Genomic DNA, 57,671 nt, shown 5'->3' with positions numbered 1-57,671 from the left:
ACCGGCGACTCGGTTACCGTCGCCCCCGCTCTGACCCTGACCGACCGTGAGATGCAGCGCCTGCGCGACATCGGCATCGCCGTCATCCGCGAGGTCGGGGTGGACACGGGCGGATGCAACATTCAGTTCGCAGTCGATCCGACCACCGGACGCGTCATCGTCATCGAGATGAACCCGCGCGTCTCGCGCTCCTCCGCTCTGGCCTCCAAGGCCACCGGCTTCCCGACCGCCAAGATCGCGGCGCGTCTGGCCGTGGGCTATACGCTCGATGAGATCCCCAACGACATCACCGGTTCGACGCCGTCCTCCTTCGAGCCCGCCCTCGACTACGTCGTCGTCAAGGTTCCGCGTTTCGCCTTCGAGAAGTTCCGCGGCGCGGACCCGACGCTGACCACCACCATGAAGTCGGTCGGCGAGGCCATGGCCATCGGCCGGTCGTTCACCGAGGCCCTCCAGAAGGCGGTGCGCTCGCTCGACAAGAAGGGCACCGTCTTCCATTGGGACGGTCGGGCTCCCGACCCCGAGGAGACCGCCGCCCTCGTGGAGTCCCTGCGCACGCCCACCGAGCATCGACTGGTCGATCTCCAGCAGGCGATCCGCGGCGGCGCCGAGGTCGATCAGCTCTTCGAGGCCACGAGGATCGATCCGTGGTTCCTCGACCAGATGCTTCTGCTCGAGGAGATCGCTCTCGAGGTCCGCCGCGCCGATGCCCTGACCGCCGACCTCCTGGTCCGGGCCAAGCGCCACGGCTTCTCCGACATCCAGATCGCCGCCCTGCGGGGCATTGGCGAGGACACGGTCCGCGAGATCCGCCACGCGTACGGGCTGCGCCCCGTTTACAAGACGGTCGACACCTGCGCGGCCGAGTTCGCCGCTCGCACGCCCTACCACTACTCCTCCTACGACCTGGAGACCGAGGTCGCACCGCGCACGCGCGAGGCCGTCATTATCCTGGGGTCCGGCCCCAACCGCATCGGCCAGGGCATCGAGTTCGACTACTCCTGCGTGCACGCCACCATGGCGCTCGCCGAGCGCTACGAGACCGTCATGGTCAACTGCAATCCTGAGACGGTCTCCACCGACTACGACGTTTCCGACCGGCTCTACTTCGAGCCTCTGACCTTCGAGGACGTCATGGAGGTCTACGAGGCGGAGAAAGCGGCCGGGCCGGTGGCCGGCATGATCGTCCAACTCGGCGGTCAGACCCCGCTGTCGCTGGCCGCCAGGCTCATGGCTGCCGGCGTGCCCATCGTGGGAACGAGTCCGGAGGCCATCGACGCCGCGGAGGACCGGCAGGTCTTCGGCGTCGTGCTGGAGCGGGCCGGCCTGCCCGCGCCCGCCCACGGAACCGCCCGTTCCGACGAGCAGACGCTGGCCGTGGCCGGGGAGATCGGTTTCCCCGTCCTGGTGCGTCCCAGCTACGTCCTGGGTGGGCGCGGCATGGAGATCGTCTACGACACCGACGGCCTGGACGACTACCTGCGTCGTGCGGGCGCCGAGCCGGGGGGCGCCTACGGGGCGGGTCCCCTGCTAATCGACCGCTTCCTCGATGACGCCGTCGAGATCGACGTCGACGCCCTGTACGACGGCACCGAGCTCTTCCTCGGCGGTGTCATGGAACACATCGAGGAGGCGGGCATCCATTCCGGCGACTCCGCCTGCGTGCTGCCGCCGATGACCCTGTCGGATGCGGAGATCGCCCGTATCCGCCGTTCCACGCTGGCCATCGCCGAGGGCGTGGGCGTACGGGGCTTGATCAACATCCAGTTCGCCCTCATGAGCGATACGCTCTACGTCATCGAGGCCAACCCGCGGGCGAGCCGCACGGTGCCCTTCGTCTCCAAGGCCACGGGCGTTCAGCTCGCCAAGGCGGCGGCTCTGCTCATGGCGGGCCGTTCCATCGCCTCGCTGCGGGCCTCGGGGCACCTGCCCCGGGCGGACGCGGGCCGCACCGACCCCGACGACCCGATCGCGGTCAAGGAGGCCGTCCTGCCCTTCAAGCGCTTCCGCACCCCGGTCGGCCGGGTCGTCGACACCGTCCTGGGCCCGGAGATGCGCTCGACCGGCGAGGTCATGGGCTACGACGTCGACTTCCCCCGCGCCTTCGCCAAGTCGCAGGCCGGCGCCTACGGCGGCCTTCCCGGCGAGGGCACGCTGTTCGTTTCAGTCGCGGATCGGGACAAGCGGGCCGTCATCCTGCCGGTGGCCCGCCTGGCCGAGCTGGGTTTCACCATCCTCGCCACCACGGGCACGGCCCAGGTGCTGCGTCGCAACGGCATCCCCGCCACGGGCGTGCGCAAGGTCAGCGAGGGGCGGGGGGCCCACGGCGAGCAGACGATCGTCGAGCTCATCGAGTCCGGCGCCATCGACATGGTCGTCAACACCCCCAGGGGGCAGGGGGCTCGCGCCGACGGCTACTCGATCCGGGCCGCCACGACGAGCGCCGAGCGCCCCATCATCACCACCGTCCAGGAACTTCAGGCGGCCGTTCAGGCCTTGGAAGCGCAACTGCGCGGGCCCTTCGGGGTGCGCAGCCTTCAGGAGCACGACGCCGAGCGGGTCTCCCGTCTGCGGAGAGCGGTTGAGGGCGCTGCGACGCAGCGGGCTCGGGCATGAGCTCCGCCGACGTCCGCGGAGGAGTCCGAGACGAAGATGAAAGGGCGAGGGACGTCCCGGGCACGCTGCCCTTCGGAGCTGCCCTGGCCCGGGCCATGGATTCCCACGGCCCGCTGTGCGTGGGAATCGACCCGCACCGTGCGCTGCTGGAGGCCTGGGGCCTGCCGGACACGCCGCAGGGACTGAGGGAGTTCGCCCTGCGCACCGTGGAGGCTCTCGGCGGCAGGGTCGCGGCCGTCAAACCGCAGTCGGCCTTCTTCGAGAGGCACGGGGCCGCCGGCATCGCGGTTCTGGAGGAGACTCTGGCCGCCCTGCGCGCAACCGGAACCCTGTGCGTCCTCGACGTCAAGCGAGGTGATATCGGTTCCACCATGAGCGGTTACGCCCAGGCCTACCTTACCGACGGCTCTCCGCTGGCCGCTGATGCCATCACGGTCTCGCCCTACCTCGGGCTCGGCTCGTTGGCCCCGGCGCTGGAACTGGCGGAGAGCAACGGGCGCGGCGTGTTCGTGCTGGCTCTGACGTCGAATCCGGAGGGCTCCGACGTCCAGCACGCCGTCATGCGCACGACGGCGGGGGAGTGGTCCGTCGCCCGGGGTATCGTCGAGGGCGTGGGCGCTCTCAACGAGTCGGCCCAGCGTGCCGGGGTGCTCGGCAGCGTCGGTCTTGTCATCGGTGCGACTGTCGGTGGCGCCGTGGCCGAGCTCGGCATCGACCTGCGGTCGGCGGGGGGCCCGCTACTGGCGCCGGGCGTCGGAGCGCAGGGGGCGGGGGCCAAGGAGCTCGCTGAGGTCTTCGGCGACGCCCGGCACCACGTGCTCGCCTCCACCTCGCGCGGCGTGCTGCAGGCGGGACCACACGCCCCGGCCTTGCGGGCGGCTGCGCGGGTCGCGGCCCAGCAGGCCCTCCTGGCGCTGCGGGGCTGACCGCCGACGCGAACGCTTGGGGCATCATACGGGCATGGCAGCCTCCCCGGTCCCGTCCTCCCGTCTGACCGTTCTCGCCGGTCCCACAGCCGTGGGCAAGGGCACGGTCGTCGCCGAGCTGCGACGCCGTCACCCCGATCTGTTCGTTTCGGTTTCGGTGACCACGCGCCCGCCCAGGCCGGGTGAGGTCGACGGTGTGCACTACTACTTCGTGTCCGACGCGGAGTTCGACGAGCTGGTCGCCGAGGGGCAGATGCTGGAGTGGGCCCTGGTTCACGGGGCGCACCGTTACGGCACACCCCGCGAACCGGTTCAGGCCCGGCTGAACGACGGTCGCCCGGCCCTGCTCGAGATCGACCTGGCGGGAGCCCGGCAGGTCCGCCGTTCCATGCCCTCGGCCCAGCTGGTCTTCCTCATGCCGCCGAACTGGGAGGCGCTCGTCGCGCGCCTGACCGGTCGCGGCACGGAGAACTCTCGCGAGCAGGAGCGCCGTCTGGCCACCGCGCGCATGGAGATGGACGCCGCCGGGGAGTTCGATCACCTCATCGTCAACGACACCGTGGCACGTGCCACGGATGAGCTCGAATCTCTCCTGGGGCTCAAAGGTTAGACTGGCGCGGCTACCATCAGCACTGATACGTCAGTCATCACGTCATCCGGACGCCGATTGAACGTCGACGCACGGGAAAACGGGGAGAAGCTCATGCTCGGAACCTCTGCACAGCCCGAGGGCATCACCAACCCTCCGATCGACGACCTGCTCGAGAAGGTCGACTCCAAGTACGGGCTCGTGGTGGAGGCCGCCAAACGCGCACGCCAGATCAACACCTACACCCAGCAGCTCGAGGACAACCAGTTCGAATTCTTCGGCCCGCTGATCGAGGCCGACGCCGGCGAGAAGGCGTTGAGCATCGCTCTGCGCGAGGTGTCCGAGGACAGGCTCCAGGTCATCCCGGGGGACGAGGCCCGCACCCGCCGCGCGGAGGCTGAGAAGGCGCGGCGCGCCGCGGAGGAGGACATGTTCTCCGACATCCCCCTGGACACTGCGCCGGCCGGAGGCGACGAGGCCGTCGAGGGCCCCGCCTCTACGAACCTCGACGAGATCCAGTTCTGAGCGCGCACCGCTCGGATGACGCCGCCCCGCGGGCGCGGGGCGGGACTTCGCGTTCCGGGTCAGTGGAGCGGCAGACGGGGGCGCGGAACGTCATCGTCGGCGTGTCCGGATCGATCGCCGCCTACAAGGCCCCCTCCGTCATCCGATTGCTGCGCCGGGAGGGGCATGAGGTGCGCACGGTCGCGACCGAGGCCGCACTGCGCTTCATCGGGGCCCCGGCCCTCGCCGCCGTCACCGGACGCCCGGTGAGCACAGGTGTCTTCGACGATCCTGCAGCCGTCGAGCACGTGGAGATGGGGGAATGGGCCGAGCTCGTCGTCGTAGCGCCGGCGTCCGCGGACCTGCTGGCCCGTCTGGCGGCCGGCCGGGCCGATGATCTGCTGACCGCGACCATTCTGATGACGACCGCCCCCGTGGTCCTCGCACCCGCCATGCACACCCGGATGTGGACCAGCCCCGCCACCGAGGAGAACGTGGCCACGCTGCGCCGTCGCGGTGTCAGCGTCATCCCTCCGGACGCGGGGCCTTTGACAGGCGGCGACTCGGGAGCGGGACGGCTGCCCGAGCCCGGGCGCATCGTCTCCGCCGCCCTCGCAATTCTCGGCGCGGCGGGCGATGCGGTGCCTATCGCTGATGCGGCCGGCTCTGCGGCGGGGTCCCGCCCGCCGCAGGATCTGGCCGGACGCGCTCTTGTCGTCAGCGCCGGCGGCACGCGTGAGCCGCTCGACCCCGTCCGCTTCCTCGGTAACCGCTCCTCCGGCCGCCAGGGCTGCGCCATCGCGGCGGAGGCGGCGCGTCGTGGGGCGCGCACCGTCGTGGTCGCCGCCAACGTGGACGCCCATGTTCTGGCGGGGCTGGAGCCCGAGGGGGTTCGTGTCATTCCCGTCGGTACCGCTCTCGAGCTGGGCGAGACCGTGCGCGGCGAGGCGGCCCAGGCCGATGCCGTCATCATGACCGCGGCCGTGGCCGACTATCGGCCCGCGACTGTCTCCGCCTCCAAGATCAAGAAGCGGGGCATGAGTCGGAGCCCTGATTGTGGAGCGACTCCGGCCCGCCGTGTGATCGAGCTCGTGGAGAATCCGGACGTCCTGACGGGGCTCGTGGCCGACCCACCTCGACGGGGCCTGCTCGTCGTCGGTTTCGCCGCCGAGACCGGGGATGCCGCCGGAGACGTGCTCGCCCATGGAGCCGCCAAGGCGCGCCGCAAGGGCGCAGATCTGCTCGCTGTCAACGCCGTCGGAGCGCGCACCGGCTTCGGTGACGTTCCCAACTCCGTCGTGGTCCTCGATTCCGACGGAAGAGAGGTCGTCCGGGCGGCCGGTTCGAAAGCCGAAGTCGCCCGAACGCTCGTCGATCTGGTCGCCCGAGTCCTGGACGCCCGCGTCCAGGACTCATGAGGCTCCGGCGCCGACGAGCGTTGAATGTCTGAACTATCTGAATTATCACGGGGACGGCGCGGCGCCCGCTCTTTAGGCGCCGCGACGAGCGAACATACCATGGAGGCTGATCCGGCGGAGCGGCGCAGGAGAGCCTCTCGCGTGACGAACCGCACCTGGAAGTGATGCATGATGAGTACTTCGGAGAGCACCTGCACCGTGGCGGACATGGTCAAGGCGGTGACCACACCGCCGCTGCCCCTGCGCGTGACCGCCTACGACGGCTCCGCCGTGGGCCCGCGGGCCTGCGACCTGGAGCTGCACGTCGTCTCCCCCAAGGCTCTGAGCTACATCATCACCGCTCCTGGGGAGCTCGGCCTTGCCCGCGCTTATATCATGGGACAGATCGTCGCGCGCGGCGTCGAGCCAGGCGACCCCTACCGGGCCTTCGACCGTCTCGAGCAGCTCCGCGCTCAGCTCCGACGCCCCTCGCTCACCAGTCTGCGCCGCATCCTCACTACGATCGGTCGGAGCGGCCTGCGCCGCCCCGACGTTCCGGACGCTGAGACCCCACCCGCCTGGAGGCGCGCGCTGACGGGCGTGCGTCCCCACACAGCGCGGGGGGACAGGGACACCGTCTCCTCCCACTACGACCGTTCGAACCGCTTCTACTCGATGGTCCTCGGCCCGCTGATGACCTACACCTGCGCCTTGTTCACCCGGCCGGACGACTCCCTTGAGGACGCCCAGGACAACAAGATCCGTCTCGTCCTCGACAAGCTCGACCTCGAGCCGGGCCAGCGTCTGCTCGACATCGGCTGCGGGTGGGGGTCTGTCCTCGTGGCCGCCGCACAGCGCGGCATCCGCGCCATCGGTGTCACGCTCTCCGAACCGCAGGCCCGCTGGGCCAACGAATGGATCGCCCGCGAGGGCCTGTCCGACCTGGCCGAGGCCCGCGTCATGGACTACCGGGAGGTGCCCGAGCGCGGCTTCGACGCCATCTGCTCGCTGGGGATGATGGAGCACGTCGGCGTCCGCCATTACGACGAGTACTTCTCGACCATGTTCTCTCTCCTGCGCCCTGGAGGCAGGCTCCTCAACCACCAGATCACCCGCCGCGACTCCACCCAGCCGAACCGCGCCGGCGCCTTCATCGGACGCTACGTCTTCCCCGACGGTGAGCTCGCTGCGCCGGGCGTGGTCATGACTCACCTGCACGATGCGGGCTTTGAGGTTGTCCACGAGGAGAATCTCCGCCAGCACTACGCCCTCACGCTGGAGCGATGGTGCCGCAATCTGCAGGAGCACTGGGACGCCGCCGTCGCCAGCGGCGGCTCGCAGACCTCACTGCTGTGGGGCCTGTACATGGCGGGCGCCCGATGGAATTTCGAGCGCGACACCATTCAGATCCATCAGCTCCTCGCCGTGCGCCCCGGACTCGAGCAGGACGGCCATTGGTACCCGCTGCGCCCCTGGTGGAACGCCTGAGTCCCACCGTCCGCACACCCCGCGCACCGTGACCCGCGATGCGCGCAATGCACCACACCGCACCCACCGACCAGACAAGGACCGCAATGCCATCGAATCCCCCGCCGAGTTCTCGGAGCCCCCAGAACTCCCTGCGCATGTTCACCTCTGAGTCCGTCACCGAGGGGCATCCGGACAAGGTCTGCGACCGCATCTCCGACGCCATACTCGATGCCATCGTGGCCCAGGACCCGACCGCTCATGTGGCGGTGGAGACCATGGCAACCACGGGCCTGGTGCACGTGGCCGGAGAGGTCACCACCAGCGCCTACGTCGAGATCCCCGAAATCGTGCGCTCGGAGATCGTCTCGATCGGCTACACGTCCTCGGACGTCTGCTTCGACGGCGCCTCCTGCGGAGTGTCTGCGTCGATCGGTCAGCAGTCGCCGGATATCGCCGCCGGCGTCGACAAGGCCCTCGAGGTGCGCAACGACGCCGGCGACCTCGACCCTCTCGACTTCCAGGGCGCAGGGGACCAGGGGCTTATGTTCGGCTACGCCTGCACGGACACCGCCGAGCTCATGCCGTTGCCCATCCATCTGGCGCACCGGCTCGCGGAGCGGCTGGCGGCGGTGCGCAAGCAGGGTATGGTGGAAGGGTTGCGCCCTGACGGCAAGACGCAGGTCACCATCGGTTACGACGGCGACCGCGCGGTGAGCCTGGCGGATGTGGTCGTCTCCACCCAGCACGACCCCGACCGCACCCGGGCCTGGCTGACCGACGCGATCACCGCCGAGGTGGTCCGCCCCGTCCTCGCGGCCGAGGAGGCCAAGGGCCTTGAGCTGGTCACCTCGGACACTGAGATCCTCGTCAACCCGTCGGGGCAGTTCGTCATCGGCGGTCCCGCCGGGGACGCGGGGGTGACCGGTCGTAAGATCATCGTTGACACCTACGGCGGCATGGCCCGCCACGGCGGGGGCGCCTTCTCCGGGAAGGATCCCTCCAAGGTCGACCGCTCCGGCTCCTACGCCACGCGATGGGTCGCCAAGAACGTGGTGGCGGCGGGTCTGGCTCGACGCTGCGAGATCCAGATCGCCTACGCCATCGGTTCGGCCCGCCCGGTGGGCTTGTACGTCGAGACCTTCGGCACCGAAACGGTTCCGACTCCGCGGATCACCGCCGCTATCGAGGAGGTCTTCGATCTGCGCCCGGCCGCGATCGTGCGCGACCTCGACCTGCTCCGTCCGATTTACCGCGCCACCAGCTCCTACGGGCACTTCGGGCGGCCCGGTTTCTCCTGGGAGGCCACGGACCGCATCGAGGCCCTGCGCGCGGCCCTGTGAGGGCGCCCGGCGACCCGCCGGCGAACAGTAACGGTCAGGTATGGATCAGATATGAGCAGGGCGAGCCGCGAGGGTCCCTCCGTCCAGGGGACGCTGCTGGCGCTTCCGGCGCCCTCGGAGCACGTCGTAGACGGGAGGGGCGTCGACTCGCCGGTGGCCAGGGTGCTGCTCGACTCCCCGCTGCCGCACCTGGACCGGTTGTTCGACTACCGGGTCCCCCCCGACCTCGACACCGCGGCAGCGGTGGGGACGCGCGTCACCGTTCGCTTCGGCGGGCAGGAGACGCGCGGGTGGATCTGGGAGCGCGGGGGAACGACGACTCATCCCGGGCGGTTGGTTCCGGTCCGTCGGGTTGTCTCGGATTTACCCGTCTTGACCGGGCCGACGATGGCGCTGATCCAGGCTGTGGCGGAGCGCACCGCCGGCGTGCGCGCGGACGTCATCCGGCTGGCGGTTCCGGCTCGGCACACCGCTACCGAACTCTCCGAGCGGGACCGCGCTGCCGCGCCACTTCCCCGGTGGGACGGCGTGCCGTCGGCCAAGGCCGGTTGGGACGTCTACTCGGGCGACGAGCTGCTGACTTCACTGGCGGACAGGGGAGCGCCGCGGGCGGTGTGGACGGCCCTGCCCGGCCGAGCGGGAAGGGTGCGCGGGTGGACGTCACTGCTCGCCGACGCGGCCAGGGCCGCTCTGATCTCGGGCAGAGGGGTCCTCGTCGTCGTCCCCACGGCAGCGCGCGCCGAGCACGTGGCCGCGGCATTGGCCGAGGAGCTGGGCGGGGCAGTGAGCGGCCGGGGCAGCGAGCCGGTCGTCGTGCTGACGGCGGAAGGCGGGCCCGCCCGGCGCTACCGGGCTTTTCTACGAGTGCTGCTCGGCCGGGCGCGCGTAGTCGTGGGCACGCGCGCAGCCGCTTTCGCACCCGTATCCGACCTGGGTCTGGCGGTCGTCTGGGACGATGGCGACGACCGTCTCGGCGAGCGCCGCGCCCCCTACGCGCATGCCCGTACGGTCCTGGCATTGCGTTCGGGGTTGGAGGAGGCGGGGCTGCTCGTGGCCGGTTATTCACGCAGCGTCGAAGCGCAGGCGTACGTCGAACGGGGGTGGGCGGCCGAGCTGGTCGCCTCCTGGACGGTTCGCCGGGCCGCACTGGCACGTGTGCAGGCTCCCAGCGCCTTTCAGCTGGAGGCCGAGGGCCCTTCCGGAATGGCGCGGATACCGTCGCTCGCCCATCGCGCGGTGCGCGGCGCTCTGGCGCACGGCCCCGTCCTGGTGCAGGTCCCCCGTGCCGGCTACGCCCCCTTCGCGGTGTGCGGATGCTGCGGTCGGACGGCCCGCTGCCCGCACTGCGGGGGCCCGCTCGCCGTGGAGAGGGCCGGCAGGTTCTTCTGCCGCTGGTGCGCGCGACGCCCGGCCGGTTGGAGGTGTCCGGCGTGCGGCCACCGCGAGCTGGGCATGCGGGGCTCGGGCTCCACCCGCACCGGTGAGGAATTGGGACGCGCCTTCCCGGGCACGCCGGTGGTCGTCTCGGGCGCCAGGGAGTCGCACGGCGTTATCCAGACCGTGGATGCCTCACCTCGCCTGGTAGTGGCCACGGCCGGGGCCGAGCCCGTCGCCGACGGTGGCTATCGCGCCGTCCTGCTCCTTGACGGCGGCGCCCTATCCTCCAGGCCCGAGCTCGGTGCGGGTGCCGAGGCGCTGCGCCGCTGGACCAATGCGGCGGTGTTGGCGCGCACCGACGCCCAGGTCATCCTCCTGGGCAGCCCCGACCCCATGGCGGCGCAGGCGCTGGTGCGGTGGGACCATGCCGACTACGCCCATCGGGATCTCCTCGAGCGCACCGATCTGCATCTCCCGCCGGCCTGGCGCACGGCCCGCCTCGACGGGCCGCGCGAGGCGGTGGAGGCGCTGCTGAGCCAGGGGGAGGAGGCGGGCTTCGAAACCCTGGGCCCGGTCGCCGCGCCGGTCTCCGGCAGCGATGAGCACTCATTCCCGCTCGCGCCGGGCGGACAGGACGTGCGCGCCCTGATCCGGGCTCCCGTCGAGCGCGGTCGCGAACTCGCCGCCGCGCTGCGCGTGCGCCAACGCGAGCGCTCGGCTCGGCGGGAGGAGCCGGTGAGGATTGAGCTCGACCCCACCGTGCTGTGGTGAGGAACTGCGGCGAGGGGCCCGTGCACCGGTGAACCCCGCGGGGTCCCGCGGGGGCGTCGGCGGGATCCGGCTCCTACGGCTCTGTCAGGTCCGAGCTGTGGAGGACGCGGGAGGCGAGGATCGAAACCATTGCCATGGCGGAGACCGCCGTGAGGTAGACGGCGGGGGCCAGCGATGAGCCGGAGACCCCGATGAGCCAGGTCACGATGAAGGGGGTCGTTCCCCCTAGAAGCGCATTGGCCCCGTTGAACGACAAGGCGAACCCCGAGTAGCGCACGCTCGTCGGGAAGGACTCGGCGAGGAATGTCGCGAGGGTGCCATCGTTCGCCGTGAGCATGATCGCGAAGATGATCTGGCACGCGACGATGGCGGGCAGCCCGGGGGCGTGAGTCATCGCGAGGAAGAGCGGGATCGAGAGCACGATGAACGCCATGCATGCGGAGACGAGCATCCGTCGGCGGCCGAAGAAGTCGGACAGGCGCCCCATGAGGAAGATGGCTGCAATGTAGACCACCAGTGTGACCGAAGTCGCCATCGTCGCGGTTCCCTGGGAGAACCCTAGTTCCTCTTTGACGTAAGTCGGCATGTAGCTCAGCAGCATGTAGAAGGCGACCGCGTTGAGGCACGAGACTCCGAAAGTGATGAGCGTGTCCCGCTTGTGGTGGCGCAGGAGGCGCCTGAGCGGCTCCGACCAGTGCGTCGTCCGCTGATTGGGTCGCGGGTTTGGCGACAGGTTTTGGCGCATCGCCTGGTAGACGGGCGAGTCCTCCAGGTGGACCCGGATGTAGCGGCCGATGAGGCCGAGTGGACCCGCCAGGAGGAACGGGAGCCGCCACCCCCAGGTCGTCATCGAGGTGTCCGCCAGCACGCCGAACATTCCGGTCACCATGAGAGAGCCGGCGAGCAGGCCGCAGGCGGTCGAGGCCGGCACCAGGCACGTGTAGAGCCCGCGCCTGCTCCGCGGCGCGTACTCGGCCAGGAACGTGCCGGCGCCGGCGTACTCTCCCGATGCTGAGAATCCCTGAACCATCCGCAGTACGAGCAGGCCCGCCGCACTCCACGCCCCGATCACCGCGTAACCGGGGAGGAGGCCGATGAGGAATGTCGAGCCGGACATGATGAGGATCGACCATGACAGCGCCCACCGGCGCCCTCTCCGGTCCCCCCATACGCCCCACACGACCGCTCCTACGGGACGCAGGATGAAGGACATGGCGAAGATGGCGAAGGTGGACATCAGCCTCACCGAGGCGTCGGTGTCGGGGAAGAAGACTCTTCCGATGACGTCCGCGAGGTAGCCGTAGGACGCGTAGTCGAACCACTCGATGAAGTTCCCGATGAAGCTCGCCGTCGCCGCGCGCCGTAGCGTACGGCCGTGTTCGCGGTCGTGCGCGGCCGGGGACGCTCGTTCCACCGGATCCGCCGGGGCCGCTGGTTCGTGGCTCATGATGACCTCCGCCGATGTACTCGGTGCTCGGTGGAGCCTACATCACGTGGATGATACCGGACTGTGGTCACGGCCGGGTCGCGGCCGACCGCTTACGAACGAGCGCCTACGTTCGGCGCTCACCGCGTCCGGGCGCCCCGAATCCGCCCCGCGAGCGCCGATGCCCGCGGGGCGGGTCCAGCCGGCCGCGGCTCTTGGACGGAACCGGGCGTTACACGCGGGTGGGGTCGTCGGCCTGGTTGGGGAAGTAGTCTTCGCATCCCCCCTCGCGGAACACGTCGGCGGTCGCGCAGTGCAGACCGCCGCCGAAGGCGTAGGCGTCTCGGAAGGGAACGGGGATAACGTTCATGCCCAGCTTGTCCATCTGCTCCATCTGGTGGACTTCACTGGCCTCGACGCAAACAGTCTTGTGGTCGATGACCAGGCAGTTCATGGACAGCCACACCGAGGAGTAGCACAGCGGCGGCGGTGCGGCGTGGGCCGGCGGGGCCGCGTCGACGATCTGCCAGTCGTTGGCCTCGAAGATCTCTCGCTGCTCGGCGGGCAGGCGCCGATGCGGGTTGTTGATGATCAGTCCGGGACGCAGCGGCACGAAGGTCGCGTCGATGTGGATCGGGTAGGGGTCGCCCGGGAAGTTGACCGCGTGCACGCGCAGGTCGGGGTAGTACCGCTTGAACCACTCCATGGCCTTCCGATTCGTGGTCAGGCCGTGCTGGATGAACAGGTCCTTGCCGACGCGCATGACGTCGGCGGCGTCCCACATGGGCTCGACCTCGGTGGTCACGAAATCCTTCGCGGCCGTGCGCTCCAGGCGCTCCTCCAACGTGATGCGCTCGTCGTAGTAGTTGTGCTTGTAGGACTCGTCGGTCAGGCGCGGACGGGGGGCCTGCGTCCACTTGAAATCGGGGTCCTGCTCGAAGTACTGGTTCATCAGCGGCCAGTAGGCGAGGTACTCGAAGTAGCGGCAGCGGAAGGAATTCGCCGCGGACATGATCTCCCCGCCCATGGTGAGCAGGATGTCGCGCGGGGGCATCTGAGTCATGCCCGATTCGGTGCGGAAGTCCGGAGTCTGGATGGCCTGGTTCCACTGCAGGGGCGTGGGCCGATCGACCGTAACGCCCAGCCCCTGGAGGATCGTGACGTAGTTGTCGAGCTGCTCGTTGGCCGCTTCGACGGTGGCGGTGGGGCGCGGACCCCACATGCCGCGCATCTCGGAGTCGATCGGCACCTTCTCGGAGGTGGCGGGCTCCTCCGGCGGGATCACCGAGAAGTCCGCGCGCCCGACGATCACGTGCTTGAGCGGGTCGAAGTCGTTCCAGGAGTTGACGATCTTCGTCATTGTTCACTTCCTCGTGGGTTGTTCCTCAGATGGCGAGTGCGGTTGACGGACGCGGGCCCGCCGCGCCGGCGATGGGCCGGCGACGGGGACGATGCGACCACCTCCCTGCCGGGTTCGTGCGCGCGGGATGCGTGCCGGTCTCGCGGCGGGGCTCGTGGGTTGACCCGCCGGGACTGCGGTGGGGATGTCCGGGCCGTCGCCTGGCCTTCGCGGGTGATGATGGTACCGGCGTCGACGCGCTGGTGGAGACCGGTGTCGTGGGGCGACCGGGCGCGCGACGGCTCGGCGGGCCCGCGCTCACCTAGACTGACCGCCATGCGCGTCCTCTTCGCCGGCACCCCCGAGGTTGCTCTGCCGACTCTTCACACCCTGATGTCCTCAGTCGAGCACGAGGTGGTCGGAGTTCTGACCAGGGCCGACGCCAGGAGGGGACGGGGCCGAGTCCTGTCCCCGTCTCCGGTTGCTGCGGCGGCCCGCCGGGCCGGCCTGGAGGTGCGGACTCCCGTCACCCTCAAGGACGAGGGGATCGGGGCCTGGGTACGCGGGCTCGACGCCGACGCGGCCGTGGTCGTCGCCTACGGCCGGCTCGTCCCCGCGGCCCTGCTGGAGGCGCCTCGGTTCGGCTGGCTCAACCTCCACTTCTCCCTCCTGCCCGCCTGGCGCGGGGCCGCACCGGTCCAGCGCGCCATCATCGCCGGCGACGAGGTCACCGGCGCCAGTGTCTTCCGTCTGGAGGAAGGATTGGACACCGGTCCGGTCTACGCCAGGCTGACCGAGACGATCGGACCGCGGGACACCAGCGGCGATCTCCTGGACCGGCTCGCCGAGGCGGGCGCCCCCCTCGTGGTGCAGGTGTTGGACTCGCTGGCCGCCGGAACCGCTGTTCCCCGGCCGCAGGCCGCTGACGGCATCACGCTGGCTCCGATGCTCACGCCCGCGGACGGCGAGATCCACTGGACCGACTCCGCAGGGGCGATCGACCGGCGTATCCGTGGGGTGACGCCCCTTCCCGGGGCCGGCACCGCCTATGAGGGGCGGCGGCTGCGTCTGGGACCGGCCGAGCCGGTCCCAGAGGTCACCGATCTCCTGCCGGGCCAGCTGCACGTTTCCAAGCATGAGGTGCTCGTCGGCACGGGAGGGTGCGCCCTCAGGCTCGGGCTGCTCGCCCCCGCCGGGAGGAGTTGGATGGCGGCGGACGCCTGGGCGCGCGGTGCACGACCTCGCGTCGGCACCGTCTTGGGCGGGGAGACGATGAGGGGCGGTGCGGCCTGATGGGGGCGTCCGGCGAGCATGCGGGAGGGCGCCGCGGTCAGACCGGCGGCGTTCACCGTCAGGATCAGGGCCGTGGGCGGGCCGGTGGGTGCGGCGGGGGTGAGCGCAGGCGCTGCGGAGACGATCAGGAGAATCGTGGCGAGCGGCATCCGCGCCGCCGTACCGGTCGCGGCGAGCGGGACCGCGGAACCGGCCGCCGGTCCCACGACGGGCGCGAGCGCGGCCGGCGGCAGCGCACGACGGGCGACGCCCGGAGCCTCGCCCTGGAGGCCCTGACCAAGGTCCGGCGGGATGACGCCTTCGCCAACCTCGTCCTGCCGACGCTGCTGGAGCGGGTCCGCCTGGAGCGGCGGGACGCCGCCTTCGCAACCGCGCTGACCTACGGGACGCTGCGGCTGCGAGGCCGCTACGACGCCGTACTGTCCCATTGCGTCGACCGCCCCCTGGGGCAACTCGACGACGACGTCCTCGACATCCTGCGACTGGGCGCCCACCAGCTGATGGGGATGCGCGTGCCGACCCACGCCGCGGTCTCCTCCACCGTGGATCTGGCCTCCGATGCCGCCGGACGCGGGGCGGCGGCCTTCGTCAACGCCGTCCTGCGCCGCGTGTGCGAGCGCGACCTCGACGCGTGGCTCGCCCAGCTGCGGGCCGACGCCCCCGATGAGGCCGGGGCTCTGGCGGCCGTCGAATCCCACCCGCTGTGGGTGGTCAAGGCCATGCGCCAGGCCCTGCTCGCGCAGGACCGCCCTGTCGAGGAGCTGGCCGACCTGCTGCACGCCGACAACACCGACCCCGAGGTTGCGTTGTGCGCCCGGCCCGGCCTGGTCAGCCCCGAGCATCTCGCCAAGGAGGCGGGATCCGTCACCTCCCGCGAACCGCGCCCAGGCGACGTGAGCCCGTGTGCCGTTGTTCTGACGGGGGGCGACCCCGGCCGGATCCGGGCGGTGCGCGAGTCGCGGGCGGGTGTCGAGGACGAGGGCAGCCAGCTGGTCGCCCTCATGCTCGCCGACGCGCCGCTGAAGGGCCGGGACGAGCGCTGGCTCGATCTGTGCGCCGGCCCGGGCGGTAAGGCCGCGCTGCTGGGCGCCCGAGCCCTCCAGCGCGGGGCACGGCTGGTGGCCAACGAGACCGCCCCCCACCGTGCGCGGCTGATCGAGACCTGCGTGCGCGCTCTGCCGCGGGACGTCGTCGCCGTCCGCCGCGGCGACGGGCGGCGGTTCGGCCACGACGAGCCGGCCGCCTGGGACCGGGTCCTCGTGGACGCCCCGTGCTCGGGGCTCGGCTCCCTGCGGCGCCGGCCGGAGGCGCGCTGGCGGCGCACGGCCAAGGATGTCAACGAGTTGGCTGAACTCCAGCGCGAACTGCTCACCAGTGCGCTCGCCACCGTGCGCCCCGGAGGAGTGGTGGCGTACACGACGTGCTCGCCCCACGTGCTGGAGACCGAGTATGTGGTGCGCGATGTGACTAGGCGACTCGACAGGCGGGGCCAGCGGGTCGAGGTGCTCCACGCCGGGAATGCCGCCACGCGTCTGGCCCCGCGTCCGCCGGCGGGCGCCGAGCGGCGAATGCTCCAGCTATGGCCGCATCTGGAGGGCACCGACGCCATGTTCTGCGCCCTGCTGCGTCGGGTCGACTGAGTCCGTCGGCCCTCGTCGTCAACCGCCAGCGATCCCCGAGGAGATACCCATGACCGCCCCCACCATCCACCCCTCCGTCCTCAACGCCGATCAGGCGCATCTGGCCGATGAGCTCGCGCGCGTCGCGGGTGCGGATGGCCTGCACGTCGACGTCATGGACAACCATTTCGTGCCCAACCACTTCGGCGGGCCCTCCTTCGTCGAGGCGGTCCTGGCGCACACGCCACTGCCGGTGGACGCCCACCTCATGATCGAGCAGGCCGACCGCTGGGCGCCCCTGTATGCGGAAATGGGCTGCGCGGTGGTGACCACTCATGTGGAGGCCACTGCGGCCCCCTTCCGCTTGGCCGCCGAGCTGCATCGGCTGGGGGCGGGCGCCGGGCTCGCCCTGCGCCCGGCCACGCCCCTGTCCGCAGTCGAATCGGTGCTCGGCGAGCTCGACATGTTGCTGCTGATGACAGTGGAGCCGGGCTTCGGCGGCCAATCCTTCATCGGGGCCATGCTGCCCAAGATCGCGGCGGCGCGCACCATGGTCGGCCGGGCGGGCCTGGAGTTGCGCATCCAGATCGATGGCGGTGTCACCGCCCGGACCATCGAGCGCGCCGCCCGAGCGGGCGCCGACGTCTTCGTCGCCGGCAGCGCGGTCTACGGGGCGGACGACGCGCTGGCCGCCATCGACGGGCTGCGTGCTCTCGCCGCCGGCGGATGCGCGGCGACGCGAGCGCGGTGACGGGACCGGGCTCGTCCGCGGACCGGGGCGCCAGTACAGTTTTTCCATGCCCTGTACGACTCTTGATACGACTCTCACTGTCCTGCACACGGGCACGGTCATCATCGACGAGGCACTGCCCTACCATCGTGACACCGACCGGCCGCTGGCCTGGGCCCACCTGCTGCGCGGGCCCGAGCACCTGATGACGGCCCCCGTGTCGTGCTACCTCATCGAGGGGACGCACGGTCTGATTCTCATCGACTCCGGGTGGGGCAGCGTCAACCGGAGCCGCGCCGGACGGTTCGCCAACCTGCGCCAGCAGTGCTGCGTCAACAGGGCCGTCCTGCCGCAGGGGCAGGCCATCGACGAGCAGCTGGAGGAGCGGGGCATCCGCCCCCGCGACCTCGATCTCGTCCTCCTCAGCCACCTCCACTGCGACCACGCCGACGGTTTGCATCACCTCAAGGAGGCCCCGAGGATCCTCGTGTCCGCTCCCGAGCTGAGGGCCGCGAGCAGGGACCGTCTGCGTTACCTGCCGCATGAGTGGTCGGACACCGGCATCGACGCCTTCCGCTGGAACTCCCCGGTCGGCCCGTACGGTGCCGGCTATGATCCGTTCGGAGACGGCCGCCTCGTCATGGTCGCCGTTCCGGGCCACTCCTGGGGGTTGTGCGCGACGATCCTGCGGTCGTCCTCCGAGAGCGGCTCGGACCGCGACGAGTGGGTCGAGGGCGTCGATGCGCAGGGAGAGGATGACCCGCGCGAGCTCGTGCTGCTGGCCTCCGACGCCGGATACGGGCGCCCGTCCTTCAGACAGGGGCTGCGTCCGGGCCTCGTCGTCGACGCGGATCTGGCGGCCGCCTCTCTCGACTGGGTGCGGCGGGTCGGGACGGACCCGCGCTGCCGCAGCCTGATCGTCAACCACGACCCGGAGGTTGTTCCCGGTCCCCGCCGCCTGTGAGGATGCGGCTCCGGCAGGCCCGCGCACCGGCCTCACCGGAGTGAGTTCCCTCTCGTTCCTGGTCTACCGGGTGTGTGATGACGAGGCCGCACCGCAACGACGCCCGCCGTTCCAACGTAATCGCACGTCTTTATGAGATCTCCACAATGCTGCAATGGTCGTCGGGCGTCATACCGTGGCGCCGTGGGTCGCCCACCCAGTTTTCATTGTAGGGAATTGTAGGGAACAGGTGATCCACCGTGACGGGAGAGCAGGTCTCCCGCCTGAGCACACATGAGTGCGCCGCCTCAGGACGAGTCCTCGCCAGCCCATGTCGTGGGCCCTGCGATTCGTGCGGGCGGGCGTCGAACGCGAGGAGCACATTGGTGACCAGTCGGACACTCGACCGCATCCTCATCGCCAACCGCGGTGAGATCGCCCTGCGCGTGGTACGCACGGTCCGCGATCTGGGAGGCACCTCCATACTCCCGTACACCCCCGAGGACATCCTGAGTCCGGCTGCCGAACTCGCCGATGAGGCGCACGCCCTGCCCGAAGGCTCCTCGTACACCGATGCCGAGGCCATCCTGGCCATGGCCCGCGCCACCGGCGCCGACGCCGTTCACCCCGGTTACGGCTTCCTGTCCGAGAACGATGCCTTCGCCCAGGCCGTCATCGACGCCGGTATCACCTGGGTCGGCCCCAGCCCGGCGGCCATGCGGGCCCTGGGCGACAAGCTGAGCGCCAGAAGCACCGCCGAGCGCGCCGGCGTGGCCCCCGTCCCCGGAATCACCGAGTCGGTCACCAGTGCCGGGACTGTCACCGCCTTCGCGGCGGCCCACGGCTACCCGGTCGCGCTCAAGCGCACCGACGGCGGAGGAGGGCGCGGCATCACCGTCCTGACCTCGGACGAGGAGGCCGGAGCCACCCCCGCTTTCGAGTCCGCGGCAGCCGGCGCCGGCACCCTGATCCTCGAGAAGTTCGTCACGGCCGCCCGACACGTGGAGACCCAGTGCGCCCGCGATCGGCACGGGGACTTCGCTGTCGTGTCCACCCGCGACTGCACGCTCCAGCGCCGCAACCAGAAGCTTCTCGAGGAGGCCCCAGCTCCCTACCTGCCCGAGGGCGTGCACGACCGCCTCATCGAGGCGTCTCGCCGTCTGCTTCGGGCCGTCGACTACGTCGGGGTCGCCACCTGCGAATTCCTGCTGACCCCGGCCGGAGACTTGTGGTTCCTGGAGGTCAACCCCCGCTTGCAGGTCGAGCACTGCGTCTCGGAGGAGGTCACCGGTGTCGACCTAGTCGAAGTTCAGCTGCGCATCGCCGCCGGCGGTCGTCTGGGGCCGATCCCCGAACCGCGCGGTCACAGCGTCGAGCTGCGCGTCACCTGCGAAGATCCCGCTCGCGGCCTGGCGCCGTCCACCGGGGCCATCACCCGCCTGCGCTGGCCGGCCGGACCGGGCGTGCGCATCGAGTCCGGCATCGTCGAGGGAGACGTCGTCACCCCCATGTTCGACCCCATGCTCGCCAAGATCGTCGTCACCGGCTCCAGCCGCGACCAGGCCATCCGCCGCGCCCGCCGCGCCCTGGACGAAACGGTTGTGGAAGGTGTGACCGTGTGCACCGACCTGCACGCTCACGTTCTGACCCGTCCGGAGCTAACCCGGCCCGATGCCGATGGCCTGCTGGGCGTGACCACCCGGTGGATTGAGGACGATGTTCTGCCCGCCCTGGCCGATCCGACCGCCGTGCGGGAGGGGGCCGAGCCCGCGCCCGAGAATCGCCGTACCCGCTCCTCCTACGTCATCGAGATCAACGGCCGGCGCGTCCAACTCACCGTTCCCGACGGCATCTTGGGCGGCCACGGCCCCCGCCTCGGCGTGGGCTACCCCGGTGCGTCGACTCAGCGGCGCACGCGCCAGCCGCTGCGCGGGCGCCCGAACTCCCGATCCGGGACGCGGGGGACCGCCGAGCCGACCGGCGCCGACCCGTCGGTCATCGCCGCCCCCATGCAGGCGATCGTCACCCGCATCTGCGTCGAACCGGGGCAGAGGGTTCGCACCGGTGAGCTTCTCGTCGTCCTGGAGTCGATGAAGATGGAGAATTACGTCCACGCCCCCGCCGACGCCACCGTCGCGGAGATCCCCGTCAGCGCCGGGCGCACCGTCTCCGCCGGCGAGGTGCTCGTACGAATGAGGGATACGGTCGTGCAGGCGACCGCCGGCGCCACGTCCTCGCACCCGACTCCTCAGGAGGCCTGAGCCGTGACCACCGCTTCTCCCGCAACCGCCGCAGGCCCCGACTCCGAAGCCCTCACTATGGCGCACTGCGCCGTTACGACCGCCTTTCGCGAGCGCGCCGCCCAGGTCGGCGCCCAGGCCGAGGACCGCGCCGCCCGACGCCAGCACGCCAAGGGCAAGCAGACGGCCCGCGAGCGCATCGACGCACTGCTGGACGCCGACACCTTCCTCGAGATCGGCCGCTACACCGGTTCGGGCGCGGGGGCCGGGGCCCGCCCCTCCGGCGTGGTCACCGGTTTCGGACAGGTCGACGGGCGCCAGGTCGCCGTCTATTCCCAGGATTTCTCCGTTTCCGGCGGGGCGTTGGGCCGTGTTGAGGGTGATAAAATCGTTCGCTTGCTCGACGACGCCCTGCGTCTGCGCGTTCCCGTGATCGGCCTGATCGACTCCGGCGGCGCCAAGATCCAGGAGGGGGTCGGGGCACTGCGTCAGTACGGACGCATCTTCAACCGCACCTGCGCCGCCAGCGGATTGGTGCCACAGATCAGCGTTATCCTCGGACCCTGCGCCGGCGGTGCGGTTTACAGCCCCGCCCTGACCGATTTCGTCATCGCCACTCGCGAGGCTTCCCACATGTTCGTCACCGGCCCCGATGTCGTGCGCGCCGTCACGGGGGAGTCCATCAGCGCCGAGGAGCTCGGCGGCGCCCGGATTCACGGCAGTGTGTCGGGCGTTGTGCACTACGTTGCCGAGGACGAGATGGACGCCCTGGAGCAGGTGCGCACGCTGCTCGCCTATCTGCCGTCCTCGGCGGACCAGGACGCTCCGCGCTACGACTACGACGCGACCGCTCGCGCCGCCGACGCCACGGCGGCCGCCGGCGTCGGCGCGCTCGTGCCGGCCTCCTCCCGCCAGGCTTACGACGTCGCTGAAGTGATCACCGCCCTGGTCGACCACGGTGAGCTCGTGCAGGTCCAGGAGGTCTTCGCCCCTAATGTCGTCATCGGCTTCGCCTGCTTCGAGGGCCGTCCGGTCGGTATTGCGGCGAATCAGCCGCTGGTCGATGCCGGCACGCTGGACGTGGACGCCTCTGAGAAACTGGCCCGCTTCGTGCGTTTTTGCGACGCCTTCGGCCTGCCGGTGGTCACCTTCGTCGACGTGCCCGGCTACCGACCGGGGGCCGAGCAGGAGCATGCCGGTATCATCCGGCGCGGGGCCAAGGTCATCAACGCCTATGCCACCGCCACTGTCCCCCTGGTGACCGTCGTTCTGCGCAAAGCCTACGGCGGGGCCTACATCGTCATGGGCTCCAAGGCCATTGGGGCGGACCTGAACTTCTGCTGGCCCGGCGCGGAGATCGCCGTCCTGGGCGCCGCCGGCGCTGTGGGGATCATCCACCGCCGCGAGCTCGAGCGGGTGCGCGACGAGCGCGGCGATCAGGCCGCGGCCGCTGAGCAGGAGCGTCTCGTTGAGGAGTACACCGAGACGGTCATCAACCCCGATAAGGCGGTGGCCATCGGGGAGATCGACGCGGTCGTCGCCCCGGAAGAGACCCGCACCGTCATCGTCGACTCTCTGGCAGCTCTGGCCGACAAGCGCGATTCGCGCCACACACCCACCAAGAAGCACGACAACGTCCCGCTGTAAGGCGCCGCGCATGAACGACCGCTCCGTCTCATCGGCGCCGGCCGGCGCCGCCCCGAGCACCCCGGACACTCCGGGTATTTCAGACATTCCAGACAACGATCTGCCCACCACGACCGAGGACCGCATGAGCACCCAGCCCACCACCCCCACCACTGTCGAGACCTGCGCCCCGACCTCCGCCGAGCGCGTAAGCGCCGGTGAGCCCTACGTCCTCGCCTTCGGCGGACAGGCCACGCCCTGGCGCGCCACTCTCGATGAGCTCGTCGGCCTCGACCACGACCTCGCTGCGGCACTCGTCGAGCTGGATTCCGCCGTCGCCGCGCGGCTGGCCCCGGTGGCCACCGACCTGCTGACCATCACCCCTCGGGGCGCCCGCCTGCTGACCGATGCCGCCGCCCCGGTGAACCCGGTCGTCGCGTCCGCGGGCGGGGCGGCGGCCGACACGGCCGACGTCTCAGTGCCGGGCATCCTGCTCGCCCAGCACGCTGTCATCGCGTCCCTGCCCGCGGCGGGCGTCGACGTGACCGGGGCCGCGGTCCCCGCCGCGGTCATCGGCCACTCCCAGGGGGTCCTCGGCGTCGCTCTGCTGGAGGCACTGACCGCCGCCGGCGGACGGGCCGCCGACGAACGGGTCGTTGACGTCCATGCCATCGCCCGTCTCATCGGCGCCGCGGCCGCTCGCACGACCCGGCGTCTCGACCTGGGCACGGTGGGGCAGTCCACGCCCATGCTCTCGGTGCGCGGCGTGACCCGTCAGGTCCTGGACGCCGTGCTCGCTCGCGTTCCCGGATCCGAGAGTCTCAGCGTCGGGGTGACCAACGGCCGTCAGGCTCATATTCTGTCGGGCCGCCCCGCTGATCTGGAGGCCGTCGTCTCCGCTCTGGAGGCGGCCGCCCGTCGTAGCGCCGACGACCGCAAGGAGCGCCGTCGCGGGGGAGCGGTCCTGGCTCCCGTCACTGAGTTCCTCACCACCTCTGTGCCCTTCCACACCCCGCTTCTCGCCCCCGCCGTCGAGGAGGTCGTGGCCTGGGCCGAGCGGGCCGGTCTGGACGCCTCCCTCGCCCGCAGTCTCGCTGTGGCCGTCCTCATCGATCCGGTCGATTGGCCCGCTCTGGTCACCAGCGCCCTCGCTCCGACCCGGGCCCGCCTCGTGATTGATGTGGGACCCGGCACCGTGCTCGCGCGCCTGACCGAGGCCGTCGTCGCCGGCACCGGCACCATCGTCGTTCCCGCGGGCACCGCCCGCGGAATCGATGATCTGGACCGTCCCGGCGCCGCCCCCGCCCCGACCGTCGACCGGGCCCGCTTCGCCCCGCGTCTGAGCCGCCTGCCCGACGGGCGGCTCACCCTCGACACCGCTTTCACCCGTCTGACCGGCCGTTCGGCGGTGATGCTGGCCGGCATGACCCCCACCACCGTCGATCCCGGAATCGTCGCCGCCGCCGCCAATGCCGGCTACTGGTCCGAACTCGCCGGCGGTGGCCAAACCACCGCCACGGTCCTGACCGAGAACCTCGCCGGCCTCGAGGCGGCCCTGGAGCCAGGACGCACGGCCGCTTTCAACGCCATGTTCATGGATCGCTACCTGTGGAACCTGCACCTGGGCACTCAGCGCCTGCTGTCCAAGGCCCGCGGTGCCGGCGCCCCGGTGGACGGCGTCGTTATCTCCGCCGGCATCCCCGAGCTCGACGAGGCGGTTGCCCTGCTGGCCCGCCTGCATGCCGAAGGCTTCCCCTACGTGGCCTTCAAGCCCGGCACCGTCGACCAGATCCGTCAGGTCATCGCTATCGCCCGGGCCGTGCCCGACAGCCCCGTCATCATGCAGATCGAAGACGGGCACGCCGGCGGCCACCATTCGTGGGAGGACCTGGACACCATGCTCCTGGCCACCTACGACGACATCCGCGCGGTCGACAACCTCGTCGTGTGCGTCGGCGGCGGCATCGGCACTCCCGAGCGAGCCGCCGACTACCTCACCGGACGCTGGGCCGAGGCCTACGGCACCGCCGCCGCCCCCGTCGACGGCGTCATGGTCGGTACCGCCGCCATGACCTGCCTGGAGGCGAAGACCAACGAGGACGTCAAGCAGCTGCTCGTCGACACGCCCGGGATCGACCCGGCCCACGAGGGGGGCTGGGTCGCCTCTGGCGCCTCACAGGGCGGTATGACCTCCGGACTGTCGCACCTGAGAGCCGACCTGTATGAGATCGACAATTCCTCGGCACGGGCCTCACGCCTCATCCAGGAGATCGCCGGCAACGACGAGGCCATGAACGCCCGCCGCGACGAGATGATCGCCGCCCTGTCCAAGACCGCCAAGCCCTACTTCGGCGATGTCGAGGCGATGACCTATCTGGAATGGGCCACCCGTTACGCCGAGCTGTGCGTGGCTCCTCACACCGGGCGCGCCGCCTCTCGCGCCGATTGGGCCGACGAGGGCTGGTACGACCGCTTCCTCGATCTGCTCCACCGCACCGAGGCCCGTCTGAGCGAGGCCGATCACGGCCGCATCGAGACCCTGTTCGCCACCGAGAACGACGTGCTCGACTCCGACGCAGCCCTGTCCGCTCTGGCCTCACGCTACCCGGCCGCCGCGCGCACCCGCGTCGAGCCCGCTGACGCCGCCTGGTTCGTCGACCTGTGCCGCAAGCACCCCAAGCCGGTGCCCTTCGTACCGGTCCTCGACGCCGACATCCTGCGCTGGTGGGGCACCGACTCCCTGTGGCAGTCCCAGGACCCGCGCTACACCGCCGATCAGGTGCGCATCATCCCCGGTCCGGTCGCCGTCGCCGGCATCACCACCATCAATGAGCCTGTCGGACACCTCCTGGGCCGTTTCGAGACCGCCGCCGTCCAAGCGCTCCAGTCCGCCGGCGTGAGCGAGCAGACCGCCGCCGGCCGCCTGGGCGCGGAGGTGACCGCCCGCACTCCGGGGACGCCGGTCACCGATGCCACCGAGTTGGTCCGCACCACCCCCCACGTGCTGTGGAACGGACACCTGACCGTCAATCCCGCCCGCGTCCTGCCGTCAGAGGCCTACACGGTGATCGCCCGCCCCGATGTCGCCGAGGACGCCTACGACTTGGACATCCGCCTCGATACCCATTGGGACGCCACCCCCGGCGGGCAGGACATCCACGCCGTGCGCCGCCTGGTCGTACCCCTGCGTCTGGCCCGCGCCTGGGACGGGGCCGCTCCTCTGGTCGACCCCGAGCGCATCAGCGAGACCATGAACGACCTCCTGCGCGCCACGGCCGGGGTGGGCTCCACGTCCGTCACCGGCGACCTCGTCGACCGCCTGCCGCAGGTGGTCGCCCCTGTCGACGGCGCCGTCGACGCGCTCGGCCGTCCTGTCTCTCAGCCTTTCGGCACTGTCCACGCCCGCTTCACCCTGGCCGACAACCTGGGTGCCGACCACGGCGCCGTGACCGCGAACGCCCTGCCGACCACCCTGTCACCCGCTCCGCTGGTCCCCGACGCCCTGCTCGGCCCGTGCTGGCCGGTGGTCTACGCGGCCCTGGGAAGCGTCGTCGAAGACGGTATGCCGCTCATCGAGGGCCTGCTGGGAGCCGTCCATCTTGACCACACCATCGACCTGCACCGCCCGCTGGCCGAGCTGCGCGCCCAGGCCGGCCTCGGGACCGTCGTCCAGGTCGACGGGTGGGTTGCTTCCCTGGAGGAGTCCAGCGCCGGTCGCGTCGTCGACGTGCGCCTCCAGCTGACCGACGCCACCGAGGGGGCGCACGGGGATCTGATCGCCCTCATGCGCGAACGCTTCGCCATCCGCGGGCGCGCCTCGGGCACCACCGTGCCCTCGGCCCCCGAGCTGGCGGGGGGCACCGGACGCGCCACGGCCCCCGCCGCTCGCCGTCTGCTGCGCCGGGTCACCGTGACCGCCCCCACCGACATGACCGCCTTCGCGCGCGTCACCGGTGACTTCAACCCCATCCACACTAGCTACAACGCGGCCAGGATCGCGGGCATGGAGGCACCGCTGGTCCACGGCATGTGGCTGTCCGCCACCGCCGAGCAGGTCGCAGCCTCCACCGCCGCCGACGGCACCCGCAACGTGCTGGCCGGCTGGACCTACGTCATGCTCGGCACTGTCGAGCTCGGCGACCGCGTCGAGATCAGCGTCGAGCGCACTGGCCTGGTGCGCGGCGGCGGCCTCGTCTTGGAGGTCACCTGCCGCATCGGCGACGAGGTCGTCTCACGCGGCACGGCCGTCACCGAGCCCGAGCCGACCGCCTACATCTACCCCGGTCAGGGCATCCAGGCCCGCGGCATGGGACTGGACGAGATGAGCACCTCGAAGGCAGCCCGCCGGGTCTGGGAACGCGCTGACGCCCATACTCGTGCCGCTCTCGGCTTCTCCGTCATCGCCCTCGTACGTGACAACCCCACCGAGATGACCGCCCGCGGCGTGACCTACCGCCATCCCGACGGGCTGCTCAACCTCACCCAGTTCACCCAGGTCGCCCTGGCTACCGTCGCCATGGCTACCACCGCCCGGCTCGCCGAAGCCGGCGCCCTCGTGGAGGACGCGGCCTTCGCCGGTCACTCCCTGGGCGAATACACGGCCCTGAGCGCCTACGGACGGGTCATGCCCGTGGAGACGACCATTTCCATCGTCTTCCAGCGCGGTTCGACCATGCACACTCTGGTCGAGCGCGACGAGAACGGCGCCTCGAACTACCGCATGGGGGCGCTGCGCCCCAACCAGGCGGGCATCCCCGCCGCCGACGTCGAGGACTACGTCGAGCGGATCGCCCGCGAATCGGGCGAGTTCCTCCAGATCGTCAACTACAACCTGGCCGGCGTCCAGTACGCCGTCGCCGGCACCATCAAGGGTCTGGAGGCCCTCGCCGCCGACTCACGCGCCAGAGCCGCGGCGCGCGGCGGCAAGAACCCCTTCATGCTCGTGCCCGGAATCGACGTGCCCTTCCACTCCAGGATCCTGCGTCCCGGCGTGCCTGAGTTCCGCGAGCGCCTGGAGGCGCTCATCCCGGCCGACCTGGACGCCGACCGCCTCGTGGGACGCTACGTGCCCAACCTCGTCGCCCGCCCCTTCGAACTGACGGCCGATTTCGCCCGCGCGATCCTCGAGGTCGTGCCGTCCGAGCCGGTACGGGCCATCGTCGAGGACTGGGTCTCCTGGCAGGGCCGACCCGTCGAACTGGCCCGCCAGCTGCTCATCGAGTTGCTTGCCTGGCAATTCGCCTCCCCGGTGCGCTGGATCGAGACCCAGGACGTTCTGCTGTCCCCGCCGGCCGAGGGCGGCCTGGGTGTTGAGCACATCGTTGAAGTCGGCCTGGCCGCCTCCCCGACGCTAGCCAACCTCGCCTCCAGAACGCTCCTACTGCCCCGCCACCACGGACACCACGTGACGGTCCACAACGCCCGCCGCGATGAGGCCCGCGTCCTGGCCACCGACACCGATCCGGCCGTCGAGCCGGCCGAGGAGGACTTCGAGCTGCCAGCCGCCCCTCAGGCACCCGCAGCACCCGAGTCCCCCGCCGCGGCACCTGAGACCCCCGCCGCGGCACCGGCCGGGCCGGCCGGTCCCGTCGACGATCTTCCCTTCACCGCCACGGACGCGCTCACCGTCCTCCTGGCCCACGCCGCCCGCATTCGTCCCGAGCAGATCGGCGCCACCGACACCACCGAGACGCTGACCAACGGCGTGTCCTCGCGCCGCAACCAGCTGCTCATGGACATGGGCACCGAGCTTCAACTCGCCAGCATCGACGGCGCGGCCGACGCCGACATGACGGCGCTCGCGGACACTGTCGCCAAGGGGGCACCGGGCTACAAGGCTTTCGGCCCGGTCCTGGCCGACGCCGTCCGCACCGGCCTGGGCCGCCTCCTCGGCCCGTCGGGCGTGCGCGCGACCCGCGTGGCTGAACGCGTGACCGGCACCTGGGGCCTGGGCGAGGGGTGGATCTCCCATGTCACCGCCGAACTGTTCCTGGGCACCCGTGAGGGCACCTCCATGCGCGGGGAGGACCTCGCCTCCCTGGGGACGTCCACCCCGGTGAGCAGCGCCGGCGCCGTCGACGCCCTCATCGACAAGGCGGTGCAGGCCGTCGCCTCGGCCCACGGTATTACTGTGGCCAAGCCGAGCGCGGGCGGCGCCGCGGGTGCTGTGGTGGATTCCGCCGCCCTGGACGCGTTTGCCGCCACGGTCACCGGCGAGGATGGCGTTCTGGCCACGACCGCCCGCACGGTTCTGGCAGCCCTGGGTCTGTCCGAACGGGTCACGGTTCCTGCCGACGCCGGCGACCGGGCCGCGGCCGCGCGCGCCCTGGTCGAGGCCGTCGACGCCGAACTGGGCACCGGCTGGCTCCGGTCGGTGACCCCCGCATTCGACGCCGACCGCGCCGTTCTCATCGATGATCGGTGGGCGACGGCTCGTGAGGACCTGGCTCGCCTGGGCAACGGTGAGACTCCGATGGGCCGGGCGCGCCGGCTGCTGGCCCCCGAGCGGTTCACCGGGCTCGGACGAGCCGTCGCCGACCAGGCCTCCTGGTGGGCCCGCGTCCTGCGCGGGTCCGGTGCGCCGCAGGCCGCCGAGCGCGCCGACCTCGCCGGGGCGATCGCGGCCGTCGCCGCACAGCGTCCGGCGGCCGGAGCCGAGTCGGTTCGGTGGGCCGACGACGTGGCCGTAGTCACTGGCCTCGCGCCCCGCTCGATCGCCGCGGCGGTCGCCGGCGAGCTGCTCGCCGGGGGGGCCACGGTCGTGGCGACCAGCTCGCGTCTGACTCATGAACGTCTGGCCTTCGCCAAGGAGCTCTACCGTGAGCACGCCTCCGCGGGCGCCCGACTGTGGATGGTTCCGGCCAACCTGGCCTCCTACCGGGACATCGATGCTCTGGCTGACTGGATCGGCCACGACCAGGTCGTCACCTCGGGCGGCTCGTCCACGCTCGTCAAGGAGGCGCTCGTCCCGACCCTTCTATTCCCCTTCGCCGCGCCGCGCGTGTTCGGGACGCTGGCCGACGCCGGTCCCGAGGCGGAGTCGCAGACGCGCCTGCTGCTGTGGAGTGTGGAGCGCACCATCGCGGCACTGAGCGCCATCGGCACCGACACGCACGTTGACCACAGGCTCCACGTGGTTCTGCCCGGTTCGCCCAACCGCGGTATTTTCGGCGGCGACGGTGCCTACGGCGAGGTTAAGTCGGCCCTGGACGCGATCGTCAACCGCTGGCGCTCCGAACCCGCCTGGGCCCAGCGCGTCACACTGGCCCACCCGCGCATCGGCTGGGTGCGCGGCACCGGACTGATGGGCGGCAACGACCCGCTGGTGGAGGCCGTCGAGGCGGCCGGCGTGCGAACCTGGGACACCCGGGGGATCGCTGCCGAGCTGGTGGCCCTGTGCACCGCTGACGTGCGCGCTCGGGCCGCCACTGCCCCGGTGACGGCCGACCTGACCGGGGGCTTGAGCGACGACATCGACCTGGTCGCCCTGCGCGAGCGGGCCGTGGCGCGCTCGGCCGAGGCCGGAAAGGACGAGGAGCGGGCGAACGCTCCCGCCACCATCAAGGCCCTTCCGACTCCGGTGGTGCCGACCCAGCCGACCGCTCCCGGCTGGGGCCCGGTCGACGCCTCCTTGGAGGACATGGTCGTCGTGGTCTCCACCGGGGAGGTCTCCACATGGGGTTCGGGTCGCACGCGCCGCGAGGCCGAGCTGGGTATGAGCGGGGGCGACGACGTCGAGTTGACCGCCGCGGGCGTGCTCGAGCTCGCCTGGGGCATGGGTCTGCTCACCTGGCACGACTCGCCCAGGCCCGGCTGGTACGACACCGACGGCGAGATGGTCGAGGAATCCGATATCCTCGAGCGCTACCGCGACGAGGTGGTCGCCCGCTGCGGTATCCGCGAGTTCGTCGACGACGGGGTCATCGCCCCCGATGCCGAGGAGGACGTGGCCGTCTACCTCGACCACGACATCACCCTGACCGTTGCTGACGAGGCGACCGCTCGGACCCTGGAGACCGAGGATCCCGAGCACACACTCGTGGCGCCGGATGCCGAAACGGGGGAGTGGACCGTCACCCGCCTGACGGGCTCGCTGGTGCGCGTCCCGCGCCGCGCGGCCTTGACGCGCACGGTCGGCGGTCAGTTCCCGATCGACTTCGACCCGCAGCGCTGGGGGATCCCGGCGGCCATGGTCGAGGGCATGGACCCGATCGCGTCGTGGAATCTGGTCACGACGGTCGACGCCTTCCTGTCGGCGGGATTCTCTCCGGCCGAGCTGCTCGCGGCCGTCCACCCTTCTGACGTGGCCTCCACGCAGGGCACCGGCTTCGGCGGCATGGAGTCGATGCGCAAGATGTTCGTGGGACGTCTGCTCGGCCAGGACCGTCCCAGCGACATCCTCCAGGAGGCGCTGCCCAACGTGGTGGCCGCTCACGTCATGCAGTCCTACATCGGCGGTTACGGGGCCATGGTCCAACCGGTCAGCGCCTGCGCCACCGCGGCGGTGTCCATCGAGGAGGGCTGGGACAAGATCGCACTGGGCAAGGCGGATGTGGTCGTCGCCGGCGCCATCGACGACATCTCGGTGGAGTCCGTCGTCGGTTTCGGCAATATGAATGCCACCGCCGAGGCCGCTTCCATGTACGCCAAGGGCATTTCGGCCCGCCACTTCTCTCGCGCCAACGACCGTCGTCGCGGCGGCTTCGTAGAGGCCGAGGGCGGCGGTACTGTGATCCTGGCCCGCGCCGGCGTGGCCGCTCGCCTGGGGCTGCCGGTGGCGGGAGTGATCGGCTTCGTCTCCTCCTACGCCGACGGCGCCCACACCTCCATCCCGGCACCCGGTCTGGGCGCCCTGGCGGCCGGCCGTGGCGGAAAGGATTCCCGCCTGGCGCGCTCGCTCAGGGCCCTGGGCGTCGAAGCGGACGACATCGCCGTGGTCTCCAAGCACGACACGTCGACGGGCGCCAATGATCCCAACGAGTCCGAACTGCACACCCGCCTGGCGCGCTCGCTGGGACGAACGGAGGGCAACCCGCTGGTGGCCGTCTCGCAGAAGACGATCACCGGTCACGCCAAAGGAGGTGCCGCGCTGTTCCAGGTCGCGGGTCTGGCAGAGATCCTGGCCACTGGGGTGGCTCCCGGCAACGCGAGCCTTGACGTGGTCGATGCGCCGCTGGAGCGGGACGCCTTCTGGGTCTGGCCGCGCACGCCCATCCGCCTGGCCGGCCGCGGGGGCGAGTCGGGTCGCGTCTCGGGCGCCGGAGTGGTGCGCGCGGGTCTGCTGACCTCGCTGGGCTTCGGCCACGTCAGTGGTCTGATCGCGCTCGTGCACCCGGGCGCCTTCGAGTCCGCCCTGCGTCAGTCGGGCGGTCAGGAGGCTGTGGACGTGTGGGTCGAGCGGGCTAATGCCCGCCTCGCCGCGGGAACGCGCCGCCGTCGCGCCGGCATGATCGGGCGGGCGCCGCTGTTCGAGCAGATCGAGGGACGGCGCCTGGGCGAGGCGACCGAGCACCGCGACCCGCACGAGGTCGAGGCGGCTATGCTGCTTGATCCCCGGGCGCGGCTGGGCGCCGACGGCGTCTACCACGCCGAGCGGTGATGGTCCGGCATCGGCCCGGCCCCTGGCAGAACCCCGTGCCGCCACAGCGATCCGCCAGGGGCGCCGTCGCCCGCACCCGTGCGGCTGCGACGCGGACCGACCGGGGCCCGTGGCGGTTTCGGGGCCTGCGGGGCGGGCTCGGGGCCGTGAACGATTCGTCCTCGCGCCTCGGACACGCCGACGATCGACATGACCGCTGAGAACGGGCCCCGGCTTCCGGGGTTCCCGGCCACGCCCGCGGGCTCGCGGGTGCTGGGGGTGGGCCTCGACCTCGTCCACGTCATCGGCATCGCCGAGCAGCTGGCCGTCCCGGGCACCGTTTTCGCCGAGCGGGTCTTCTCCGCTCGGGAGCGCCGCGAAGCCCGTCGCCGGTCCGCGGCGACAGGGTCGGATGAGGCCGAGCACCTGGCCGCCCGTTGGGCCGCCAAGGAGGCCTTCGTCAAGGCGTGGTCGCAGGCCCTGGGGGCGCGGGCGGGACGGCCCGTCGCCCCGGTCGTCGGCTCCGATGACGTCGATTGGCGCGAGGTCGAGGTCGTCACCGACCGTTGGGGCCGGCCGTTTCTGCGTGTGAGCGGTGTGCTCGCCCGGGAGGTCGAGACGAGTCTGGGCAGGGGGGCGAGCGGGCCCGAGCGCTGGCCCGTCTCTCTGACCCATGATGGTGGCTGGGCCGCGGCTGTCGTTCTCGCGACCGAGGTCGTTTCCCTCTGAGGAGTCCATCGGTCTGTGACCGGGCCCTCTTCCGACATAGGGTGGGGGTATGAAGAAGCTCATCAACTCCGCCGACACCGTCGTCACGGATGCGCTGGTGGGCATGGCGGCGGCCCACCCGGGTGCGCTGCGCGTCGACGTCGACCAGCGCGTCGTCTACCGTGCGATCCCCAAGGACGCCGGCAGGGTCGCCATCGTCTCGGGCGGCGGCAGCGGGCACGAGCCCCTCCACTCCGGGTTCGTGGGATCGGGCATGCTCGACGCCGCCTGCGCGGGCGAGGTCTTCACTTCTCCCGTGCCCGACCAGATCGTGTCCGCCACCGTTGCGGTCGATCGGGGCGCCGGTGTTCTCCATGTCGTGAAGAACTACACCGGCGACGTCATGAATTTCGAGATGGCCGCCGAGCTGGCAGCCAGCTCCGGCATCCGGATCGCCACCGTCGTGGTCGCCGACGACGTCGCCGTGGAGGATTCCCTGTACACGGCCGGACGCCGGGGCGTGGGCGCGACCCTCGTCGTCGAGAAGGTCGCGGGCGCCGCAGCCGAGGAGGGTCGGAGCCTTGAACAGGTCGCCGCCCTAGCCGAGCGGGTCGCGCAGGGCGGCCGCTCCATGGGCGTGGCGCTAACCTCGTGCACGGTGCCCGCCAACGGCAAGCCCTCCTTCGATCTGCCCGACGATGAAATGGAGATCGGTATCGGCATCCACGGCGAGCCGGGCCGGAGCCGGGAGAAGGCCACCGGGGCTCGTGAGGTGGCGCGTCGCCTGGTCGAGCCGATCGTGGCCGACCTGCCGTCGGCGGACGGCGACGTCATCGTCCTCCTCAACGGAATGGGTGCCACCCCGCTGCTGGAGCTCTACATCATGTACGGGCAGGTGGTGGGACTGCTGCGCGAAGCGGGGATCGCCGTCGCCCGCAGCCTGGTCGGCAACTACGTCACCAGCTTGGACATGGCCGGCTGCTCACTGACTCTGGTGCGCGCCGACGAGGAGATCCTCCGGCTCTGGGACGCCCCGGTGGCCTCCCCCGGTCTGAGGTGGGGCGAGTGATCGTGGCTCCCGTGGGACGCACAACGGTGACCGCCGACGACCTGCGCGCCTGGGTCCGGCGCTGCGGCGACCTAGTAACTGAGCAGGCCCGCGCCCTGACCGAGCTGGATGCCGCTATCGGGGACGCCGACCACGGCGCCAATCTCAAGCGGGGGATGGCAGCCGCCGTCGAGGCCCTCGCAGCGAGCGCCGATACGCCCGACGCAGTCCTGAGGACGCTCGCCATGACGCTGATCTCCAGGGTCGGCGGCGCATCGGGAGTCCTGTACGGAACTTTCTTCCTGTCCATGGCCGACGCGACGAGGGGGCGCGACAGCCTCGATCTGAGGACCCTGACCGACGCCATCGGGGCGGGGGTCAGCGGCATCGCTCGGCGTGGCAGAGCCGAGGCGGGGGAGAAGACCATGCTCGATGCCTGGTACCCCGCCCTCGACGCCCTGCGCGCCAGTACTGACCTGGTCCCGGCCCTGGAGAAGGCGGCTGCCGCCGCCGACGCCGGACGCACGGCCACCGGCCCCATGCTCGCCACCAAGGGGCGAGCCTCCTATCTGGGTGAGCGCTCGGTCGGGCACATCGACCCCGGCGCCGCTTCGACCGCGCTGCTCCTGCGGGCTCTGGCCGAGGTCATGGGCGGGAGAGCATCATGATCGGCATCGTCGTGGTCTCGCACTCCTTGGAGCTTGCCCGCGCCACGGCGGCCCTCGGCCGGGGGCTGGTGCCCGGCCTGGATGTGCGCGTCGAGATCGCCGCGGGAATGCCCGGGGGCGAGCTGGGAACCGATGCCACCGAAGTCGCCGCCGCTATCGGGAGGGCCGATGACGGCGACGGCGTACTCGTGCTGACCGACCTCGGCAGTGGGGTGATGAGCGCCGAAACCGCCCTGGACCTGGTGAATCCCGCTGTGCGGGGGCGCGTACGCGTGTCGTGCGCGCCCCTGGTCGAGGGCTTCGTGAGCGCCTACGCCGCTGCTGGCATCGGCAGAACGCTCAACACTGTCGCTGAGGAGGCGGAACGGGCCCTCGAATTCAAAGACACCCAGATGGTGCGTTGAGCGCGCCGATCGTCCACTGTGCTGTTCGGTGCGGTCCTCCCGTGAGGCGGGACCGTGTGGGGTACGGCCCCGGGCTAAGGTACGGGACAGACCCACCCCTGAGATGAGGAGAGCCATGTCACCAACTACCTTCGCCGCCATCTCGATGATCATCTATTTCGTCGGCATGGTCGTCATCGGCTGGTGGGCCTACGGCCACAACGATTCGCTCGACGACTACATGCTGGCCGGCCGAGGTTTGGGACCCATGGTGACGGCGCTGTCCGCCGGAGCCTCCGACATGTCCGGCTGGCTCCTGATGGGCCTGCCCGGCGCCCTGTACGCCTCCGGCCTGGTCGAGGGGTGGATCGCCGTCGGCCTGACTGCGGGGGCGTGGCTCAACTGGCGCTATGTCGCCTCAAGGCTGCGCACCTACACCGAGGTCGCCTCCAACTCGATCACCATCCCGAGTTTCCTGGACAACCGCCTCCACGACTCGGCGCACCTGCTGCGCTGGGCCAGCGGCCTGATCATCCTCGTTTTCTTCACGTTCTACGTCTCCTCCGGCATGGTCTCGGGGGGCATCTTTTTCCATTCCTCCTTCGGGCTGGACTACCGGCTGGGCCTGACTCTCGTAGCCTGCATCACCGTCATGTACACGCTCGTGGGCGGCTTTCTCGCCGTGTCCTACACCGACCTCGTTCAGGGTCTTATGATGGTCGCCGCCCTGATCGCCGTGCCGGTCATCGGCGTCATCCATCTCGGCGGTATCGGCGCCACCGTCGACGCCGTCACCGCGGTCGACCCCCACTACTGGGCGGTGCTCGGGCCGACGACCTCGGTGATCAGCGTCATCAGCTCACTGGGCTGGGGCTTGGGCTATTTCGGCCAACCCCACATCATCGTGCGTTTCATGGCGCTGCGATCCCCGGGGGAGGCCGTTTCCGGGCGGCGCATCGGCATCGGATGGATGCTCTTTGCCGTTGCCGGCGCCGCGGCGACCGCCATCGTCGGTGTGGCCGTCTTCCAGCGCGACACCGGGCGCCTGGACGACCCCGAGACTGTGTTCATCAGCCTGGGACAGCTCTTGTTCCATCCTTTCGCCGCCGGTTTCATGCTGGCCGCAATCCTGGCGGCGATCATGTCGACCGTCTCCAGCCAGCTGCTGGTGACCTCCTCAGCACTCATCGAGGACCTGTACAAGCAGGTCGGTGGCAGGAGCATCTCGCAGACGCGCCTGGTCATGTACTCGCGATTCGCGGTCTTGACCGTGGCGGTTGTGGCCGCCGCTATGGCCTGGTCTCCCAGTGACACCATTCTGGCCCTGGTGGCTTTCGCCTGGGCCGGTTTCGGGGCCTCCTTCGGACCGACCGTCCTGCTGTGCCTGTACTGGCGCCGCCTGACTGCCGTCGGCGCGGTCGCCGGTATGGTCACCGGTGCGGTCGTCGTCATGATCTGGGGCAACGTTGACGGCGGTCCGGGAGGGATCTTTGATTTGTACGAGCTCATCCCGGGTTTCTCCGCTAACCTGCTGGTCGCCTGGGCCGTTTCACGCGCGGGACGGCCCGCCCCGGCGGTCGAGGCCGAGTTCCGCTCGGCCGTCGCCGCGGCCGGATGGCGGGGCTCGGACGGGGCAACTCCGGAGGACGCCGGTACCCGCCCCGTGTGATCGGCCGGTCATCGCAGCATGTTGTAGCGCTCGTGGTCGTCGACTACTCTCACGGGCAATCACGTGCTCCGGGGTCGGTGGAAGTCCGAGCCGGCGGTAATAGTCCGCGACCCGGTCACGCCAACCCGTCGGGGCGGCGCGGCCGGTTGAGCTGGTGGAAGCCCAGCACCGACGGTGAGAGTCCGGATGGGAGGAAGCACGAGGCGCCTGCCGGGCATCGCGTCGACGCGGTCCGCTGCCCGTCACCTCGGAGTCCCCGGGACATCACCGTCCCGGGCAACCGGAGAGGATACTGCGTGAGCACCGCCACCGCCGGGCGCCCTGCGTCCCCGCTGCCGGCCGACGGCCAGCCGGCCGGCCTCCGCACCGCCTCACCGATGCGGCGCGAAGGCACCGCCGCCGCCCGCACAACCAGTGTGCGGTACCACCCGCACCGGGGTCCTGGCCCCGCCGCCGGTCTGGGCCTGGCCGTCCTGGCTCTGTGGTGGACCGTGACTCGCGCCGGACTCATCCTGCCCGTCTTCCTGCCCGATCCTCTCGACGTCGCCCGCCGCCTGTGGCTGGGGGTGAGTCGGGGCGGCCTACTCGGCTACACCCGCATCACGCTCATCGAGGCCGCGCTGGGCTGCCTGGCCGCGACCGCATTATCCCTGCCTCTGGCGTGGGCGCTGTTCCACTGGCGTTCGTTCTCCCGCGCCGTTCTGCCCTACGTGGCTGCCTCCCAAGCGGTGCCCGCCATCGCCATCGCCCCGCTGCTCGTCGTGTGGATCGGCTACGGCACCGTGCCAACCGTGGTCCTGTGCGTCCTGATGGTCTTCTTCCCCATCACCGTGACCGTCCTGCTCGGCCTGCGCGGCCTGGACACCGACATCATCGACGCCGCCCGGCTCGACGGCGCCCACGGAACTTCCATGATCGTGCACATGGAACTGCCCATGGCGCTACCGGCCATCATCTCCGGGCTGCGCACCGGTTTCACCCTGTCGGTCACCGGGGCGGTCATCGGGGAGATGACCATGGGAGGCCGGGGCCTGGGCATGGTTCTGGCCTCTCAGCGTCAGAGCGTCGACACCACCGGGCTGTTCTCCACCATCGTCGTCCTGTGCGTCATGGCGACGAGCATCCACTGGTGCCTGTATGAGCTTGAGCGCCGCAGCCGCGTCGTGAACTCCATGCGCGGACGCCGAGCGACCTGAGAGCGCACGCCGACCGCGGCATAGCAGCCCCCTTCCCTCCACCCGCACCCGTCCCATCGACCGGAAAGACGCATAATGACCTTCCTCTCCCGCCGCTCAGTCCTGTCCACCGCCTCCGTCACGGCTCTGACGGGCCTTCTCGGCGCCTGCGGCTCGGGTACCGCCGCCCGGAAAGCATCCGCCGCCTCCGGCGCCGCCGGGGATCTGGTCATCGGCCTGACCTACACGCCCAACGTCCAGTTCGCCCCCTTCTACCTGGCGCTGAAGAACGGGCGGTACGCTCCGGGGGTCTCGCTTCGCCACCACGGCGAGCAGGAAGGGCAGTTCGACGCCCTTCTGGCCGGCACCGAGCAGATCGTCGTGGCCGGCGCGGACGAGGCGGTCGTTGCCGCCTCCAACGGAGGAGGCCTGAGCGTCATCGGCGGTTTCTACCAGCGCTACCCCGGCTGCATCATCGTGCCCGAGGATTCCGATATCACCGACTTGGCCGATCTGAAGGGCCGCAGCATCGGCACCCCCGGCAAGACGGGGGAGACCTGGTACTCCCTCCTCGTGGCGCTGTCCACGGCCGGGCTCGGCCAGGACGAGGTCACGATCCAGGAGATCGGTTACACCCAGCAGGCCGCCCTCGCCTCGGGCAAGGTCGATGCCGTGTCCGGGTACGCGAACAACGATGCCGTTCAGCTCGCGCAGAACGGCACACCGGTGCGCACTCTGGCCATCAGTGAGGACGCCCCGCTGCTGGGCGCCTCCCTGGTCACCACGACCGATGTTCTGGCGGCCCGTCGCGACGCGCTCGCCGAGGCTGTCGCGGACTCGGTCGCGGGTATGGCGTCCTTTATCGATGACCCCGACGCCGCCGTCGAGGCCACTGGGGAGTACGTGAGCGACCTGGCCGACGCGACCCAGGCCGCGCATGCCCGGGAGGTCGCCGTGGCCACCGGCGAGCTCATCGAGGGGGACGGGACGCGGGCGGTCGGCTCGGTGCGGGTTGGGGACTTCGCCCCCATGATCGACTTCCTGTCCTCCTACGGGATCCTGGGGGACGAGGTTCCCCGGGCCTCCGACGTGTGCGTGCCCCTTGAGCAGTAGGAACGGCGGGAGGACTCCGGAGGGATCCGAGGACGGGTAGCGGGAAGAGGGCCGGGCGAGGCGAGCGCAGCGCCGACGAGTCGTTGCGTCCTCACGTCGCCCCGTCCCCGTCGGGGCGCTTCCGCTCGTCAGCCGTCGGGTTGGCGTCGAGCTGGCCGTAGTGGGCGATGCCCAGCTCGCGATGCGCGATGCGACGCAGTGCCAGAAGCACAGGCTCGTAGACCGCCGTGCCCAGAACGGCCCGCTCGACCGACTCCTCGTCCGGTTCCCATGAGATGCGTTCAACATCGGCCCGGGCCGTGCGCCGCGCCGCCCGGACGTAGACGGCCAGTTGCTCCCGGCTCATCGGCATCCCGATCTCCTCGGCGAAGAACAGCGCGGCGTCGAGCTGCCTGACCGCGGGATGCTCGGGGGCGTGGGGGAGTCCGAACTCCTCGAGGACCTCTCGGGCCCTGCCGTGCTCGGGCTCCTCATGCCGGTGCGGTGAGGGAATCGCCTCGGTTGCGAACTTCATCACCTCCCACGGTTCTCGGGCGGGCCCGTCGATGACCGCCACCACCTCCCGCACCTGCTCGATCGAGGCCCCCAGCACGTGGAGGAGGCCGCGGATGAGCCGCAGGCGGTCGAGGTGCCGGGAGCTGTAGTCGCACTGGCGGGCGTTGACGGGGGCGCCAGCAGGGAGAAGCCCCTGACGGATGTAGTACTTGATGGTCGCCACCGGGATCCCCGATTCCCGGGCGAGCTCCGAGATGCGCATGTCCCTCCTGTCAGCACCGCTGCGGGGCGGCACGCCCCGCCGTCGCGGGCCGTCATGAGGAGGATACGGGGGCGTCACGGACGCTGGTCAATGGCTACCGGCGCTGCTCCAGCATCGTGATGAGGCCGGGCGGCTCGAGTTGACTAGAAGATAGCTTTAGTATCTAATCTAATGGATACTAAACCTATCCAGACAGGAGCCTCCATTGCCGACACCACGCACGCACCGCGCGGCCCGGGTCATCGTCGCCATTTCCCTGCCCACGCTCATGACCTCACTGGACTCACTCGTCGTCACCATCGCTCTGCCTCAGATCCATCAGGACCTGAACGCCTCGGTCACCGAGCTCCAGTGGTTCGTCAACGCCTACACGCTCACCTACGCCGCCCTCATCCTGCCGACCGCCGCTGCGGGCGACAGAATCGGTCGCCGCCGGCTGTTCCTGTGGGCGATCCTCCTGTTCACCCTCGCCTCGGCCGTGGCGGCGCTGGCGTCCACGCCGTCCGCACTGATCGCCGCCAGAGTCGTCCAGGGCGCCGGCGGGGCAGCTATCGGCTCCCTGTCCCTGGCGCTGATGGCCGACGCCGTTCCTAGGCGCCTGCGCGAGCTGGCCATCGGCGTATGGGGCAGCGTCAACGGCCTGGGCGTGGCCGCGGGGCCGATCATCGGAGGCGCCGTCGTCGAGGATCTCCACTGGAGTGTCATCTTCTGGATCAACATCCCTGTGGGCGTCCTGTCGTTGGCCCTCGTGCGCTGGAGCCTCGGCTCCGCCGCCTCGCAGGCGTCTCCTGCGTCGGCGGGCGCCCGGACGGACCTGCTGGGGCTGGTGGCTGGAACGGCCTTCGTGTTCCCGCTGACCTGGGCGCTGTCAGAGGGCGGCAGCCGCGGATGGACCAGCCCCCTGGTCGTGAGTTGCCTGGGTATCGCCGTGGTCTCGCTGGTTTGCTTCATCCGTCACGAACGTCGCGAGCGGGAGGCGTACGTGCCCATGCGCCTGTTTGCCGACCGGCGCTTCAGCCTCGTCAACGCCGTCGCTGTGCTCTTCTCCGCGGGCATCTTCGGCTCGGTGTTCCTGGTGAGCCAGTACCTCCAGATCGGAATGGGATTCGATCCGCTCGAATCGGGTCTGCGTGCCGCCCCCTGGACCGTGGTCCCTATGGCGGCGGCGCCCCTGGCCGGTGTCATCGTCGGGCGCCGCGGCCCGAAACAGGTGCTGCTTGTCGGCATGGTGCTGCAGACCATGGCGATCGCCTGCTTCGCGTTCCTGTCCCATCAGAACGCTGCCTACATCGCCTACGTCATTCCCATGATTATCGCAGGGACCGGAATGGGACTGACTTTCTCCCCTCTGGCGACAGCCGTCCTCATCGGAGTTGCTCCCAGGGACCGGGCCGTGGTTTCAGGAGTCAACCAGACGGCGCGTCAGTTGGGAACCGCAATGGGCATTGCCCTGTGCACCGCCATCTTCACCGCCTACGGCGCCTACGCCCCCGGCGAGCGCTTCACGGCTGGACTGGTTCCGGCCCTGGGGGCCTGCACGCTCCTGCTGGCCGCGGCGACCGTGCTCGTCGCGGCCATGCCCCGCGACGAAGTCGACGATGGGCGGTGAGTGCCGCCCGGTGAGACGGGCGGGGTTCCACTGCCCGCCGGTGACGTGCCGCTCGGCCGTGAGCAAGGGGCGGTGCGCCGCCGGCTCACAGCCGGCAGGCTAGGAGTGAGGACACGAGAATCGCGCGTGCGCCCACCTCGTAGAGCTCGTCCATGACGCGGTTGACGTCCGCTCGCGGCACCATGGCGCGCACCGCCACCCAGTCGGGGTTCTGCAGCGGTGAGACCGTCGGCGACTCGATGCCCGGAGTCAGCGCCGCCGCCAGATGCAGCCTACTCATGGGCACGTCGTAGTCCACCAGTACGTAGGAGCGCGCCCGCAGTACTCCCTCCAGACGCCGCACGAGCGTGACCAGGCCGGGTGCGCCCAGGTATCGTTCCGTCGTAATGAGCACCGCCTCACTGGTCAGGATCGGCTCGCCGAAGGTTTCCAGGCCTGCCGCCCGCAGCGTCGTTCCAGTCTCCACGACATCGGCGATCAGATCCGCCACCCCGAGTCGGACCGAGGACTCTACTGCGCCGTCCAGATGCACGGTCACCGCTTCCACGCCCCGGCTCTTCACGTAGTCGCGCACCAGCACGTCGTAGGAGGTGGCCACGCGCCTGCCCGCGATGTCCTCCAGCGAGCTCATCGTCCCCGCCGGTGCTGCGAACCGGAAAGTGGAGCGGGCGAATCCCAAGGGCAGATGCTCGACGGCGTCCACCCCTGAATCCAGTAGCAGGTCACGTCCCGTGATACCGGCGTGGACTGCGCCCTGACCGACGTAGACGGCGATATCGCGGGGGCGTAGGAAGAACAACTCGATTCCACCCGCCTCATCGCGGAGCACGAGTTCGCGCCCCGTGCGGCGAGTGCGGTACCCGGCCTCGGCGAGCATAGTGGTGGCCGGTTCGGACAGGGAGCCCTTGTTGGGCACGGCGATGCGCAGCACGGCGGTCCTCACAGATGGGTCAGTGGTATCGGGCGACGGAGCGGAGCGGGCGCTCACAGGCGCTCGTAAACGTCGGCGAGGGTGTAGCCCTTGGCGATCATCATGACCTGGGCGTGGTAGAGCAGCTGGCTGATCTCCTCGCAGGCCGCTTCATCGGACTCGTGCTCGCAGGCCATCCACGATTCGGCGGCCTCCTCCACCAGCTTCTTGCCGATGAAATGGACACCCCGATCCAACTCGGTCACGGTTCCGGACCCCGCGGGGCGGGCGGCGGCCTTATCCTGAAGCTCGGCGAATAGGTCCTCGAAGGTCTTCATGGCGTCAGGGTAATGCCTGGGATCCGATCGATTCCCGTCTGCTGCGGCCCAGCCAGTCATGCCGGCCCCGGCGGAGATCCGCGTCGACCCATGGGCCGACCGCCTGGCCCGTAGCGACGGCTCAAGCGGCCTCGGGAGCCTGCTTGTGCAGGAGGGTCTCCGCGTACCGGCCGGCCGCAGCGGCGGCGAGGAAGGCCGCGGTATCCTCGTGCAGGCCGCGGCCCATGGTGGACAGGCGGATTCCTGTGGCGTTCTGGGCCTCTTCCAGTACCTCGGTGAGCCCGTCGACACCCGTGTCCACGCGATGATGCCGAGCGCCCCGCGGGCGGGGGCCGCACAACTCGCGCGCCTGGGCGTCGATCTGCTCGCCCAGCGCACCCGGCAGCCCCGGTACGACGATGTCCGCGGCGGTGAGGGCCACCCGCCCGTAGGCGGTCATCGAGTGGTGGGAGATGCCGCGGTGGCGCTCACGCGCATCGGCCTGGGAAACTCGCAGACAGGCGATGGCCCGCCCGCCGAGAACCGCCACCGCGTTAACGGCGTCGCCGCAGGCCACACCCGAGAAGCCCCATGGCGTGTCCGTGCCGAGGTTCCCGGGTCCTTGGGCGAGGACGACGAGGTCTGCGCCCAGCACGTGTCTGGCCGCTAGCAGCGCGTTGTGCACGGACACGGCCTCGACGTCGCCGCCCCACGCCTGCCCGGAGGTCACCGTGCCAGCCAACCAGCCGACCCGGCGCAGGGCGGCGACGGTGCGCGAGTAAGCCAGGGGCAAGGCGCCGCCGTCGGTCATGACGTAGACGGCGCGCACCTGATCATGCGCACCGCGCGTTGCGCGAGCACCGGCGAGGATGGCCGGTAGGGCGGAGTGCAGGTCGGCGATCACGACCGGAGTCCCTTCCAGTGTCAGATCGTCGATGGGGGCGCAGAGCAGCTCGTGGTGCACAGCGCCCTGCTCGTCGACGCCGGCGACCATGACCTGGTCCGGCATGTAGCGGGCCTTGACCAGGTGTCCCTCACGAACTGGATCCTCGGGCAGGACGCCGGGCCGCGCCACCACCATGGCGTGCCCGCCGGTGCCCAGACCCCGGTCGAGGGCGGAGACATCCATGCGGACTTCCTCCCCGACGCCCGGGATGCCGGTGACGGTCTCATAGGCGATGGCGCGCAGTCGACGGTCGACCTGCAGCGAATCGGCGCGCGACGGCGCGGCGGTGACGCGCACCACCAGTTCAGCGCAGCGACGGCCCGGCGGGCCCCAATTGCGCCGCAGTGTCAGGATCTCGCCATCGCGCCACATCATGGACGAACCGTACCGCGGGCGGGTCCCGCCAAAGCCGCCCGGAGCAAGGTCCCTGAGACTGCTGGAGCAGACTGCCGGAGCTCTCGCCTCCGGGGCCGGGTCAGAAGCTCGTGGCGAGAATCGTGCGCAGGTCCCCGACTTCCAGTTCGACACGGGGGCTGGTACTCAGTTCGACACCGCATCCGCCCACGTCGAAGACGTGCGTGAGGCGGCCGCGGCTCCCACTGCTCCGGGCCACTGGAGCGCCGTGACGCCGCTCCAGCTCGGTGGACAGCGCCCGGGCGCAGGCGAGCCTCTGCTTCCGGTCGGACGGGCCCGACTCGCGGCACGGTTCGACCGTGACCGTCCGACCACGGCGGTGCTCTTTGATGACGGCGGACCAGCCCCGTCCGGAGACGAACCGGGACTCTCCGGCGTTCTGCTCCGTCGCGACCACGGCACCGAAGCGCGAGAGCACGTCCGTGAACCGCCCGCCCGCCGCGAGCGCCGCGGCGAGGGCCTCCACGAGATCGCCGGCGCCCTGCGGAGCGAGCCTGACATCGAGGGGAGTGCGACCGGGGGTCCCGACGCGTCGCCGGGGCGCGCGCACCGCGGATCGCTCGACTGCACGCACGTACTCCTCCCACGTGCAGCCCGTAATCGGCTTGTCGTCGGGGTTCGTTTCGTCCCCGTCGAACAGGACGCCGATATCGGCGACGGGGCCCGGCGTGAAGACGCACATGTCCATTCCGGTCACATCGCGCATTTGCAGATCGGTGACCAGCGCCGGGGCGCCACCGCGGGCGAGCCCCGCCACGAAGGCCGTCAGGGTCGATCCGCGCCGCCGATCCCCGTACAACCACCGGCCGCGGGGGAAACGGACGCTCGCACGTCCTCCATGACCGACAGCGATGACGTCGAGGCCGTTCTCATCGGCGGCGAAGGTCACCGTCTCCCAGGGGGAGCCCTTGCCGAGGGCCCAGGTCAGAGACGGAGACCGATCGCGCCAGGCCGGCGGTGTGAGCGCCACGTCGTCGGCCATGCTTCCGATAATGTCCGGGAAGGCGCAGTCGAAGTCCTCCCAGGTCGAGGCGACCATAACGTAGCGGGGCTGCCACCAGGTGTCGGCTCCGGCGGGCGCCCCGGAGATCTGCCGGTACCAGTGGTAGGGCTGATCGGCGGGATCGCCTCCCCATTTGAAGCTAGTGCGCCAGGTGCCGGCCGGTACCGTGCCCATGTCGAAAGCCCTGAATCGGAGGCCGATGTCCTCGTCATCGGCGCCCGCGTTCGGGGACAGCTCAATGATGCGTTCCCCGATGAGCCACTGGAATCGCACGCCTGGGCCGATCGCACAGGCGGGCGGCGCCCCGATGAGGTCGGAAGCCTTCAGCAGGAAGACGCGCGCCCTTTTCAGACTCAGGGGGCCGCCCAGCGCGAGAACCTCGTCCTCCAGATAGGTCTCCAGAGCGTGCGGCCGCTGCGCTCGCCGGGGCTCCGGGTTCTGATCGGGGTTCTTCTCGGGGGCGGTCAGCATGCTCGTGTCTCATCTCTGTGGTTCGATGCTCGGGGCCGGCAACGAGCCTACGCTGAGATGCGTGACACGCACGCCCAGCCAGACGATCCCAGCCGAGGAGCGTCAGGTCAACCTGCTGTTGGCTCTGCGCAACACCGCCACCGGCATGACGGCGGCGGAGGTGGTGGACACAGTGGCCGGATACGACCGGAGCGGGGGTGAGACCGCCCGACGCATGTTCGAACGCGACAAGCGGATTCTGCGCGAGCTGGGCATCGTGATCACGACCACCGGTCAGGACGAGGGCAGCCGCTATCGGGTCGCGGAGGAGGACTACGCCCTGCCCGACGTGAGCCTGACCGCCGAGGAGGCGGCGGCCATCGACCTAGCCGCTTCAGCTTGGCGCTCGGGCGCCCTGACGTCCACGGCCCGGCATGCGCTGACCAAGATTCGGGCCGTCACTATGGGGGAGGAGGACACTGGGGTGGACCGTTCCCGGGCTCTGGCGGATCTGACCGTCGACCTTGCCGGCCGGGAAGTCCCGCCGCTGCTGGCGGCGGCCGTCGACGAGCGGCGCGTAGTCTCCTTCGATTACACCTCGGCCGCCTCGGGCACGACTCGCACTCGCGTCGTTGACCCCCATCGGCTGCGGATGAGCGAGGGCGCCTGGTACCTCGACGCCTTCGACCTGGGCTCTCAAGCCACCCGGACCTTCCGCCTGACCCGGATCGCGGGGAAAGTCTCGGTGCGCTCCGATCCGGGCGCCTTCGCCCCGCCCGAGGACGGCGAGCCGCTCGCCCGTGAGGCGCTCGTCGCCGTCGCCCCGGGCCGGGCCCTGCACCTGCGGTCCCGGGCGACCGCGGCGGACCCGGGCACCGACTCACGCCCGGTGCCCGTCGGCTGGGACGTGCTGAAAGTCACCTACACCGACCGCGTCGCCTTCGCGGGCTCACTGGCGGCGCTGGCCGACGCCGCGGTGGTCGTGGACCCGCCGCAGTTGCGCGCCGATGTCGTGGCCCACCTGACCGGCGTCGCCGCCCTGGGTCTTCCGACGGAGGATCGGTGAACATGGCACGGCGCTCGATCGACCGACTCGTTCGACTCCTGGCCCTGCCGGCCTGGGTCGCCGAGCACGAGGGCGCGTCCTTCGAGGAGGCCGCCGCTCATTTCGGCGTCACTGCTGCGATGATCCGAAGCGATGTGGAGACCCTGTGGGTCTCGGGCCTGCCCGGCGGCATGCCCGGGGATCTCGTCGACTTCAGCGCCGACGACTTCGAGGCCGGTCGGCTGCGCCTGACCGAACCGCTCGGGCTCGACCGGCCGGTGCGGCTGTCCCGCCAGGAGGCCGTTGCCCTGCTCCTGTCCTTGCGGGTGCTCGGCGACGTCCTGGCGGACGACCCCGCCTCCGCCGCGGCCCTGCACGGGGCGCAGGCCGCGCTGACCGCCGCAATGCGCGGCGGTGCGAGACCGGTCGCGCCGCCTGCGGGGGCGGACGACCCCGCCAGCGGGTCGGGCACGGCGGTGCTGCGGACCGTCCGACGTGCTATGGCCGAGCGGCGGCGCCTGCGGTTGACCTACGTGTCGGCCACTGACACCCGCTCGGTGCGCGAGGTCGACCCGCTCGAGCTGATCACCGACGGTTCGCACCTGACCGTGCGCGCATGGTGCCTGAGCGCCCGGGACGAGCGCTCCTTCCGCCTCGACCGGATCCTGAACGTCGAGCTCCTTGACGCGACCGCGACGACCCATCGCGCGCGTCGTCGTCACGGGGAGCCCCGCTCGTCCCGGTCCCGGACGGCGGTGCTCACCCTGGCCCCGGGCGGACGCTGGCTGGTGGAGCAGGTCGACGCCGAGAAGATCGAGATCCTGCCCGAGGGTGCGATACGCGCTCAGGTGCGAGGTCGCGATGAGGACTGGCTCGTCGGCCTCGTGCTGTCGGCGGGCCGACACATCAGAGGGGTTCTTCCCCGGAGCCTGGCATTGCGGGCCCGTGGAGCGGCGCAGCGCGCCCTCGCCCTCAATGCTTCCGTCGAAGGCTCATAACGTCACCCGTACACCCGCTTATGAGGATGGCTTCCGGTTACGAGGATGGATTATGAAGGCCGATGGCTGTGCGCCGGGTGCCGGCGGGGTCCGGCCCACTGCGGCGGTACGCCATGGGCGGTACGCCATGGGTGGAACGTCATGGGCCTGTGCGCGGCGCGCACCCTGTGAACCGCTAGAATCGTCGTGTTCCGATCAGGACCATCATCTTGGAAGCAGGTACGCACATGGGAGCCATGAGGCCTTGGCACTGGATCGTCGTCCTCCTCGTCGTCCTCCTCATCTTCGGAGGCAACAAACTGCCCGAGCTTGCGGGCAGCGTCGGCAAGTCGATGAAGGTCTTCAAGAAGGAGGTCAAGGAGTTGCAGGACGATGACGCCTCCTCCGCCCAGCAGCCCCAGGCCCAGATCCAGCAGCCGCAGCAGGGAACCTACTACACGCAGCCGACCCAGCCCGGTCAGACCGCCCCTCAGACGGACGGCACCGTCCAGCAGTGACCGACGGGCTGCGCACCACGAGCGCTCCGGCACTTCCGCGCACGTCACCGATCCGGTGAGGAGGGGAACAAGGTCATGCCGAGCATGCCCAGGATCTCCGTGACCCGTCGCAAGGACAATCCCGAGGCGGTCATGTCGATCGGGGATCACTTGCGCGAGCTGCGCAACCGTCTGGTCATCTCGGCTCTCGGGATCCTGATCGGGGCCGTCGTCGGCTATGTGATCTACAAGCCGGTGTACAACCTCATCACCCTGCCGATCACTCAGGCTAACGCGAACGGTGGGGATCTGAAGGTGAATTTCCCCACGATCTTGTCCTCCTTCGACCTGCGTCTGCGCATGTCGCTGTGGACCGGAGTGCTCCTGTCCTCCCCGCTGTGGATGTACGAGTTCTGGGCCTACGTCGGTCCGGGGATGACCCGCAGGGAGAAGGCCTACACGTGGGCCTTCGGGATGGCGGGCCTGGCGCTGTTCGCCTGCGGGTGCGCCCTGGGCATGTGGATCATGCCCCACGCCGTGCAGATCCTGACCGGCTTCATTCCCGACTGGGGCTCATCCACCGGGATCATCGACGCGTCGACCTACCTGTCCTTCTACCTGCGTCTCGTTCTCGTCTTCGGTGCCGCCTTCCTCCTGCCTGAGATCCTCGTAGCTCTCAATCGCCTGGGCCTGATGAAAGGCAGGACGATGCTCAAGGGCTGGCGCTGGGCGGTCGTGGCCATCTTCATCTTCATGGCCTTCGCCAACCCGCTGCCCGACCCCTGGTCCATGATCTTCATGGCGGTACCGATCACCGGTCTGTACTTCCTGGCCTGCTTCATGTCGATCCAGCATGACAAACGGGTAGCGCGCAGGCGCGCCCGGGAGGAAGCCGAGCTCGATGCCGCCCTGGCGGGGCAACCGGTCGCGGACTCGGCGAGCCTGTCGGCACCTGCTTCGTCTCGGGAGCTTCCCGCGGCTGGCGACGAGGCCTGATCCGCCTCTGGCCGGCGCCCGTCTCTCAGCCCTGCACCCTCATGCGCATCGTCCTGGTCGCCAACTCGACCTCGGGACGCGGTCGTCACGGCGGCGCCGCGCATGCGACCGTCACGGCGCTGGTCACGGCCGGCTACGACGTCACTGTCGCCTGCGGCTCCACCTATGAGGAGTCGCGCGTCAGCGCCACGGCGCCCTCGACTGCGACGGCGGTCCTGATGCCCTTGTTGCGGTCGGCGGGGACGGCACCGTCCACCTCGGTCTGGACACGGTGGCCACCACGGGCGTACCGCTGAGCATTGTCGCTGTAAGGGCCGGTAATGACATCGCCCGTCACCTGGGCCTGCCTCTACGGGATGCGAGCGCCTCGGTCCGGGTCACTGACGCCGCCCTGCGCGAGGCGGGGCGCATCGCCCGTCTCCACGCCATCCACGCCACGCGTGCGTCCTGACAGCTCGCCCGTGCACAACGAGCACGAATGGTCATTGGCCGTCGTCTCGGCGGGGGTGGACGCGGCTGTCAATGCCAGGGCGAACACGCTGGCCTGGCCCTCGGGTCAAGGCCGCTACCTGCGCGCGGTCCTCGGCGAGCTCACCGGCCCGGCTCCCTACGGCTACCGGCTGACCACCGACACCGGGATCTGGCAGGGACGGGCCCTGCTGGTCGCAGCGGCAACACCCGCTACGTCGGCGGCATGAACCTGTCGCCCGGTGCGGACGCCGCCGACGGCCTGCTGGATGTACTCCGCCTGGACCCGGTCGGGCGCGTCGGGCTCCTGGGCCTGCTTGGCCAGGGTTTTCGCCGGGTCCCACCTGACGGACCCTTTCGTCCGCCTCGAGCGCACCCGAGTGCTCACCATCGAGACCCTGCCGGCCCGGGCCGACCGGCGTACGCTCCCGTGCCCCATGGCCGACGGCGAGGCCCTCGTGCGGCTGCCGCTGCGACTGGAGGCCGTGCGCGGCGTCGTTCCCGTACTTCTGCCGTGCTAGGCGCCGGGCTCCGCGGCGTGCGCACGGGCGGCAGGCGCCGGAGTCGGCCGATAGTGATCGTAGGCTGTTGTCATGAGCTCGCCCGCCGAACGCTACGCCGCCGCCCGACGCCGACAGGCGGCCTCCCGCAGCGAGCTCGCCCGCTTCATGGCCGGCTACGATTTCCCTTTCGACGACTTCCAGGTCCGCGGGTGCGAGGCGCTCGAGCGCGGCGAGGGCGTCCTGGTGGCCGCGCCCACAGGGGCCGGCAAGACCGTCGTGGGCGAGTTCGCCATCCACCTGGCGCTGGCCAAGGGTCTCAAGGCCTTCTACACCGCCCCCATCAAGGCCCTGTCCAACCAGAAGTACCTCGATCTGCTGGCGCGCCACGGAGCGGAGCGCGTCGGTCTGCTGACCGGTGACACCTCTGTCAACCCACACGCCGACATCATCGTCATGACGACCGAGGTCCTGCGCAACATGCTCTACTCGGGCTCGCGCGATCTGGACCGCCTCGGCTTCGTAGTCATGGACGAGGTCCACTATCTCGCCGACCGGTTCCGCGGCCCGGTGTGGGAGGAGGTCATCATCCACCTGGCGCCCGAGGTGCAGGTGGTGTCCCTGTCGGCGACCGTCTCGAACGCCGAGGAGTTCGGCGACTGGCTCGGGCAGGTGCGCGGCAGCACGGCTGTCGTCGTCTGCGAGCACCGGCCGGTGCCCCTGATCCAGCACATGATGGTTGGCCGGCGACTGCTCGACCTCCACACGACGCCGTCATCGCCGTCATCGACCTCGGCGCCCGAATCCGGCGGCAGCGCGTCGACGGTCCGGCCCCCGCTCAACCCCGACCTGCTCAAGGCCCTGGCCAGGGCCCGCCGCGCGGCGGCGGGGGAGGCGGCTCCGTCCGCGTCCGGCCGCAGTCCAGCCGGAGGTCCGTCATCCCGGTCATGGCGGCGAGGGCGGGACCGGCGAGGAGGCCGGGCGCCGCGCCGCGGCGATGCCGGAGCCCGTGCCGCGGACCTGCGCCCGCCCTCACGGGTCACGGTCGTCACGGCGCTCGAGGAGGCCGACCTTCTCCCAGCGATCGTCTTCGTGTTCTCGCGCGCCGGCTGCGAGCAAGCCGTCCACCAGGCCGTGGGCGCCGGGGTCAGCCTGACCACTGATGCCGAGGCGGCCCGAATCCGTCAGGTCGTCGACCGGCACATGAGCGAGATCCCCGCAACAGATCTGGGCGTGCTGGGATTCCACGGCTGGGCGCATGCCCTGGAGCAGGGCGTGGCCGCCCATCACGCCGGCCTTCTTCCCGTCTTCAAGGAAACCGTTGAGGAGCTCTTCAGCGCGGGCCTGGTCAAGGTCGTCTACGCCACCGAGACTCTGGCCCTCGGCATCAATATGCCCGCCCGCACCGTGGTCCTGGAGTCCCTGCGCAAGTGGAACGGGTCGGCCCACGCGACCCTGAGCCCGGGCGAGTACACCCAGCTGACCGGACGAGCCGGCAGACGCGGCATCGACACGGAGGGGCATGCCGTCGTCCTGGCCGCCGGCGGGGTCGACCCCGCCTTCGTCTCCTCGCTGGCGTCGCGGCGCACCTACCCGCTCGTCTCGGCCTTCCGGCCCACGTACAACATGGCGGTCAACCTGCTCGGGCGCGCCTCGAGGGCCCGGGCTCGCGAAGTGCTCGAGTCCTCCTTCGCCCAGTACCAGGCCGACCGCGGTGTCGTCGAGCTCGCCGCCGAGGCCCGCAGGATGCGCCGGAGCCTCACCGCCATGGAGGAGCAGATGACCTGTCACCTCGGAGACTTCCGCGAGTACGCGCGCCTGCGTCAGCGCGTCGCCGATGCCGAGGCCGATCTCTCCCGGACCGGTCGCACCGCGCGCCGCGAGGAGGCCGCACGCGCCATGACCTCGCTGAGCCGAGGCGATATCATCATCCATCGTCGAGGACGCCGTCACAAGCACGCCATTGTTCTGGATCAGGGCGTGGATCGCACTGGCGCTCCCATCCTGACGGTCCTGGGGGAGGACTCCCGGGTCCTGACCCTGTCGCCGGACACCGCTCCCGAGGGCGTCGTCCGAGTCGGTTCTCTGAAAGTCGCGCCCGGCGTCAACGTGCGCAGGCCCCGGGATCGCAAGCGCCTGACGGAGCGTCTGGTCAGCGCCCTGCGCTCGGGGGACCTGGAGCACGCCCGACCCGGACGACATCGGGGACGCGGAGGCGATGGTGAGCAAGGCGGCGTCGCACGCGTGGAGGAGTTGCGCCACCGAATGCGCGCGCACCCCTGCCACGCATGTCCCGATCGCGAGGAGCACGCCCGCACGGGACGCAGATGGCTGCGCGCCTGTGCCGAGGCGGAGCGCCTCCAGGCCCGGGTGGAGAGCCGCACCGGCACGATCGCCCGTCTTTTCGATGCCGTGTGCGAGGTGCTCATCGAGCTGGGCTATCTTCAGCCCGTCGATCGCGGGCATCCGGAGCGCGATCTGAGAGTCACCGACGCCGGACGGATGCTGGCGCGCGTCTACGCCGAACGGGACCTGCTCGTCTCGGAGTGCCTGCGCCACGAACTGTGGGACGGGCTCGCCTCCGCCGACCTGGCCGCAGCGGTGTCGGCGTGCGTGTACGAGCCGCGTCTGGCGGTGCAGTCCATTGGTCTGCCCGTGGCGCCGAGCTCCCGCCTGGGAGCGGTGCTACGTGAGGAGATCCGTCTGTCCCGTGCCATCAATAATCTGGAGTCTCTGGTGCGGATCGAGTCCTCCAGCGGCGCCGAGCCGGCTCTGGCGGGTGCCGTGAGAGCATGGGCGGAGGGCGCCGACCTGGCCGAGGTCCTTCAGGATTGCGAGCTGACCGCCGGTGATTTCGTGCGCTGGTCCAAGCAGCTCCTCGACGTACTCGGGCAGCTGGCCCGTCTCACAATGACCGAGGAGAGCGCGCCCGATCGGCGTCGCGCCATTAAGACGCTGTCCGTGAGCGCCGCCCGGGCGAGTCTCGATGTCAATAGGGGAGTGGTGGGCTGGTCCCCGGTGTGATTTGTCGTAGCGCCCCGCCCATGGGCGGAGCGCCCGCCGGCCGCCCACGGCGGATAGTCTCATCTCCGGCCGGGCTCCCGCTCGGAGCCGCAGCACGACGACAGGACCTCCGGACCCCATGTCAGGCTTCTTCGCTCTTCTCGACGACATCGCCACGCTCGCCAAGCTGACGGTATCGACCATCGACGACACGGCCGCCGTGGCCGTCAAGGCGTCCGCGAAAGTCTCGGCCGCCGCAGTGGACGATGTCGCTGCGACGCCCCAGTACGTCACCGGCATCACTCCGGACCGCGAGCTGCCGATCATTAAGAGGATCACGCTGGGCTCGCTCCGCAACAAGCTTCTCATCATCCTGCCGATCGGACTGCTGCTGACGGCGGTGGCGCCCGTTCTTCTGCCCGTGGCGCTCGTCATCGGCGGCACCTACCTGTGCTTCGAGGGCGGGGAGAAGATCCTGGAGAGCTTCCTCGGCCCCGACCACCCCTCCGAGGAGGCTCCGATGGACGAGGCCGCGATCGTCAAGCGCGCCGTCACCACCGACTTCGTCTTGTCCACGGAGATCATGCTGCTCGCTCTCGCCGAAGTGCAGGAGGAGTCGTCCGTCAGACGCGTTGTCGTCCTGGTCACGACCGCCCTGCTCATCACTTTCGCGGTCTACGGGCTGGTTGGGGCGCTCATTAAGATTGACGACGCCGGGGCTCACCTGGCCGGGAGAGGCCGCACGAGGGCCTTGCGCTCCCTCGGCCGCGCCGTGGTGTCCAGCGCTCCGTCGCTCTTCACCGGTATCGGGGTCGTGGGCACCGTGGCGATGCTGTGGGTCGGTGGCCACATCCTGGCGGTCAATCTCGCCAAGGTCGGCTTCGACCCGTTGCACCGAGCCATCGAGTGGGCCGGGGAGCTCGCTCACAACTCCGTCCTGTCCTGGGTCACCGGGACCGCCATGTCCTGCTTTATCGGGGCAGCCATCGGCACGCTGCTGGCACTGGCCTGGCGGCCCGTGCATAGCGCCCTGGCAGGCCGTCGCGGACTCTGACGGGGGCGCCTCGCTCCCGGTAGATCGGAGGCGACGGGGAGCAGGGGCGAGCCGGAACCGCGCGCCTACTGACTGGCACCATCCCCGAGGAAGGCGAGAATGGCGCGCACCCGCCGGTTCTCCTCGGACGGGTCCAGGCCGAGCTTGAGGAAGATGGCCGAGACGTGCTTGGCGACCGCCGCTCCCGACACGACCATCCGCACCGCGATCTGACTGTTCGACAGCCCCCGCGCCATGAGCTCGAGAACCTCGAGCTCACGCGGTGTCAGGTTCGCGAGCCCCGAGCGCGAGCTGCGCACCATGGCTCGGGCCACCTCGGGATCGGTCACCATGCCTCCGGACAGAATCACCCGCAAGGACCCCAGGAAATCAGCGACCTCCGAGACCCGGTCCTTGAGCAGGTAGCCGGTCCCGCCGGCGTCGGCCGGTGCATCGGCGGAGAAGAGCCGTCGGGCGTAGGCCGCCGATACGTACTGGCTGAGGACCATGATCGCCACTGCCGGATGGCGGCGTCGGATGGTCAGCGCAGCCTCCAGCCCGTCGTTCCTCATGGTCGGCGGCATACGGACGTCGGCGATGACCGCATCCGGCAGACACGCCCGGGCGTCCATGAGCTCAACGCGGTCGATGAGCGCGTGCGCATCGCTCTCCCGGGCGACGACGTCGTAGCCCTGACGCTCGAGCAGTCCCGCCAGCCCCTCCCGCAGCAGGGCTGAGTCATCGGCAAGCACCAGTGAGGGGGTCGTGCTCATGACTTCTTCCTGTCGATGGTGTCATCCACGTTATCTGTGCTGCCGATGCCGCCTGAACCGTTCATCCTGATGCCGCTCTCCCCGCGGGCCAGGAGCAGGGGCAGGCGCGCGGCCACTCGCGTCGGCCCTCCCGGGGGACTGGACAGCAAGAGATCTCCGCCGAAGGCCGCGAGCCGCTCCCTCATGCCCGCCAGACCATGCCCCGGCCGCAGACGGGCCCCACCGGATCCGGTGTCGACGACGCAGACCCGCAGGCTCTCATCCACGGTCAGCAGGACCGTGACCTGGGCACCGGGGGCGTGCTTGAGCGCATTGGTCATCGCTTCCAGGGCGAAGAAGTAGGCCGCGGCGAGGACTCCCTCGGGCAGCACCGGCAAAGGGTGGGGGCAGACGACTCTCACGGTGCCGCCGATCCCGTCGGCTCGGTCCACTGCATCCCGCAGGGCCGCCTCCAGGCCGAGGTCGGTGAGCACCCGGGGGTGGATGCCGTGCACCGTGGTGCGCAGCGAGTCGAGTCCGCCGGCGATGGCCGCCTTGGCCTCTCCCAGGAGGTTGGCGAGGGCGGGATCCGCCGTCACGGCCGGGGAGAGCTGCGCCTCCCCGAGCTTCATGAGTCCGACGACGAGCCGCTGCTGGGCGCCGTCGTGGAGGTCGCGTTCGATCCGACGGCGCTCGACCTCATAGGCCGTGACGATCTCCCGTCGCGAGGCCGTGAGCTCAGCGATCCTCCGGGAGGCGAGGGCCTCGTGCGAGGTCGCGGCCCTGTGGAACCATCGCTGCGGAAAGGGGAATTGCACGCGCCCAAGGTACCGTGCCTCGTCAGCCCGTGCCCGCGGCGCCGGGACCCGACGAAGGTATACCCAGCACTACTCCTTCCGGAGTGCGGGCACTATCGAGACCGCATCGGAGACACGATGGAATGAGGGGCATGAACACATCACTGATCACCACCGGCGACATCGTCAAGCGCTTCGGTGCGGTGACGGCTCTGGCCGGCGTGAGCATCGACATCGCCGAGGGTGAGACCGTTGCGATCATGGGTCCCTCGGGCTCCGGTAAATCAACACTGCTGCACTGCCTGTCCGGCGTCCTTGTTCCGGATCACGGGACGGTGACCTTCGCGGGCACCGCACTGTCCCGTCTCCCTGACGCTCAACGCTCCCATCGTCGCTTGCGCGAACTGGGATTCGTCTTCCAGGACAGCCAGCTCATCCCCGAGCTGCCGGCTCGGGAGAACGTGGCGCTTCCTCTCATGCTCACGGGGACACCAACGCGATCGGCGCTGCGCGCCGCCGACGAGACGCTCGCCCGGCTCGGTCTGGCCGAGCTCCGGGACCGTCGTCCCGGCGAGATGTCCGGTGGCCAGGCCCAGCGCGCGGCGATCGCCCGGGCGCTGGTGGGCAGCCCCCGAGCCATCTTCGCCGATGAGCCCTCCGGTGCACTGGACCAGGCGACCGGTCACGAGATGATGCAGCTGCTGACGGCCGCCGTCTCCATGGCGGGCACCGCGCTGGTCGTGGTGACGCACGACCTCAACGTCGCGCGCTGGTGCTCACGCCTCATTGAGATCCGCGACGGACTGATCCATTCCGATCGTCCTCTCGCCGTCGACCGCTCCCGTGAGGCGGAGGCGATTCGATGAGCGACTCGATGGACACCGTCGCCACAGTCACCGTGCCCGCAGCAGGCTCGTCCCGGGGCACGGCATCCTCGGCCGCCCCCCTGACCCTCGTCCGCCTCACCGCTCGCCTCACCCGCGCGCGCCTCGCCGCTCGCGAGGGGGAGGGACTCCTGTACCTGGCCAGCGTCCTGGCCCATACCGTTACGACCTGCGCGGCCCTGAGCGTGGCCGGAGGCACGTGGATGCTCTACAGCCGCGGGCGGCACCCGGAGCGCGTCCCCGTGTGGGAGGCGGAGGCCCAGAACACCGGCTGGGACTTCGACTTCGCCGCGAGCCAGTACGTCGTCCTGTCCCTTCTCGCCTGCGCCATGCTGGTCCCGGCCATGGTGAGCTTGGCATCCAGTGCGGCCGTCCTGGGGGCGCGCGGCCGGGAGAGGCGTCTGGCCGTTCTGCGCCTGGTGGGCCTGTCCGGGGGAGACGTCACCCGCATGTCCCTGCTGGATGCCCTGGTCCAGTCGGTGGCGGGCGCCGTCATCGGCACGATCGTCTACCTGGTCGCCCTTCCGGCATGGAGCGCCCTCACGGTGATGGGCGCGCGGATCACCGCTGGCGAGATGTTGCTGCCGCTGAGGCTCCTCGCCGCCGTCCTGATGGGCGTCGTCGCGGTCGGCCAGGCCTCCGCCTGGCGGGGCCTGCGCCAGATCCGAATCTCCCCGTTGGGTGTGTCCCGACGGGCCAACGGCCCGCGTGCGCGCGTCTGGCGCGTCATCGTGTTCCTCCTGACTCTGTTCGGAGCTCCCTGGATCATCAGCTCGGTTCCCCTCCAGTACCGAGCCTTTGCCATATGCGCCATGATCGTGGCTGTGATCGCGGTCTTCGACCTAGCCGGTTCTTGGTTCGTCCAGCTGCTCGCCCGAGGACTCGCCCTTCTGCGCGGCCCGGTCATGCGCTGGACCGCTCGCCGGATCCAGGCGGGGCCGGCGGCGACGTGGCACCGGGTCTCCGCCATGGGACTGCTGGCCTTCATCGGCGGCTTCATGTCGCTCATGCCTCTGGATTCCGACACCGGAACGGCCGCAGAGGCCGGGTCGGTCGAGGCCTTCGTCTACAGCATGCTGTGGGATTTCAACAAGGGAGCCGTCATCACCCTCGCTTTCGGGTTCGTTCTGACGGCCACGTCGATTTTCATCACCCAGGCCTCGGGCACGATCGAGCGCGCGGAGCAGTCCCGCTGCCTGCACCGCATGGGCGCCCCTGCGAGCTACTGCCTGCGCGTCATGTGGATGGAGGCCTATGTACCACTCCTTCTTGCCGTTGTCGGCGGTGCGGGCCTCGGTACCCTCATGTCCTCCTCGTTCCTGAGCGGGCTGCCTCCCGCATCCGGCGTCCCTGTGGTGCTCGGTGTCATCGTCGTCGGACTGATCTTGACCGCCCTCGCCCTGAGGGCGTGCCATCCCCTGCACCACCGACTGCTCGGCGTCAAGGAGCGGCACAACGACTGACATCCTTCTACCGCGCCCGCGGGCCGCCTGCCGTCGCCGGGTGGTGATCCGGACGGGGACCGAAGCGCCCCCGGCCCTATGCTTCAGGCCGTGACACCGTTCGACCGCACACCCTCCGACCCGGGTACCGAACACCCGGTCGCAGACGACGGCGACGAATGGCCCCGCCCGCAGGATCGGGTCGCACTGCGCCGCTATGCTCCCGTCCTGGCCGCCGCACTGGCGGGCCTGGCCGTGACCGTCGCCTTCCCTCCCACGGATGTGTGGTGGGCGGCACCGCTCGGCCTGGCACTGTTCATGGGT

General features: G+C 70.4%; 42 protein-coding genes, 1 pseudogene and 1 riboswitch (2 of these 44 running past the window's edge). Of the genes and pseudogenes, 34 read left to right on the top strand and 9 right to left on the bottom strand.

What is annotated here, in order from left to right; all coding sequences use genetic code 11:
• From carB to HMPREF9062_RS07885, 8 genes are all read left to right on the top strand, one after another.
• On the top strand, positions 1-2,616 hold the 3' portion of the coding sequence (gene carB / locus HMPREF9062_RS07920; RefSeq protein WP_009749572.1) for a carbamoyl-phosphate synthase large subunit. It extends 732 nt beyond the left edge of the window; the window shows 2,616 of its 3,348 coding nt (coding positions 733-3,348); its start codon lies off the left edge, out of view; its stop codon occupies positions 2,614-2,616.
• Positions 2,613-3,542 (top strand): orotidine-5'-phosphate decarboxylase, encoded by a 930-nt coding sequence (pyrF, locus tag HMPREF9062_RS07915; protein WP_009749571.1) that lies wholly within the window; start codon positions 2,613-2,615, stop codon positions 3,540-3,542. The genes carB and pyrF overlap by 4 nt, the downstream gene beginning before the upstream one ends.
• 34 nt (positions 3,543-3,576) lie before the next feature.
• On the top strand, positions 3,577-4,152 hold the full coding sequence (gene gmk / locus HMPREF9062_RS07910) for a guanylate kinase (protein WP_009749570.1): 576 nt from the start codon (positions 3,577-3,579) through the stop codon (positions 4,150-4,152).
• Positions 4,153-4,245: 93 nt separating this feature from the next.
• A complete protein-coding gene (rpoZ, locus tag HMPREF9062_RS07905; protein WP_034253972.1) occupies positions 4,246-4,656 on the top strand; it encodes a DNA-directed RNA polymerase subunit omega in 411 nt (136 codons plus the stop codon).
• Positions 4,657-4,718: 62 nt separating this feature from the next.
• The gene (gene coaBC / locus HMPREF9062_RS07900; protein ID WP_009749568.1) at positions 4,719-6,053 is read left to right on the top strand and encodes a bifunctional phosphopantothenoylcysteine decarboxylase/phosphopantothenate--cysteine ligase CoaBC; all 1,335 of its coding nucleotides are present in this window, start codon (positions 4,719-4,721) and stop codon (positions 6,051-6,053) included.
• 171 nt (positions 6,054-6,224) lie between these two features.
• Positions 6,225-7,520, top strand: a complete 1,296-nt coding sequence (locus tag HMPREF9062_RS07895; RefSeq protein ID WP_156789993.1) for an SAM-dependent methyltransferase — start codon at positions 6,225-6,227, stop codon at positions 7,518-7,520.
• An 86-nt stretch (positions 7,521-7,606) separates the two neighbouring features.
• Positions 7,607-8,842, top strand: a complete 1,236-nt coding sequence (metK, locus tag HMPREF9062_RS07890; RefSeq protein ID WP_050795269.1) for a methionine adenosyltransferase — start codon at positions 7,607-7,609, stop codon at positions 8,840-8,842.
• Between the two features lie 51 nt (positions 8,843-8,893).
• Positions 8,894-10,990 (top strand): primosomal protein, encoded by a 2,097-nt coding sequence (locus tag HMPREF9062_RS07885; protein WP_009749565.1) that lies wholly within the window; start codon positions 8,894-8,896, stop codon positions 10,988-10,990.
• A gap of 73 nt (positions 10,991-11,063) precedes the next feature.
• Here HMPREF9062_RS07885 and HMPREF9062_RS07880 read toward each other — a convergent pair whose 3' ends face one another.
• Both HMPREF9062_RS07880 and HMPREF9062_RS07875 read right to left on the bottom strand, forming a co-directional pair.
• Positions 11,064-12,437 carry an MFS transporter gene (locus tag HMPREF9062_RS07880; protein WP_009749564.1) on the bottom strand — a complete coding sequence of 458 codons (1,374 nt, stop codon included), beginning with the start codon at positions 12,435-12,437 and terminating at the stop codon, positions 11,064-11,066.
• A gap of 211 nt (positions 12,438-12,648) precedes the next feature.
• Positions 12,649-13,776: a serine/threonine protein kinase gene (locus tag HMPREF9062_RS07875; RefSeq protein WP_009749563.1), complete on the bottom strand. Its 1,128-nt coding sequence runs from the start codon at positions 13,774-13,776 to the stop codon at positions 12,649-12,651.
• 315 nt (positions 13,777-14,091) lie between these two features.
• Between HMPREF9062_RS07875 and fmt the strand changes: the two genes are divergently transcribed.
• The 14 genes from fmt (at position 14,092) to HMPREF9062_RS07805 (ending at position 38,547) form a co-directional block, all read left to right on the top strand.
• The gene (gene fmt, locus HMPREF9062_RS07870) at positions 14,092-15,048 is read left to right on the top strand and encodes a methionyl-tRNA formyltransferase (protein WP_009749561.1); all 957 of its coding nucleotides are present in this window, start codon (positions 14,092-14,094) and stop codon (positions 15,046-15,048) included.
• Positions 15,048-16,688, top strand: coding sequence for an RsmB/NOP family class I SAM-dependent RNA methyltransferase (locus tag HMPREF9062_RS07865; protein ID WP_009749560.1), 1,641 nt, complete (start codon positions 15,048-15,050; stop codon positions 16,686-16,688). The genes fmt and HMPREF9062_RS07865 overlap by 1 nt, the downstream gene beginning before the upstream one ends.
• A gap of 49 nt (positions 16,689-16,737) precedes the next feature.
• A complete protein-coding gene (gene rpe / locus HMPREF9062_RS07860; protein WP_009749559.1) occupies positions 16,738-17,418 on the top strand; it encodes a ribulose-phosphate 3-epimerase in 681 nt (226 codons plus the stop codon).
• 46 nt (positions 17,419-17,464) lie between these two features.
• Entirely contained in the window at positions 17,465-18,361 is an 897-nt protein-coding gene (locus HMPREF9062_RS07855; RefSeq protein ID WP_034254864.1) for an N-acyl homoserine lactonase family protein, read from the top strand.
• 365 nt (positions 18,362-18,726) lie between these two features.
• Complete coding sequence (locus HMPREF9062_RS07850) at positions 18,727-20,601, top strand: ATP-binding protein (protein WP_034253966.1); 1,875 nt, start codon at positions 18,727-18,729, stop codon at positions 20,599-20,601.
• Positions 20,602-20,658: 57 nt separating this feature from the next.
• Positions 20,659-22,227 carry an acyl-CoA carboxylase subunit beta gene (locus tag HMPREF9062_RS07845; protein ID WP_083820099.1) on the top strand — a complete coding sequence of 523 codons (1,569 nt, stop codon included), beginning with the start codon at positions 20,659-20,661 and terminating at the stop codon, positions 22,225-22,227.
• A gap of 10 nt (positions 22,228-22,237) precedes the next feature.
• Positions 22,238-31,804: a type I polyketide synthase gene (locus HMPREF9062_RS07840; RefSeq protein WP_009749555.1), complete on the top strand. Its 9,567-nt coding sequence runs from the start codon at positions 22,238-22,240 to the stop codon at positions 31,802-31,804.
• Positions 31,805-31,993: 189 nt separating this feature from the next.
• Positions 31,994-32,512, top strand: a complete 519-nt coding sequence (gene acpS, locus HMPREF9062_RS07835) for a holo-ACP synthase AcpS (protein WP_009749554.1) — start codon at positions 31,994-31,996, stop codon at positions 32,510-32,512.
• A 49-nt stretch (positions 32,513-32,561) separates the two neighbouring features.
• Positions 32,562-33,560, top strand: a complete 999-nt coding sequence (gene dhaK / locus HMPREF9062_RS07830; protein WP_009749553.1) for a dihydroxyacetone kinase subunit DhaK — start codon at positions 32,562-32,564, stop codon at positions 33,558-33,560.
• Between the two features lie 11 nt (positions 33,561-33,571).
• Positions 33,572-34,207 carry a dihydroxyacetone kinase subunit DhaL gene (dhaL, locus tag HMPREF9062_RS07825; RefSeq protein WP_253270684.1) on the top strand — a complete coding sequence of 212 codons (636 nt, stop codon included), beginning with the start codon at positions 33,572-33,574 and terminating at the stop codon, positions 34,205-34,207.
• Positions 34,204-34,611, top strand: a complete 408-nt coding sequence (dhaM, locus tag HMPREF9062_RS07820; RefSeq protein WP_009749551.1) for a dihydroxyacetone kinase phosphoryl donor subunit DhaM — start codon at positions 34,204-34,206, stop codon at positions 34,609-34,611. Before dhaL ends, dhaM begins: the two co-directional genes overlap by 4 nt.
• A gap of 115 nt (positions 34,612-34,726) precedes the next feature.
• Positions 34,727-36,259: a sodium/proline symporter PutP gene (gene putP / locus HMPREF9062_RS07815; RefSeq protein ID WP_050795268.1), complete on the top strand. Its 1,533-nt coding sequence runs from the start codon at positions 34,727-34,729 to the stop codon at positions 36,257-36,259.
• 61 nt (positions 36,260-36,320) lie between these two features.
• Positions 36,321-36,461, top strand: a riboswitch (FMN riboswitch).
• 94 nt (positions 36,462-36,555) lie between these two features.
• Positions 36,556-37,455, top strand: a complete 900-nt coding sequence (locus HMPREF9062_RS07810; RefSeq protein ID WP_009749549.1) for an ABC transporter permease — start codon at positions 36,556-36,558, stop codon at positions 37,453-37,455.
• Between the two features lie 75 nt (positions 37,456-37,530).
• Positions 37,531-38,547, top strand: coding sequence for an ABC transporter substrate-binding protein (locus HMPREF9062_RS07805; RefSeq protein ID WP_009749548.1), 1,017 nt, complete (start codon positions 37,531-37,533; stop codon positions 38,545-38,547).
• A 91-nt stretch (positions 38,548-38,638) separates the two neighbouring features.
• Here the strand turns inward: HMPREF9062_RS07805 and HMPREF9062_RS07800 are convergent, their stop codons facing one another.
• Complete coding sequence (locus HMPREF9062_RS07800) at positions 38,639-39,304, bottom strand: MerR family transcriptional regulator (RefSeq protein WP_009749547.1); 666 nt, start codon at positions 39,302-39,304, stop codon at positions 38,639-38,641.
• Between the two features lie 205 nt (positions 39,305-39,509).
• On the opposite strand from HMPREF9062_RS07800, the gene HMPREF9062_RS07795 reads away from it, so the two are divergent.
• The gene (locus tag HMPREF9062_RS07795; protein WP_009749546.1) at positions 39,510-40,913 is read left to right on the top strand and encodes an MFS transporter; all 1,404 of its coding nucleotides are present in this window, start codon (positions 39,510-39,512) and stop codon (positions 40,911-40,913) included.
• A gap of 85 nt (positions 40,914-40,998) precedes the next feature.
• Here HMPREF9062_RS07795 and hisG read toward each other — a convergent pair whose 3' ends face one another.
• The 4 genes from hisG to HMPREF9062_RS07775 form a co-directional block, all read right to left on the bottom strand.
• A complete protein-coding gene (gene hisG, locus HMPREF9062_RS07790; RefSeq protein WP_034253964.1) occupies positions 40,999-41,844 on the bottom strand; it encodes an ATP phosphoribosyltransferase in 846 nt (281 codons plus the stop codon).
• 53 nt (positions 41,845-41,897) lie between these two features.
• Entirely contained in the window at positions 41,898-42,161 is a 264-nt protein-coding gene (locus tag HMPREF9062_RS07785; protein WP_009749544.1) for a phosphoribosyl-ATP diphosphatase, read from the bottom strand.
• Positions 42,162-42,282: 121 nt separating this feature from the next.
• The gene (locus HMPREF9062_RS07780; RefSeq protein WP_009749543.1) at positions 42,283-43,461 is read right to left on the bottom strand and encodes a DUF3866 family protein; all 1,179 of its coding nucleotides are present in this window, start codon (positions 43,459-43,461) and stop codon (positions 42,283-42,285) included.
• Between the two features lie 100 nt (positions 43,462-43,561).
• Positions 43,562-44,974, bottom strand: coding sequence for a hypothetical protein (locus HMPREF9062_RS07775; protein ID WP_009749542.1), 1,413 nt, complete (start codon positions 44,972-44,974; stop codon positions 43,562-43,564).
• A 25-nt stretch (positions 44,975-44,999) separates the two neighbouring features.
• On the opposite strand from HMPREF9062_RS07775, the gene HMPREF9062_RS07770 reads away from it, so the two are divergent.
• The 8 genes and pseudogenes from HMPREF9062_RS07770 to HMPREF9062_RS07735 all read left to right on the top strand — a co-directional run bounded on the left by HMPREF9062_RS07770 (position 45,000) and on the right by HMPREF9062_RS07735 (position 53,493).
• The gene (locus tag HMPREF9062_RS07770; RefSeq protein ID WP_009749541.1) at positions 45,000-46,019 is read left to right on the top strand and encodes a helix-turn-helix transcriptional regulator; all 1,020 of its coding nucleotides are present in this window, start codon (positions 45,000-45,002) and stop codon (positions 46,017-46,019) included.
• A 2-nt stretch (positions 46,020-46,021) separates the two neighbouring features.
• Positions 46,022-46,996: a helix-turn-helix transcriptional regulator gene (locus HMPREF9062_RS07765; RefSeq protein WP_009749540.1), complete on the top strand. Its 975-nt coding sequence runs from the start codon at positions 46,022-46,024 to the stop codon at positions 46,994-46,996.
• 227 nt (positions 46,997-47,223) lie between these two features.
• Entirely contained in the window at positions 47,224-47,493 is a 270-nt protein-coding gene (gene tatA / locus HMPREF9062_RS07760) for a Sec-independent protein translocase subunit TatA (protein ID WP_009749539.1), read from the top strand.
• Between the two features lie 75 nt (positions 47,494-47,568).
• The gene (tatC, locus tag HMPREF9062_RS07755; protein WP_009749538.1) at positions 47,569-48,468 is read left to right on the top strand and encodes a twin-arginine translocase subunit TatC; all 900 of its coding nucleotides are present in this window, start codon (positions 47,569-47,571) and stop codon (positions 48,466-48,468) included.
• Positions 48,469-48,739: 271 nt separating this feature from the next.
• Positions 48,740-48,919, top strand: a complete 180-nt coding sequence (locus HMPREF9062_RS13635; protein ID WP_009749536.1) for a hypothetical protein — start codon at positions 48,740-48,742, stop codon at positions 48,917-48,919.
• Positions 48,909-49,457, top strand: a pseudogene (locus HMPREF9062_RS13630) (diacylglycerol/lipid kinase family protein). Before HMPREF9062_RS13635 ends, HMPREF9062_RS13630 begins: the two are co-directional and overlap by 11 nt.
• A 72-nt stretch (positions 49,458-49,529) precedes the next feature.
• Positions 49,530-52,460: a DEAD/DEAH box helicase gene (locus HMPREF9062_RS07740; protein WP_009749533.1), complete on the top strand. Its 2,931-nt coding sequence runs from the start codon at positions 49,530-49,532 to the stop codon at positions 52,458-52,460.
• 118 nt (positions 52,461-52,578) lie between these two features.
• Positions 52,579-53,493, top strand: coding sequence for a DUF808 family protein (locus HMPREF9062_RS07735; protein WP_009749532.1), 915 nt, complete (start codon positions 52,579-52,581; stop codon positions 53,491-53,493).
• Positions 53,494-53,558: 65 nt separating this feature from the next.
• On the opposite strand, the gene HMPREF9062_RS07730 is transcribed toward HMPREF9062_RS07735, so the two are convergent.
• The gene (locus HMPREF9062_RS07730) at positions 53,559-54,245 is read right to left on the bottom strand and encodes a response regulator transcription factor (protein WP_009749531.1); all 687 of its coding nucleotides are present in this window, start codon (positions 54,243-54,245) and stop codon (positions 53,559-53,561) included.
• On the bottom strand, positions 54,242-55,042 hold the full coding sequence (locus HMPREF9062_RS07725) for a sensor histidine kinase (RefSeq protein WP_009749530.1): 801 nt from the start codon (positions 55,040-55,042) through the stop codon (positions 54,242-54,244). The genes HMPREF9062_RS07730 and HMPREF9062_RS07725 overlap by 4 nt, the downstream gene beginning before the upstream one ends.
• Before the next feature lie 122 nt (positions 55,043-55,164).
• Between HMPREF9062_RS07725 and HMPREF9062_RS07720 the strand changes: the two genes are divergently transcribed.
• The 3 genes from HMPREF9062_RS07720 to lnt form a co-directional block, all read left to right on the top strand.
• Entirely contained in the window at positions 55,165-55,887 is a 723-nt protein-coding gene (locus tag HMPREF9062_RS07720) for an ABC transporter ATP-binding protein (protein ID WP_009749529.1), read from the top strand.
• Positions 55,884-57,368 (top strand): ABC transporter permease, encoded by a 1,485-nt coding sequence (locus tag HMPREF9062_RS07715; RefSeq protein WP_009749528.1) that lies wholly within the window; start codon positions 55,884-55,886, stop codon positions 57,366-57,368. Before HMPREF9062_RS07720 ends, HMPREF9062_RS07715 begins: the two co-directional genes overlap by 4 nt.
• A gap of 78 nt (positions 57,369-57,446) precedes the next feature.
• A protein-coding gene (lnt, locus tag HMPREF9062_RS07710) for an apolipoprotein N-acyltransferase (RefSeq protein ID WP_009749527.1) crosses the window boundary here: on the top strand, positions 57,447-57,671 show its start. The gene runs 1,470 nt beyond the window's last position; the window shows 225 of its 1,695 coding nt (coding positions 1-225); its start codon is at positions 57,447-57,449; its stop codon lies off the right edge, out of view.

Source organism: Actinomyces sp. oral taxon 448 str. F0400, from assembly GCF_000220835.1.
In the GTDB taxonomy this organism is placed as follows: domain Bacteria; phylum Actinomycetota; class Actinomycetes; order Actinomycetales; family Actinomycetaceae; genus Actinomyces.
Note: the sequence above shows the minus strand (reverse complement) of the source record. Positions and strands in the feature narration are given on the sequence as shown.

Bases quoted from the DNA above. Each gene is read 5' to 3' on its own strand.
- HMPREF9062_RS07885 (WP_009749565.1), top strand. From the start codon at position 8,894: ATGAGCAGGGCGAGCCGCGAGGGTCCCTCCGTCCAGGGGACGCTGCTG.
- HMPREF9062_RS07715 (WP_009749528.1), top strand. From the start codon at position 55,884: ATGAGCGACTCGATGGACACCGTCGCCACAGTCACCGTGCCCGCAGCA.
- gmk (WP_009749570.1), top strand. From the start codon at position 3,577: ATGGCAGCCTCCCCGGTCCCGTCCTCCCGTCTGACCGTTCTCGCCGGT.
- HMPREF9062_RS07740 (WP_009749533.1), top strand. From the start codon at position 49,530: ATGAGCTCGCCCGCCGAACGCTACGCCGCCGCCCGACGCCGACAGGCG.
- dhaM (WP_009749551.1), top strand. From the start codon at position 34,204: ATGATCGGCATCGTCGTGGTCTCGCACTCCTTGGAGCTTGCCCGCGCC.
- putP (WP_050795268.1), top strand. From the start codon at position 34,727: ATGTCACCAACTACCTTCGCCGCCATCTCGATGATCATCTATTTCGTC.
- dhaK (WP_009749553.1), top strand. From the start codon at position 32,562: ATGAAGAAGCTCATCAACTCCGCCGACACCGTCGTCACGGATGCGCTG.
- tatA (WP_009749539.1), top strand. From the start codon at position 47,224: ATGGGAGCCATGAGGCCTTGGCACTGGATCGTCGTCCTCCTCGTCGTC.
- HMPREF9062_RS07780 (WP_009749543.1), bottom strand. From the start codon at position 43,461: ATGATGTGGCGCGATGGCGAGATCCTGACACTGCGGCGCAATTGGGGC.
- HMPREF9062_RS07800 (WP_009749547.1), bottom strand. From the start codon at position 39,304: ATGCGCATCTCGGAGCTCGCCCGGGAATCGGGGATCCCGGTGGCGACC.
- HMPREF9062_RS07805 (WP_009749548.1), top strand. From the start codon at position 37,531: ATGACCTTCCTCTCCCGCCGCTCAGTCCTGTCCACCGCCTCCGTCACG.
- HMPREF9062_RS07845 (WP_083820099.1), top strand. From the start codon at position 20,659: ATGGCGCACTGCGCCGTTACGACCGCCTTTCGCGAGCGCGCCGCCCAG.
- HMPREF9062_RS07775 (WP_009749542.1), bottom strand. From the start codon at position 44,974: ATGCTGACCGCCCCCGAGAAGAACCCCGATCAGAACCCGGAGCCCCGG.
- HMPREF9062_RS07735 (WP_009749532.1), top strand. From the start codon at position 52,579: ATGTCAGGCTTCTTCGCTCTTCTCGACGACATCGCCACGCTCGCCAAG.
- HMPREF9062_RS07720 (WP_009749529.1), top strand. From the start codon at position 55,165: ATGAGGGGCATGAACACATCACTGATCACCACCGGCGACATCGTCAAG.
- metK (WP_050795269.1), top strand. From the start codon at position 7,607: ATGCCATCGAATCCCCCGCCGAGTTCTCGGAGCCCCCAGAACTCCCTG.
- HMPREF9062_RS07895 (WP_156789993.1), top strand. From the start codon at position 6,225: ATGAGTACTTCGGAGAGCACCTGCACCGTGGCGGACATGGTCAAGGCG.
- HMPREF9062_RS07840 (WP_009749555.1), top strand. From the start codon at position 22,238: ATGAACGACCGCTCCGTCTCATCGGCGCCGGCCGGCGCCGCCCCGAGC.
- acpS (WP_009749554.1), top strand. From the start codon at position 31,994: ATGACCGCTGAGAACGGGCCCCGGCTTCCGGGGTTCCCGGCCACGCCC.
- rpoZ (WP_034253972.1), top strand. From the start codon at position 4,246: ATGCTCGGAACCTCTGCACAGCCCGAGGGCATCACCAACCCTCCGATC.
- HMPREF9062_RS07880 (WP_009749564.1), bottom strand. From the start codon at position 12,437: ATGAGCCACGAACCAGCGGCCCCGGCGGATCCGGTGGAACGAGCGTCC.
- tatC (WP_009749538.1), top strand. From the start codon at position 47,569: ATGCCGAGCATGCCCAGGATCTCCGTGACCCGTCGCAAGGACAATCCC.
- pyrF (WP_009749571.1), top strand. From the start codon at position 2,613: ATGAGCTCCGCCGACGTCCGCGGAGGAGTCCGAGACGAAGATGAAAGG.
- HMPREF9062_RS07855 (WP_034254864.1), top strand. From the start codon at position 17,465: ATGCCCTGTACGACTCTTGATACGACTCTCACTGTCCTGCACACGGGC.
- rpe (WP_009749559.1), top strand. From the start codon at position 16,738: ATGACCGCCCCCACCATCCACCCCTCCGTCCTCAACGCCGATCAGGCG.
- HMPREF9062_RS07765 (WP_009749540.1), top strand. From the start codon at position 46,022: ATGGCACGGCGCTCGATCGACCGACTCGTTCGACTCCTGGCCCTGCCG.
- HMPREF9062_RS07875 (WP_009749563.1), bottom strand. From the start codon at position 13,776: ATGACGAAGATCGTCAACTCCTGGAACGACTTCGACCCGCTCAAGCAC.
- HMPREF9062_RS07770 (WP_009749541.1), top strand. From the start codon at position 45,000: ATGCTCGGGGCCGGCAACGAGCCTACGCTGAGATGCGTGACACGCACG.
- fmt (WP_009749561.1), top strand. From the start codon at position 14,092: ATGCGCGTCCTCTTCGCCGGCACCCCCGAGGTTGCTCTGCCGACTCTT.
- HMPREF9062_RS07865 (WP_009749560.1), top strand. From the start codon at position 15,048: ATGGGGGCGTCCGGCGAGCATGCGGGAGGGCGCCGCGGTCAGACCGGC.
- HMPREF9062_RS07730 (WP_009749531.1), bottom strand. From the start codon at position 54,245: ATGAGCACGACCCCCTCACTGGTGCTTGCCGATGACTCAGCCCTGCTG.
- HMPREF9062_RS07785 (WP_009749544.1), bottom strand. From the start codon at position 42,161: ATGAAGACCTTCGAGGACCTATTCGCCGAGCTTCAGGATAAGGCCGCC.